This window comes from Bacillus sp. AY2-1 (assembly GCF_008368965.1).
Lineage (GTDB): Bacteria > Bacillota > Bacilli > Bacillales > Bacillaceae_G > Bacillus_A > Bacillus_A thuringiensis_S.
The window spans coordinates 1-57,671 of sequence record NZ_QPEL01000145.1 but is presented as its reverse complement, the minus strand read 5'-3'; the positions used below and the strand labels follow the sequence as shown (position 1 = coordinate 57,671).

The following is a 57,671-nucleotide window of genomic DNA, read 5'->3' as shown; positions in this document are numbered from 1 at the left end:
CCGTTACATTCGTATCTAACATAACTGTGTATTGTCCGTTAGTCGTATTAGAAAATCCTGATTTTGCAACTTTCTCAACTAACACATCTTCAGCAGTTACAACTACTTCTTCTCCTGGTGTTGCTTCGTAAACTGCTCTTCCTGTTGATACAAAGTTTTGCACTTCTTCTTGTGATAATTGTTTTAGCCAACCATTCACTGCATTCACATTTTTACCGAACTTCGGCCCCGCTGTTTTAAAATTAAGCTTCAATTGATATGATGTGTATTTTGTTTCATCGAGTTCAACATGGAACGCTTTTACATTTAACTCATCCATAACGATATCACGATAAGATTCCCAATCCATATCATTCTCGTTATGCTCAAGTAATACAAGTTCTGCTAGCGGCTGTTTTACTTTTAAAGAATGCTGATTACGGTTACTTCTTCCAAGTTCAACAACTTGTAAAACAGCATCCATTTCCGCTTCTAATTTCGGCTGAAGTAGTAATTCATTTACAACTGGATAATCGGCTAAATGAACGCTGCTTCCTTCTAAATTAAGATGAATATCTTCCGCGACAAACGGTGTGAATGGTGCAATTAATTTACTAATTGTTACAAGTACTTCATGAAGTGTCTCATACGCAGCAGCTTTTTCAGCGTTCATACCAGATTCCCAGAAACGATTACGTGAGCGTCTTACATACCAGTTACTCACTTCATCTACAAGTGCTGCAATTTCACGAGCTGCATTCGTAAATTGATAATCATCAAGTGCTGTTCTCACTTTTTTCGTTGTACTATGCAATCTTGATAATACCCATTCGTCTAATTTCGTAAGCTTTACATTATACGTTTCTTTCGGATTATACTCATCTAAATTTGCATATAAAACGTAGAAGCTATACACATTGACTAATGTATCTACAAATTTAGATTTCGCTTCCAGTACTGTTCTTTCAGAAAAACGCTTCGCATTCCACGGGGCACTATCAACAAGTAAAGCCCATCTTAGCGCATCTGCACCAAACTTATCTACTAAATCAACTGGGTCTAGTGCATTCCCTTTACTTTTAGACATTTTCTGTCCTTCTTCATCTAAGACATGCCCTAATGATAACACTCGTTTATACGGTACTTTTCCTGTATACAGTGCTGAGACTGCTAATAAACTATAAAACCAGCCGCGTGTTTGATCAATTCCTTCTGCAATAACATCCGCTGGAAACTGCTCTTCAAATAACTCTTTATTTTCAAATGGGTAATGATATTGTGCAAATGGCATAGAACCACTATCAAACCAAACATCAATTACTTCTGGTGTACGATTCATTGTTCCTCCGCATTTCCCGCAGCAGACTTGCACTTCATCTACATAAGGCTTATGCAATTCCAAATCTTCTGGTGTTTCGTTCGTACTATGCTTTCTTAATTCAGCAATGCTTTTCGGTGCGAACTGATGATTACAACTTTCACATTCCCATACGTTTAATGGCGTTCCCCAATATCTATTTCGGCTAATATTCCAGTCCACCATATTTTCTAAAAACTTACCAAATCGTCCATGTTTCATATGATCCGGATACCAAGTAACAGAATCATTATTTTGTAAAAATGTATCTTTAATTGCAGTTGTTCGGATTAACCAACTTTCTCCTGCATAATAAAGTAGTGGTGAATCACAACGCCAGCAATGCGGATAGCTATGTTCATATTTTTCTTTATGATACAGTAAACCTTCCTTCGCTAAATAACGAACGATATCCACGTCACAATCTTTTACAAATTTTCCTTTCAAAAATGGTACTGCTTCTGTATACTCACCTTTTTCATCTACAACGTGCAAGAATGACAATCCTTCACTTTGAACGACTCTATAATCGTCCTCTCCATATGCTGGAGCAATATGAACAAGTCCTGTACCACTATCTGCTGTTACAAAATCTGCTGCGATAACGCGGTAACCATTTGTAACTTCTTTCATCGGAAATGGGGCTGCATAAGATGTGTTTAATAATTCTTCGCCTTTATGAACAGATAATACTTCATAATTCTCTTTTAATACTTCTTGTACACGTTCTTTCGCAACAATATATACATGACCTTCTTGTTTTGCTTTAACGTATTCCATATTTGGATGGACAGCAAGCGCTACGTTTGCTGGAAGTGTCCAAGGTGTCGTTGTCCAACCTAAGAAATACTCATTTTCACTATCTTTCACTTTAAACTTCACAGTTGCACTTAAATCTTTTACTGTTTTATACCCTTGTGCAACCTCATGTGAGCTCAATGAGGTTTGGCAGCTTGGGCAGTATGGTGAAACTCTATGTCCTTTATATAACAATCCTTTTTCATGGATCGTCCCCAAAATATGCCATACACTTTCGATATATGGATTCTCTAAAGTTACATATGGATCATCCATATCTACCCAATAACCAATACTTTCAGTGAATTCACGCCACTGCTTTTCATATGTGAAAACACTCTCTTTACACTTTTGAATAAATGGTTCAATGCCATATTCTTCGATCTCATTTTTACCAGAAATACCAAGTTGCTTCTCAACGCCTAGTTCTACAGGTAAACCGTGTGTATCCCATCCTGCTTTTCTTACTACTTTATAACCAGCCATCGTTTTATATCTTGCTACTAAATCTTTAATTGCCCGACCAAGTGCATGGCCGACGTGTGGTAAACCGTTCGCCGTTGGTGGCCCTTCATAAAACACAAACGATTGCGCGCCTTCTCGATTCTGAATTGATTGTTCAAAAATGCTTTGTTCGTTCCACTGCTTACGAATACGTGTTTCTCTCCCTACAGCTGACTCTTTTACATCTACTTTCTTCATCTACAATCACTCCTTTGAATGTTTTAAAAGCACACAAAAAACCCGCCCCTATGAAGTAGGGACGGGTTTACCCGCGTTACCACCCTAATTCTATTAGCTTTTCACTAATAGCGCTTAGCAACGTACTATCATACGTGTTCTTTGTAACGGTAGACATCCGTCCGGGCTTACTCACTTTCAGCCTCGGCTCCTCGGAGATGATTTTCAAATAACTTCTGCCCACCGGCTTTCAGCAATATACCGGCTCTCTGGAGAACAGTTCACTATTTTACTCTTTCTCGTCTTCAGATTTGTATACTTTATTAAAAGTTATTTTATGCCATTTGACAACTAATTGTCAACTAATTCAAAATATATTCTTATCCTTATCCCCTATTCTTATACAATTACTTTTCAAATTCTCGCAATGCTGCTAAATTTTCATCATCCTCAATAAGTTCAGCAAAGAATCCCGAGTCATCCTCACGAAGGACAATTTCAAGCTCTTCCTTCGCCTCTTCATTTCTATTTAACTGTGCTAAATAACAAGCACGATCATATCTTGCTAACAAATCACTTGCATCCATTGTTAATACTTCATTTGTTATTTTTTCTGCCTTTAGTGTTTGGCCGGCACCATGATATGAAGACGCTAAAGAAAGAAGAATTACTGTTTCATTTGGATGATGTATAGAAGCATTTTCTAATACTTGAATTGCCTCTTCAAACCTTTCTTGACTTTGATATATTTCTCCTAAAGCAAGAAATGCTCTACTTACGAACGGTGTTTGCTCCGTTAATTGTAAGGTAATCTTTTCTGCTTTTCTTTCTTCCCCTGCTTTAAAGAATACTTGTGCTTGCAGAAGAAGAGTATCATAATCATCTGGTAGTTCTCGAACCATTTGCTTCGTTAATTCCAAAGCATCTCTTAACATATCTTCTTCCTCGCACTCAACGAAAAGATTTACAAGTTGCTTCGCTACTTCATAATCCCATTTATTTTCTAGTGAGGTGTGCAGAATGTCTATCGCTTCTTTATTCATCTCTACATTCTCATAAAATAGCGCAAATCGCTGTGCTGCCATACTATTTTTCGGATTTAACTTTAAAGAGATTTCATATAAATCAATTATCATAGTAACCATTGAAATTTCTTTCGCACGATTTTTCATACGATAAAAAGCTCTCGTAATGATAGATCGTTTCGGCTGTTCATGCAGCTGGCGTTCAATCCATATTTCCGTAACCGCAGCTGCAGCATACATGAATGCTGTACTTCTTTCTGCTTTTTTCACCTTTAACGTATGAAGAAAATCTCGTATGTTAGACAATTTTTTATGTTGCTCTACTGCTTTTACATAAACATCAAATATACGTTCATTATCAAAATCTTTTTGTATTACTTTCATTGCAACTTCAATTGCTTTTACATTTCTTTTTTTCACTAATACTTTTGCATAATGATATAGAACTTCTATATGCTCACCATCTAATTGTAGCGCGTATTCAATCTGTTCTTGTTCTTTATCTATTTCATTCATCGCACCATGCACATATGCAATCGCATCTAAACGCCATATTTCAGGTACTTCTTCCGCTAATTGTTCTAGTTCAGTCAACAATTCTTCCTGAAGATTCATATCTACTGAAAGCTGTGCCAAATATTCCATATTAATATGCAACGGCTCTTCTTTCATCGCCTGAACCATATGACTTTGTTCTTTAAAACGGTTTTCTTCTTTTTCGTATATTTCCGCAAGCTGTAAATGTACACCTACGAAATTCCCATCAAGCTCTAAACATGTTTCATACGCTTGTTTTGCTTCCGTCAATTGTCCTAATGCCATAAGTGTTTCACCAATTCGGTAATACGGTAATGCCGTTTCCTTTTGTTCTATCGCCTTACTATATCTTTTCATCGCTTGGCCGTACTGTCCAATAGATTCATATAAAATACCTGCATAACAACCGTACTCACTTACTTCATTTCTTTCTTTGTGTAACGTTCTTAAAAACGCTATACCTCGTTGTACAAATTCCGTTCCTTTAATTCGATTCACATATTCATCTAACGCACTTGCTACATTATAATCACTTTTCTTTATACCATTTTCTAACTTAGATAGCGCTACTTTAAACCCTTCTTCATTTCCACCAAGTTCAATTTCAGCATCCCATAAAACCATTCCTGCATTCATGAGGAAATCTTGGCTCTTTTCAATTTGCTTCTCAAGACCAAGAATATATTCTTTTGCTTCCTTGTATTGTTCTCTTGCCATATAAACTTGTGTAAGTCCGAAGTGAGAATAAACATCCTCATCATTTTCTTCTAAAGCACGCTTATACAATACTTCTGCTTCTTCCAAGCTATCATTTTGAAAATGATAGTCACCTAATTTTACGTAAAGAGATGCTTTATCATCACAATTCTCAATACCGTTTAATAAAATTTCTTTCGTACTTTCCTCATCCTTCAAATCAGATTCGTATATTTCCGAAAGTTTTGTATAAATGTAAGGTGCATTACTATCCAAATGAATCGCTACTTTAAGCCCTTTTATTGCTAAATATAATTTTCCTAGTTGATGTGCACATCTCGCTCGTTCATACCATACATGTGCTTCATATTTATATTCTTTTAACAAGTCATTAAAGATTTCATATGCTTCTTCATATCTTTCTAAATCTATTAATATTATACCGTGATTCGTTAAAGTAAACCTTTCAGGACTACGCTCTAACGCAACTTGAGAGTATTGCAATGCTTTTTCAGATTGATCAATATACATATAGGATAAAGCGAGAAAACTCCAAGCAATAGGCTGATCTGCGTCTAATTGTAACGATGAACGAAAGCTTGAAATTGCTTCTATATAACTTTCCTGCTCAAAAGCATATCTTCCATTTATCAAATGATATAATGCACGATTATTTTTCTTCTCAACGCTTGTCAGCATTTGCTCGGCTTTGTCTACTTCCTGAAGACGAATAAAACACTGTGCACCATGCAATTTAACAAAGTCCGAGTTCGGAAACTTTTCCATTAACTTATCGATACAATATAAAATAAATTCTTTATCTACTTCAACATCTAAGTGCTTTATCGTATATAACCACGTATTTGGATTATCACTCGTTTCTTTTAAAAATTGTACTAAGTTACTAATTCCCTCTTTGTCATGTTCATCTAAATGATCCGTAAGAGAAAAAATAGATTTAAAATAACGATTTTCTTCTTCACTTAGAAACGCTAGTTGCTCCTTCTTTTCTTTCGGAACAAACGTGATTGCTAAACAGCCTGTATAACGATATTTTTCTTGTAATTTACTATATTCCACAAGAACTGGTTCTATAAAGTTTGGATCTTGAACATAGAAAGCTTGCAATGTATCATCATATCCAGATAGAACTTGTACGTGTGAAGCATGCTCAATATCTATACTTAATAAAACAGGAATTCCTTCGTCAATCAGTCTCTTATAATTCTCTTCATTCCCTTTAAAATAACGATATTCATAACCTAATTCTTCTAAATAAGAAACAGTATCTGAAAACTTCGAACCTGTCATATCAAAAATAAACTCTGCTATTTCATCTTGTGTACGTTTCTCTCCCCATATACGCAACATCATCTCTAAACTTGTCGGAACACAATAATTATCCTTTTGTACAATAGGAACTATCGGCAAGTGAACCTTTTTTCCATCCGGATTTTTTTCTAAATTATGATATAAAGATTCTTTTAAACTCTTTTCTTCTCTTAATAGCTTTTGTAAATCTGCAAACTTATTCATTTTGTACAACGCTTCTGCACGTAAATGTACAAAGTAAGTATTATAGGCATGATATGGCAGCTGAGTATTTATGTTATCTATTACCGCTAACATTTCTTCATATTGCTCTAAATCTAATAAATACTTTACCTTCTCAAAATGAAAATATGGTACTTGTGGAAACTTTACAATCGCATCATCAATTAACTGTATTGCACGTTTTTGTTCCCCTTTATTCGCATACAATTGTGATAATAAATAGGTAGATAACTCTTCACAATCTTCATGCTGTATGCCAGCAATAAATTGTTCTTCCGCTTTCTCCCATTCACCTGTATGCATATAAACGTAGCCCCATTTATCAAAGACTGCACGTGTACTGTACTCCTCTGCTTTTTTCATATACATTAGCGCTTCTTCGTTTCGTTTCATTTCTAAAAGACATCGTACTAACGTAAAATATGTTTTCGCTAAAAAATCTGCATCTATTTCTTCTTTACCTAACTCTTCTAAAGAAGATTTTAACAACTGCTCTGCTTCAAGAATTTTTCGCTCATCAATTAACTCATCACAATATAAAGAGAGCGTTCTCATATTTGGGAATTTTTTATAAGCGTAGCGAATGAGAAATGAACTGTATTGGTGCATAAGCCCTTCATCAGTAAGGCGAATTAATATATCAAACTCCTTATGCGAAGGAATATTGGCAAGCCAATTCTTCACATAGGATAAAGTATTCGTTTCTTTTATATATGCAATTTCATTATTTATTTCCTGTAATCCGTCTACAAATCTCTTATCTTTCAAACACGCTTCTAACTGCTTAAAATCTAGCATGCATTCACCTCGAATTTATATTTATACTGCTACTTGCTTAGATTTTACACACCATATAGTATGTATTCAACTAAAATCTCTTATAATGGATGGTATTAATTAATATTATTCAAATTTATAACAAAATATAGTAAAAATGATTGTTTTTCTCTGTATTTTGTTTAATTATACGGAATAACGTAACATGCGGTTTTTTATCTTGTAGAAGCTGAAATCAGTACATAAAATTATATCGGCGATAATTCAAATATATCAGCGATTCTTTCATTTTATCGGCGATTTTCAAATTATATCGACCGATTCTTAACATTTATCAGCGATTATATGTCGAATATCGACTTATCGACATTAAACGACAATCCTTATACATCATACCTTTTAACAAACTATGTCACCAAATGTAATTTTCATATTGGGAGCGTATACAAAAGAAGAATACACATGAAATATTTTAAAAAATCGTAGTTCAGCTTCATATTGAGCTAGCGCATTATCATATGTTAATCCTCTGGCTATTAAACGTTCTACAAATTGTTGCTTATCACCCGGATCACCTGCAATCCCCTCTTCTTTTAATGATTGATACAAATCGTTTTTATCATTGTGATGCATATTTGAATCTAAAAAGTTCACTTTATCGCTTACTCTACATTCAATATTTTTCACACCTAATTCACTTAAATATATCGGTATTTTCATGCCTATATTGCCATCTTTACCATTTCTTTGCGTATCACTTTCAAATAATTTCTGCAAAACACCTAGCTGAATAAATTCCGATTGTTTCTCCCCATCTAAAGAGTATGAAGACATATTTGATATCCAATGTGGTTCAAAACAGATTATTTTTCCGCCCTTTTTAATTGAATGTATCATTTTTTGTAGCATCGTTTTTGGCGAACTCATATGTAATAAGAAAGCATGACAGATTGCTATATCGTATTTATCGTTCAGTTCAATTTCTGTAGCATCTTCCTCAATAAATTCTGATTCATACGGGAGGGAACGAAACAACTCTCTCGCTTCAGCTATTAATGCTTCTCCGTTATCAATGCCTGTATATGTTGATCCACCTGGAAGTAACGGCAACAAAACTAACCCTAAATAACCATATCCACAGCCATAATCAACAACATGTACTGGATCAGAAATCTTCCAAACTGAATTCACTAGAAAACTTACATAATCGCTATTGTAATATAAATCTCTCGTGTTTTTTAAATACGCTAGTTTACTGTTCCAATCGTATGTTTCCAACGTCTAACGCCTCCTTTTATATACACCCCTTACAATTCTCCATTTAACAAAAACATTCCTACATTTTAATTCCCCCAGAAATTAGTTTAATAAAGTGAGATTACTACTTACATGGCTCCTATACCAAATAAAAAGGCATACATATCTGTAATGATACATACACCTTTTATGCTACATCTCCTCAGGTGCCTCCACCCCAAGTAAACGTAATCCTTCTTTTAGTACAACCGTCACAGCATAAACCAATGCGAGTCTGCTGTCTTTTTCTTCGCTCTCTTCTAATATACGAACATTACCGTAATATTTATTGAATGATTGTGCTACATCTAATACATATTTCGAAATGATTGATGGCTCATTTTTATTGAAAGCTGCTTCAATTACTTGCGGGAATTTATTAAGTAATTTTACGACACTCCAGCTATGATCATCTTTTAAAGCAAACGTACATGTTTCAAATTCTACACTTTCTTTTCTTAAAATAGAGCAAGCACGTGCATGTGTGTACTGTACGTACGGGCCTGTTTCTCCTTCAAATTTCAGCATGTTTTCTAATGAGAATTCAATATTGTGCATACGCTCATTTTTTAAATCGTGGAAAATAACTGCCCCTACACCGACTTGCTTTGCTACTTCTTCTTTCTGTTTTAAGTTTGGGTTTTTCTCTTCAATATTTTGTTTTGCAAGTTCAATTGCTTCCTCAAGTACTTCTTCGAGTAAAATAACTCTTCCTTTACGTGTCGACATTTTCTTACCATCTTTTAAAATGAAGCCAAACGGTACGTGTTCCATACCATCAACCCAAGTATAGCCAAGTTTTTTTAATACAGTGAAAAATTGATTGAAATGTAAGCTTTGTTCTGGACCAACAACATATAGCGCTTTATCAAACCCATAAGTGTTTTGACGATATAAAGCTGCTGTTAAGTCACGCGTTGCATAAATCGTCGCACCATCTGATTTTCTAATTAAGCAGGGCGGCATTCCTTCTTCTTCTAAATTAACGACTAATGCGCCTTCTGATTCTTCAAGCAAATCATGCTCTTCTAAAATCCCAATAAAATCTTCCATTAAGTTATTATAAAATGCTTCTCCTTGAAAATTAGTAAATTCAACACCGAGAAGTTCATAAATGCGAGAAAATTCTTTAAGGGACTCATGACGGAACCAATTCCAAAGCTCAACAGCTTCTTCATCACCTTCTTCTAATTTCTTAAACCAAGCACGCCCTTCTTCTTCTAGTTCTTCGTCGTCTTTTACCTCTTCATGGAATTGAACGTATAACTTAAATAATTCACGTATTGGATCCTCTTTAACTACTGCTTCATTTCCCCATTTTTTATATGCGGTAATTAATTTTCCAAACTGCGTTCCCCAATCACCAATATAATTGATTCCTACAACTTCATAGCCACATTTTTCAGCGATATGTTTCAGCGAATTTCCTATCATTGTAGAACGTAAATGCCCCATCGAAAAAGGTTTCGCGATATTAGGAGAGGAATAATCAATTACTACTGTTTTTTCACAGCCAAAGTGGTTTTGACCGAACTCTTCTTTTTCCGCTAAAACCGTTTTTAATACTGCATCACTTACAGTTTCACGATTGAAAAACACATTTACATAAGGACCAACGGCTTCTACTTTCGTAAAAAACGGATTATTTAATTTCTCAGCAACTTCCTTTGCGATAATAGCTGGTGCTTTTTTGTATTTCTTTGCTAATGAAAAGCATGGGAACGCTGCATCTCCAAATTCATCTTGTTTCGGTGTTTCAATTAAATCTAAAATTTGTTTTTGCGTTAGTTCATTCGTGAAAATATTAGATAAACTTTCCGCAAACTGCATTTTATAATCCATGATTTAACCTCCTTATTTTTTAAAACACAAAAAACTCGTCTCTAAAAAAGAGACGAGTTTTAACCCGTGGTACCACCCTTGTTGTTCGTTACGAACCACTTTCCCGTTTATAACGAGGACAGGGGGCCTCGGCTTTCTCTACTATTCGTTCAAGAAGCATCTCCGAAGTGCGCTTCATCTTTTTCTTCCGTACTAGGCTCACACCATCCCCAGCTCGCTTTCCTTCTAAAAAAGACTACTCTCTTCATCACAGACAGTATATTTAATTAATTATTGCTTATTATACATCTTTTCAAACAATTAGCAAGGGTCAATTACACCAAAGTGAAACTTAGCACTTTTTCTTTTGTATACGTGAAAATTGTGTTTTTCAAATCTAGAACTACGGAAATGATCTTTTAATACGACACGCTTTCTCGCCACTCGCTTCGCCTCCGCAATTGTTTCATCAGTAATATCATGATACAAAGCGAAGTGTTTTAATCCTTTAATTCCGTCAGATTCTATGACAGTTTCTTCAAACATAGGATCAAGGTAAACGACATCGTAACTATCGTCTTCACATTGCGCTAAAAATGAAAAATGCTCCGTTTGCTTTACTAGGATTCTTTGCATTGCTTCATCGATTTCAGAAACAGATGAAGACCATGTTTTCAAACCATTTTTCATGATATAAGCCATATATTCATTGCCTTCAAGTCCTGTTACTGTTCCACTTTCACCAACAACATAACTAGCTACAATACTATCTGATGCCATACCGAGCGTACAATCTAACACTGTCATTCCGCTCTCTAATTTAGCAGCTTGTACAAACGGATCGTGCTCTCCACGCATTAACCTTTTCACACGAAACATCGCTGAGTTCGGATGAAAGAAAAATGATTCTTCCGTACCTTTCGGATAAATAGCTAATCGGTTCTTTCCTACGACAAGTACATCTTGTTCATACTGCTCATGTAATTTATGCACTGGTATATCATTACGTAAAATAAAAGAACGATTTAATTCTTCTGCTACCTCCTTTGCATATGCTGTCATTTCTTTATTTGTTCTTCCTGCTGTTGTTACTATCATTCTTTCACCTCTATATAAAGAAAAGAGGGAGATTTACTCTCCCCCTTCTTTAGCAATTCTTTTCGAAAGCTTGCTCTAAGTTCGTAATAATTTCGTCCATAGTTGCACCTTCAATTTCATGACGGTGAATGAAGTGAACAACTTCTTTTCCATTTAATAATGCCATAGATGGTGAAGATGGAGGGATTTCTCCGAAGTATTCACGCATTTTTGCGGTAGCATCTTTATCTTGACCTGCGAATACAGTTACAAGATGATCAGGTTGTTTTTCAGCACGAACAACCGCTTGACCTGCTGATGGACGTGCTAAACCAGCTGCACAACCACAAACAGAGTTTACAACTACTAAAGTTGTACCTGATGTATTTTCCATAAATTCTGTTACAGCTTCTTCTGTAGTTAACTCTTCAAACCCAGAACGCACTAACTCTTGGCGCATTGGGATTACCATTTGGCGCATGTATTCTTCATAAGCATTTGACATCTTGTAATCTCTCCTTCAACTTTCATTCCAAATTCATCATATCACGCTCTATTAATAGGTGCAAAAGAAAGATAACGATGATTTCATTTTTTTGTAGGGATTTCACAAACCCCACCGCGGCAATGTCCCACTGGAACAAGTTTTCTATTATTAGCGATATAATCGTATACTTTACTTCCAAAACCAAGTACGATAGATAGCTTTATAAAAGGAACTGCAAACCAATAAGATGGAACGGCCTTTGCTAATACATCTATGCTCTGAATACCGTCATACCACTTATTATTTTTAAAAATATACAGTCTTTGTTCCATCTTACTTTGTAGTTCTTGAGAAAGCTCATACTTCTCAACTACATCTTCATTTCGAAATGAAACAAATTTCATCTTACCCTTTTTATCTAATTTTTTCGTACGTTCTGCAACGGCCGTACACATCGGACACCAACTATCATAGAAAACAATCATACATTATTCCCCTTTACGTGACTCCGTCATTTGTTTCCATACAGAACCTTTTGCTTCTTCTCCGCCTTCAATACGCTCTAATGCTAGACGTGCTTGCATCGCTACTTCAAACTCTGGATCATCTTGCGCTGCTTTTAATGCTGGAATCGCACTTTCATCTCCAAGTTCAAATAAGAACATCGCTGCACGCCAGCGTACTAATTTGCTTGGATCTTTCAGAGATTTAATCATAACGAACATCGCTGCCGGATCACCTACATCTGATAAACAATCTCCTGCAGTACGGCGAACACTTACAGAGCGATCTAACAACGCTTTATATAATAACGGTAATACTTCATCACCTTTTACCATACCTAAATACGCTGTTGCTAAGCGGCGTATTGAAACTTTTTCATCATCTAACGCCATCTTCAACACTGGAATATCTTCTTCAGTAGGATCCATTTGTTCTAATGCTGCAAAACGGTTTTTCCAGTCAGAATCTTTCATCATCTCTTCTGTTACTTTATATGGCTCACGCTTTTGAATCGTTACTTCAACAGCACCTGCTTGATTTAATAATTCTTTAACCGTTTCATTTACACGTTCTTCTGAATAAGCAGCAACAATCTCTTCCACTACTTCTTTCCCGATTTCTTCAAAATTACCGTAACGTGTACTTTGTTCTACCCATTTACGCTCTTTTACAACGTTTGGTGCAGACATTTGCACTTTCATAATTGATTCTTTAAAACGATCTGGTAAACCAACACGTTCTTCCGTCGTTCCATCTGTTAACTTTACTTGCATTGGAATTGTAAAGAACATTTGAACAAACACTTTCACTTCTCCAAAATGAGCAAGTTGTTGTTCTTCACTTTCTTCCAATACTTCTTCGCCGAAAACAGCACGAACTTGTTGTAATAAAACTTTCCAGTCATACTTCGCATTTCGCTCCACTGCTAAAAAGTCGGCTACATGATACACACCTTTAATGCCTTCAATTTTCAAAATTTCTTGCACTTGCATTGGTGCTTGTTCTTTATTTTCATTAGTATAATTATTACGCGCTCCTGATGGTAATACTTCATTCAAAATAACTTTCATTGTATTTGGACTTGGCGTCGGTTCAATTGCTTTAATCTTCACGTAAAAAACTCTCCTTTATTGCATGTTCTTAGCTGTATTGTAACATGTTATCACTCTATACTCCTACTCGGATGCTTAATTTTACTACTTTCTTCCCGCTACCATACTATTTCATTCTTTTTACATTTTAAATTAGGAACGGGATTTTAAAAGCTTTCGTTTCCGATGATTTTTATTTTTTATCCATTTCTTGAGGCATCGCCATTATTTTTGAAAAAAACACGCTAAACAAAAAAATATGTAAATAAGCTATCCATATGGATAGCTTATTTACATATTTTTCGTTATTGGAAGTTATTTATTTGCTAATAAATCTTCTGCGTAACATTTAATCATCATGTAACCTGCGTAACCGAACTGATCATACGTATCTGCTTCTTCTTTGGTCGCCTGTCTAAGTACTGAATATCCTTTCATTAACATACAATTCTCATCATGAACCATTTGTGAAGTGAAATACTCTGTTTCAATTCCATCTAATTCTAATGAACGATAGCCACTTATAAAACCATCCAATGCTGTTTCATGAATGGTTTTAATATGAACATCTATTTGTATTAACGTTTTACAACCTTTTAAATTTTCAGCCATAGGTGGGCTATCTCCGATCCAGTCCATCAAACCTGCTAAAAATCCCCTTCTACTATTTGGATCTGTTTCAATTACTCTACCACATGCAAATTTACTGTTATCTAAAGGAATAGTCCAAAATTGTCCTGGTACTAAATAACGATTTGATTTTGGTTTAAATGGATAGTTTATACTCATTGTTCTCCCCATCTCTTTTTTATCTATTGTATAACATATTCATGTAAAGTTAACATAACGTCTCATTATCGGTAGCAACAAAAAGGAGGATTCCTTACGCTCAGAAGGAATCCCTTTTTTTATTTTCTATCACTCGATTCATCTTTTTATACATTCCTATCCTGTGATGGGTTTTACGATTCTCGTTTGTTACTGGATTAGCCAAAAAACGTTCTAAAATTTTGTATACTCTTTACTTGTTTTTTCAAAAAAGCTGGCGGTATCCCCTCTTTAAGTTTATTAAAATACTTTCCACAATTTTTTCCGAAGCTATTACTTAAAATCACCTTTTATTACGATGCCCCCTCCCGCCTTCTCTCCAAAAAGGTAATACTCTCAATCACAACTTCAGTTCTATATATTCTCTTGCCTTGTTCATCATCGTAATTACTAGTCTGAATACGCCCTGTAATCCCAACGAGCGATCCCTTCTTACAATATTCAGCTACATTCTCAGCCGATTTGCGCCAAACGACACAATTAATAAAATCGACTTGTTGTTCACCTAAACTATTTCGAAATCCTCTATTCACCGCAACACATATTCGTGCATAAGCGACGCCTTGTTTTGTGTAGTATAATTCTGGCTCCTTTGTCAATCTACCGATTAATACAACTCGATTCATCATAAGTTATACCACCTCACATGTTTTTCTTCATTGTAAGGAGAAATGTTTGAATGGTAAAAAGCACAAAATGATATATCCGTAAGTAGAAAGTATTATTTTGGACCTTACAAAACAAAAAAAGAAACCATACATAGTTCAAACATGTATAGTTTCAAAATTTATTACACTTCAGTACAAGATATGTAATATCCTCCGCGAGCCATCTTTATTTCAGCACGGTACATTACATTTTCTAAGTAGAAAGTAATCGGTTTAACTTTACTCTCAAATTTTAGTCTTTCATTGCATTCAGCCGCATATCTCTCTATTGCTGAAGTAATGACTTTTGATGATGGATACGTTAAAGCATCATCTAGTTCTATGAAAAAACTTTTAGAAAATAGCTTTTTCATAATCACTTTCTTCTCTTTCATCATATTCCATCCCCCCTTAACTCAAGTTACCAATATCCATATTATACCATAAAATCAATTTATCTTTAAAAATAAAAAAATCCTGCATTTTTCATGCAGGATTTTTTTATTAGTCATTTTTCGTAAAGTAAGAAACGAAACGAAGAATTTCTAAGTATAACCATACTAATGTAAGCATTAGTCCCATCGCAGTATACCACTCCATATATTTCGGAGCTTGACTACGTACACCATTTTCGATTAAATCGAAATCTAGTAATAAGTTTAATGCAGCAACTACGATAACAACTGCACTAATAATAATACCGATTGTACCACCTTGGTGAATGTATGGAACAGTTACACCAAACATATTTAGTAGGAATACGACTAAATACATAACCATAATTCCAAGTGTTGCTGCCATAACGCCTGTACGGAATTTATCCGTTACTTTTACTACGCGTGTTGCATATAACACTAACATTGCAAATAGAATTGAGATTGTTAGTAATACAGCATTTAAAACGATAGAATCGCCAAATTTCATTGTATAAACTGCTGAAATACTTCCTAACACAACCCCTTCTACCGCTGCATAGATTGGTGCACCAAAAGGTGAAATACGCGGGAAGAACATAGACGCAAATGCGATGATTGCCGCAACGATTAAAGCACCAATTAATACTGGCATCTTCATCGTCCCCTGCATCATTTGTATGTATGAATAGACAGACGTTGCAAGTAGCAAGATAAGCATAATGAACGTTTTGCCTACTGTTCCGCCAATCGTCATCGCAGAAGCGCTTGCTCCCTCTTTACGGAATGCCTCTTTTTTCAACATTGGATTAGATGTTCTCATTTTTTCCCTCCTAAAATAGGTTCTACCAATAGTGTAAAGTTTTTCTCTTTACTTTTCAATATATGCAGCTTGTTTTTATTTTAATCCTTCAACGATGTCTGATAGTTCACTCCATCTTTCCATCTTTTTTTCTAGCTCTTCTTCTGTTTTCTGCTGTGCTTCAGATAATTCTTGTGCCTTTGTGAAGTCAGATCCAACTTTCGCAAGTTCTTCCCCAATTGACTCAATTTTCTCTTCAAGTTCGGCAATTGTATCTTCAATCGTTTCCCATTCACGCTGCTCATTGTATGAAAGTTTACGTTTACGTTGTTGTTTTGGAGCTTCTTCTACTACTTTTTTCTCTTTTTGAACTTCCGCTTTCTCCATAAGTTCTCTCGTTTTTTCCATTTCTAAATAATCTGTATAACTACCTAGGAACTCACGCACTTCGCCTCCGCCAGTAAAGATGAACAGTTCATCTACTACCTTATCTAAGAAGTAACGGTCATGCGATACAGTTAAAACGACACCTGGGAAATCTTCTAAATAATCTTCTAGTACTGTTAATGTTTGTGTATCTAGATCGTTCGTAGGTTCATCAAGTAAAAGTACGTTTGGTTCTCCCATTAAAATACGTAATAAATATAAACGTCTTCTTTCACCACCAGATAGTTTACCAAGCGGTGTACCATGTGAATGAGTCGGGAATAAGAAACGTTCTAACATTTGAGATGCACCAATTACTTTTCCATCTGTTGTATGAATAACTTCTGCAATCTCTTTAATGTATTCAATCATACGCTGATTTAAATTCATCTCTTCATTTTCTTGCGTATAATAAGCAACTTTTACAGTTTGTCCTACTTCAACTTCACCACTATCAGGAGATAACTTACCTGCAAGCATATTTAATAGAGAAGATTTCCCGCTTCCGTTCGCCCCAATAATTCCAATACGATCACCTGGTTTCACAATATGATTAAAATTATGTAATACCGTCTTATCGCCAAATTTTTTCGTTACATCTTTTAACTCAAGTACTTTCTTTCCTAGACGACTTCCACTTAGTGCAATATCAACTGACTGTTTTGCAGCTGGTCCTTCTTGTTCCTTTAGCTCATCAAAACGCTGAATACGCGCCTTTTGTTTCGTAGAACGGGCTTTTGCACCACGACGAATCCAAGCAAGTTCACGACGATATAAATTTTGGCGTTTGGATTCTTGTGCCAATTCTTGCTCTTCGCGAAGTGCTTTCGCTTCTAAAAATGTACTATAGTTTCCTTCGTAGCTATATAATTTACCATTATCTAATTCAAAAATACGGTTCGTCACACGATCTAAGAAATAACGATCATGGGTTACAAGTAATACCGCACCTGTATATCTTGCTAAATATTCTTCTAACCATTCAACTGTCTCATGGTCAAGATGGTTCGTAGGCTCGTCTAAAATTAATAAATCAGGTGTTTCAATAAAACATTGTGCCATTGCGATACGTTTTTTCTGTCCACCAGATAAATTTCCAACAATTGCAGTGAAATCTGTAATTCCTAATTTCGTTAGAAGAGATTTCGCATTTGCATTTGCTTCCCATGCACTCATTGCATCCATACGTTGCTGCACTGCAAATAATTGTTCCTGTACTTTTTCATTACTTGGATCTTTTTCAATATTTAATAGCGCTTTTTCATAATCACGAAGAAGACGAATTAAAGGTGTATCACCATGGAACACTTGCTCTAATACTGTTAGTTTTTCATCAAAATCTGGTTGCTGTGATAAATAACTAATTGTATACCCACGTGAATGCGTCATATCACCTGTATCAGGAGTTTCTAATCCTGCAATAATTTTTAATAATGTCGATTTACCAGTTCCGTTTACACCAATAATTCCGACACGTTGTCCTTCTGTAATACTACATGATAATCCATCAAATAACGGCTTTTCTCCATATGATTTTGATAAGTTCTCCACAGTTAACATTTTCATATTTGTGCATTCCACTCTTTCATAAATTGTTCAATAAACTGTTCCATGTAACGATGACGAATTTCAGCCTCTTGTTTTGCTGCATTCGTATTCATTAAATCTTTTAATTTCAAAAGTTTTTCATAAAAATGATTTAAAGATGGATCATTATTTTTTCTATACTCTTCTTTCGTCATTTCTTCACGCGGCGGAATAGTTGGGTCATACATTAATCTCCCTTTTGCCCCGCCATATGCAAATGTACGAGCAATTCCAATTGCACCAAGAGCATCTAAACGATCCGCATCTTGAACAATTTTCCCTTCAAGTGACTCTACTGTGCCGCCATGGCCACCTTTATAAGACATATTGGCGATGATATGAAGAATATGTTTACTTTCCTCTTCTTCAACACGTAACTCTTCTAACCAATCAGAAACTTTTTTCATTCCTGCTGCTTCACTTTCATTTAGCTTTTCATCTGCCACATCGTGAAGTAATGCTGCCATTTCAATTATAAAACGATTTCCACCTTCTTGCTCAGATAAAGAAATCGCCAGTTTATGTACACGCTCAATATGATACCAATCATGCCCACTCGCATCTTTTTCTAAAATATGTTTTACAAAAGTAATTGTTTTTTGGATTTTTTCTTGTTTTGTCATTTTATCTTCACCCAGTTACTTATTGTAACACGCCCGCATTTTTTCATCACATATTTTCTTGTCTGCCCATACACTAGGTGGTAGGCATCATCATGAAGGAGGAATAAACATGTTCTATAATAATCAACCGCCTTATCCAAGGCAACCATTGTATCCTCAACAACAAGAACAGAGATACACAGAACAATACGAAGAACAAGAGTTACAACAGCAAGAACCACAATATGACGAAAACCCATATGCAACAACGCAAAACCAAGAAACTGAATTTCAACAAAATCCATATGACGCACGTCCAAATTATGAATATCCTCAAAATCCATATGCAGCACCACAAAACCAAGAACAACAATATCCTCAAAATCCATATGTAGCACCACAAAACCAAGAACAACAATATCAACAAAATCCATATGCAGCACCACAAAACCCATACACAACTCAACCACAACAACCGCAATACCAACAACAAATGTATCAACCAAACTACGACGCACGTGTCTCACCACCTAAACCACCAACAATAGATCCAACTCAACCACAAATTTTACCGCCTGGACCAACACTAGACATTACACAACCACAAATATTGCCACCTGGACCAATTACTGAACCAACACAACAACAAATTCAACAAGTTGTCGGTACACAGTTTTTACCTTTCAAGAAACCCGTACTAGATTTCGTAAAACCATGGGTAGATTACGGTTTAAATGAAGCAAAACATACATCACATGAACACGCATTAACAGAAGTTGCTGCGATTATGTTTTTAGTTGGTAAAGGCTTCAATCCGACGATTGCACATTATATCGTTGAATCTTGGGAGAAGAATGAACAATTTTAGGATTGTTTATTTGATAAAATATAAAAAACACAAAAGTGCCAAAACCCTTATACCACAAGGGTTTTGGCACTTTTTAATATCCAGAACAAATTTTATCGAAATAATTATTTTTATAGATTTTCATATTTTTTTATATAGTACGTGAACAAAATGTGAGCAAAATGTGTGCAAATATATGAATCCCATTTTGCTGTTGTTGCACCGGTTATTTAAACCAATTCTCAATTATGAGATTTATATGAGAAACTAACACTTTTTCCTGTTGGCACTTGGACAGTTTCTTGATAGCAAGCCACACCCAGACATTATTGTTGATGGGATTGATATACTAAAACATTATCCCTTATATTATTTCAAATATACTTTGGTCGTAATTAAAATAAAACCAAAAGAGGACGTATATATCACGTCCTCTTTTGGTTTTAGATATGCTCACCATGATCAATATAAGTATCGCCGTATTCGTATGCCGGTGCAGGTGGTCTACCATGATCAGCTTGTGATGTAAAAGATTCTGTAAAACTTCCAATAGTTAAAACAGCAGCAAAACTAAAAAATCCCATTAGTAATTTTTTCATTTTAACGCACTTCCCTTCTGAAGTAATTCTTTAGCATCATAAGATATATTAAAATATTGGCTAGCTTTCTCATGATTCCCTTCTTGATAAAGTTTTTTCGCTAAAATTCCAGAGTACTCCTCAATAAAACTAAACTGAACAAAATCCCAATAATTCTTTTAATAAAATCCCTCCATATATGGTTAATATATCCAAGTATACTATGTCTTTATATATTTGTGTATAAAATTTGGAATTTTTGCAAAAAAATAGTGTTTAATGTGAAAAAAATAAAAGAAATAGCGTTTATGTTGATTGCTTTAGTGGTAATCATTGTAATGGGATTTGATATTAGGAATCTAGATGATCAAAAAGACATTCTCATGTTTGTTATCTATACTATTCCTATAATGCTATTACTGCTGTATGTGAAAAAATTTAAATACATTAAACCAAATTTGTTTTTAACCTTAATTTTTTTAACTTTAGGATTATGGAGTTTATTAACATTCTATGTATTACATGATTTAGTAATATTGATATCAATGATTTTAGGAATGGGAATTACATTGTTAGTTATTTTTTTCTACAGAATAGCAAAAAATAGTTAAGTAACCTGTATTCTTAAATATAGTTAAAAAAAGAGCTCTTTCATGACTTGAAGAGTTTTTTTTAATACCAATAATAAAAACTGAATATTCTGTATACATTATATCAAGTTTTAAAAAATTTATATATCTAAAGGCGTGTTAAAATAAATGGAAATAATAAACATTTTTACTCTAAGAGGAGGTTGTTGTATGGAGGTTCAGGCACAAACAAATGAACAAATCATGCAAATGCTGCATGAATGGTACATTGAAATTCGCGCTAGACGCTTAAGAAATGCACATCTATTAAAAACTGAAATTGATAAAAAAATAAAAAATATGGAAGAAGATCAAAATTTACTTTTATACTACTCTCTATTAGATTTTCGTCATCAATACTTAGTTGATAGTTTAAGTATTGGAAAAGATAGTTTCTACAAAATCGAATCTTTTAATATTCCAACAGATGATTCTCTTATATACTACTATTACTTTTTTAAGGCGATGCATTCGACGATAATCGGAAACTACAACTTAGCTAAAATTTACTATGATAAGGCTGAAATAAAATTAAGGGAAATACCAGATCAGTTAGAGCATGCTGAGTTTTATTTCAAACTTGCTACATTTAACTGTCACCATCAGCAATATATACCTGCATTTCAACAAGTGTCCAAAGCGGAAGAAATCTTCTCTAAATATAACGGATACGAACTAAATATAGGATATTGCAATAACGTATCTGGTCTTATCTGTACACATTTAAAAGAGTTTGAAACAGCTGAGGAATTTTTTATGTCTGCAATGAATATATTCCAAAAGAAAAAAGAAGAACAGGCTATCTTATATGTGCGTCACAATTTGGGTTTTATGTACGCAAACCAAAAGCTATCAGACTTAGCTATTCGTCAACTTTCAGAAGTCATTAAAGAATTACCAAATGATTATAAGGCTATATTGATTGCAGCATGTGAATATGAAAAAATCGGAGACAAAGAAAAAGCATTAGAGTTGTTTGAGAAAGGCTTGAAAATAAGTACAGATTTAAAAAATGAAGAATATGAACACCACTTTAAAATTTCACAAGCAATAGCAAAAGATGTATGTGCGGAAGAATTAGAAAAAATTGTATTAGCAGGTAATGTATATTTTGAACGAGAAAATATACATGAGTATGTAAAGGAATATAATGAAAAATTAGCACTAAAATTCTATCGTGAAAATGATCATGTGAAGTCAAGTGAGTATTTTTATTTATGTTCTATAATGAGCGAAAAAAATCATTTAAGGGGGCACTAAAATGAAAAAAACAATTCTTTATTCGTTAGGAATATTAACTGCTTTTACCTTAATCTTAGGAAATGCAAACACACCAAAAGAAACACAAGTATCCTCTGAAGAAGTTGTACAATACTCGCACGGTCACACAGGTGGTTAAATTAATTCGTTTAAAATAAATACAAAAAAAGGGCCTACTCATGATAGAGTAGGCCCTTTTTTCACTTCACATACACATAGGCTTCATTTGTAGTTATATAGTATGTTGTGCCCTTACTGTTGTGTACTTTGTATTGTGGTGAACCATTAACAGATACTTTAGCATCAATCGTAAATCCAAGCCCTTCATCTACTGTTCCTGCTACATCTTTATCAGACCAAGAAGCAGAGTCATAGAAACGAAGGTCGTCCACTTTAGAAACAACACGTTTTCCTACTACAGAACTTGAAGTAGTAGTTTGTTCCCCTTGATATTTAATGTAAGATGGGTTGTTATAAATCCATTGGTTACCGCCAAGATTTAACCAATCACCTTGTTTTCCCCATACTTGATATGCTTCTCCCTTATTTAATTGACGGATAACACCATAATTTGTTGATGGTCCACTTCTTAGGTTTACGTTAAATCCATCAATATAAGCTACTCCTGTTTCACCTACAACGTTTTGAGATGGTTCTTGTGGTTTTGGTTTAACTGTAACTGTTGAGCCTTCATACGCCTTTTGTACGTCCGCTCTGAATTGTGATTCTGATACACCATGACTGCGAAGGTAATCAATCGGATCTTCGTGGTCAGTTCCACCTAATTTGTAAGTAATATCTTTATGTGTCCATAAACCTTTGCTTGGATGAATCCCTCTATCTTTTAAAATCTTAGCTAATAGTTTTACATAACGCTCGTAAGAAGATTTAAATTTATCTGGGTTGCTAGTTTCAGAAAGTTCTACGTGAACAAATCTTTTATTTGCAGCTGGTCCAGCGCCATAAGCAACATATTTTGTATCGGCAATTTGGACTGTTTCGTTCCAATCTACAGCATAATGTACAAATGCATTTCTCCATGTTCTAGCTTCATAATTTCGAATGTTAATCGCTGGTGCTTCTGGTGTTGCAGTACTATGTGCTACAACGCCCTCATAAGCGCCTACACCGTAGCGATATGCTTGTTTCGGTAAGTCTTGGATAATTAGTACTCTATCGGCAAATGAAGCCGTAGCAAACGAGAATAAGAGTAATAGAGTCATAAATAATGAGCTAAATAGTTTAATTGGTTTTTTCATTGTGTATTTTCCCCTTTTTTCCAAACAAAAAGAGCACCGTCTTTTGACAATGCTCTCCTTATGTAAGGCGTGTATTTTTTATTTGGTATTATGTTTTTCTTTTCGTGCATCACTTCTTTGGATCTTCGCTTGAATTTCGGATGCTACACTTTCTAATAACCATGCAGGAATCCATTTTTCCCAGCCAATTCGTGCACAGTTTGCTGCGAAACTATTAAAAATGTGGTAACTCAATCCACCGACTACCATGAAGAAAAAGAAATCAGGTAGTTTTAGAGCAATATCAAATAAATGTGCAAGGGCTGGTAATGATAAAAGCACCACGGTTCTCGTGATGCCCTCAATTCCATATTGTGATGAGTATGTTCCGTCTAGCTTTGAAGCTTTACTACCGGTAATCCAGTCGAGCATGATAATCCAGCAGTAAATCGAGATCCAAATTAAGTTCGCTTTACCGTATAACAAATTAATTATTGTTCCTAATCCACCACCGATAGCACCACCTACTTTAAATTGAGTACTTGTAACAACATCGCTTATATTCAATGCCTTGATGAGTTCGTGAATTCTTTCCAAGTTCTCACCTCCTTTCAAATTTTGACCAAAATAAAAAAGCCTGCTGCTGCACGCTCAATTTCGATAAAGTTATATGTTCATTTTCTTCCACGCGTATTCTAGTGGTTCAGTACGTGGTGGTTTCATTACTGCTTTTTCAGTAGTTTTACTTTCGTTTCGGGAGAAATCAAACATAACCCCTTTTCGTATAGCAGTTTCTCTAACTCCTGTAATATACATGTTACTGATTTCTAATTTTGAACCTTGGTGTATTTGGGGTTTGCGTTGTACGGTTGTATACAGTGTTTTCGGTTGAATTATCATTCCTTTTATTGTCATAAAATCACCAGCCTTATTCTACTCTTAATGCAATGTTGTACTCCGGAAATGAACTCCATACACTTGAGTAGTAGGTATTAAATAATTTGTATTTCTGCAATTCTCCATCTTGAGAAATTTCAACGATATCGCCAGTTACAAAATTTGAACCTCTATATGTGTAAAGGCCATCAAATTTTGCTCTTAATCCATCTACGTTATCTCCCATAAAAAATGATGTAAATATTATATCTCCTTCTAAAGATGGCGCCTTTAAAAATACCTTATCCCAAATGAAAGTAGGAACAGAAACATTTTTTAATCCCTCATATATAAGCTTACTTCTAGCAGCCACCAGTGCTGAATAAGGGTCCCATTTTGGACAAACGCTCACCAATACACTAAAAGGAGAAGATATAGGTGTGAATTGTTCTTGTTGATATTGTTCATCTGGAATACCAAATAATCCTATTACAGTCTTCCCTTTTCGTTCTGGAAGATTATCATCGTTTTCATAAACACAATAGATAACAATGTCTTTATCAACGTATAAATATAGGTCCACCATAACAATCACTTTACCAATAGAAGTAACATTAGTGGAGTTAGTTGTTTTCCCTTGATGAAAACATAATGGATAGAACGAACCAGGTCCTCCAAAAGTAACATCCTTCTCTTTATCATATCGTTCAATTAATCTAAAGCTTGCATCAGTAACAGAATTAGCAGAATTCCTTATATCAAAATGGGGATAGTTACCTGCTATAATATCTTGGCTACTTGCAGTGACGTAATCGAATGGGCGTAATTCTATAGAATGGTTCTTCATACCGTCGTTACCGCTTGAGTACATGACGTAAATTTTATCTTTTGATGGCGCATCAGCATTTAATTGCTGCCATCCAGCCTTTTTCATTTCATCAATAATCTTCATAAAGACTTCTCTTCGTTCTAGTCTGTGTAACTTACAAATTTTATTTGTCATTCTGTATGTTCCTCCTTAACTTAAACGTATCGCTTTCATAGAAACATTAAAAGTAGAGTTTGCTACGCCCCTATTTTCTATATAAAGATGGACCTTGTTTGTATGATCTTTATCCTCGCAAGGAATGGATAAAATATCATACGTTCTTTTTTCAGATAAGCTTTTATATATCTGATTCCCATTCTCTTTTTGATCGTACATAAATAACATTGCTTCAACATTTGAATCATTTGTAACTTGAATCGTGCGAATATCGTATTTGTTACAACCTACATCTAGTGGAGCATATAGAGTTTTTCCTGGTTCAATTGTAATTTGTATATTCCTCTCAATAAGGATTGATGGTGTAATCTCACTTTCCGATGTATATCTATATAATTTCATTACAGTTCCCATAATGTATTCACCTCAATTATGTTTTAGATTAATATTAAAATAAATTGGTTCGAATGCTAGGAAATTTGTATCCTTAACAACCTTTACCCAAAAATCACGCGTACTTTGTGCGGCTACTGAATCAATCTGTATTTCATTTAAATAGCTTGTCCCATCTAACGAAATAAGCGCCCAGGTGTAACCAACTTTCTCCATGTACTGTTGAATGGATAGTTTTATATTTGTAGCAGCACCGATGTTATCATTTACGATTGTCATTTTTACAATACGCTCATTATTCACCATGTAACCTAAGTTTGTTGGAACCGTTGTATTTAATTCTTCGCTATTCATTTCGATTTGCAGGGATGAACCCATACAATACATATCCCCGCCGTAAAAGGTAGCTTGTTTCTTTGCTATTAGTTCGTTTTCCTCATCATATATTTCTATGATTCCCTCAAACTCTAAAGAAGGAAGTAGAATATCAATGCCTGTATGAGCTGCAGCTACAATGTTAGTAGACAGGATATTATCTGCAGTATCTTTTAATACAACCTTATAATTTTCATATAGTTGGCGCAGACGTAACATATTGCTTGTTGTCATAATAATTTTATTGATGTCTAGCGGTACAAATCCCTCTGCAGTTCCTCTTTTTAAAACAACACCAATTCTTTTTGCTGCTAATGAATCGTTATCCACATAATCAAAAAATTTATCTGTCTTTGTGTAAAAGTCCCATTGATCTTCCTTGCATAATGCCATCCACTCTTTATTGCTTTGTGAACCATTAGCAGAATAGGATTCAAGGAACTCTACTTTATTCTTTTCATTTTGATAAATCAGTAAGCCACCTTCATCTCCTTCTTTTGTAGGAGCATAATCCGCAATAACTTGGATTGCAAAGTTACTTTGTGGTTTATCGATTAAAAGCATAACGTCTTTATCTGCAGAATGATTCATACGTAAGAATCCTTTTTTTACAGCATTGTTAAATGCATTTGATGGCGACATAAGCCATTTTGGATTTATGGTATCAAAATCATTTACAAAGATTTTTCCACTTTCCTTTTCGTATAGTGAGACCTTAGATTTTTTTTCCAATTCTAAATTTAAATAGTCTATTGCATATAGAAAAGTAAATCTGCCTGTATTACTTCCAGTTGCACGTATTGCCACTGTATGCTCCTTATTTTGTAAATTTAAATCTTCATAAACTACTGTAAACTTTGATGTATGAGCAGAAAGGTTAACGGTTCTAGAACTTCCATCAACCGTAACCAAAAGAAATGAGCTTTTTGGTACCTCGTCATGTCCCGTAATAATACGAAATCCTGAACCAAAGAATGTAAAAGATAACACTGAAGAAGGTACTTCAGAGGTCGCGTACCATGCATTTCCTGTTTCTGCATTTTCGTCACTACCCACAGCGAACCAGCCTTTCGAACCATTAAGGTTAACCCCCTTAAAAAAAGTCTCTATATTAGCTGGTTGACAATTTTTTCTTATCCAACCACTTTCGGGATTTTTGAGTACTTGTCCTATATACGCCATACCATCACCTTCTCTTTATCTTGTTTTCTTCCAATTTGAATTTGTCCACCAAGATTGACGGCTATGTCGCAGCCATAACTTTGGATCATCATTTTCTTTTTCGATAACTATTAATTCATCTGGTTTTTCTGTATCTAGTACTCTTTCCATTTTGAATAGTTCATTATTCTCTAGAATTGATTCTCGTTCTGGTGTGCGTTCAAATCGTTCATATTCCTCTGTAACGCTTTCTAATTCATATTCTCTATAAAATGTATCTGCTTCATTATTTACAGCTTCTATGCTAGTCTGTCGCTCTAATAATTCATATTCACTAACGATTGCATATCGTTCAGATTCCCTTGCTGCATCTACAGTTTCAATTACATTTGTATCTGTTGTTATAACTTCTTTATCAGCTGGTGTTATATCAGAAATAATTCCGCCCTCAAATTCACGTATACCAGTAAAAGCTTCTTGCTCTGTAATAAGAGCTTGCTGTGTATCCTGTTTATAAGAAACGTCTAATGATATGTGTTCAGCATCTAAAATAACTAGAACGATGTCAGAAGCTACTTCTTCAATTACTGCAGTTGTATGTTCTTTCATTGCTTTTTCAGATTCAATTGTTTGATCTAGATTCATTTGCATCACATTTAATAATTTAGATGAATCATTTAGTAAGGCAATACGTGTTTCTAGTTCTTTTTGAACACGGCCGAACAAATCGAATTCTGGAAGATATACGGGAATACCAAGGCCCTCAAATAAATCAAACTCTTCTATGCTAGCTTGAAATTCTTTTTCTGTTTTATTGGCAACTTCATCAGTATTTACATCGGTAATAAGTACGCGTTCTTTTAATCCGAATGAAGAAATTGCATCTACATGTGTAAGTACTGCAGTATCTTCTTTATCTGCTTGATCCAGTTCACCTACAGTTGCTTGCAACTCATTTTTCACTTCTGCAAAAGTAACGTCTGGCGATACGCCTTGTAATGCTTTTAATATACGATGAGAATAACCTGCAGTAGAAATACCGGCATTTATTTCGTGTAACCTCTCTGCTTCTTCTGCGACAATTGTCTGTATCACGAATATGTTTTGCGATTTATTCGCATCATCAGTTCCGGAAATATCTTTAACAGATAATACCCGTGAAGCATTTTTAACTTCTTGTCCTACCTCTATAGCTGCAGTAAATACATTTTCTTTAGTTGCGAATTCTTGTTGATCGGCATAAACAGAATCAAGTGTTTCTACGATACGTTCAAATGCGTGTGTTGTATCTACATTCGCATACTGTGCTTTTGTTCTTGTAAATGATGCAGATTCATTTCTTTCAGTATCAAATACATTTATTTTCTTGCTTACTTCATTACTTGCAATAACATCTGCAGCAAGTTCCTTTGTTCGAATAGAGTGGTCCAGGTTAATTTGCTCTACATCTATATCACGAATTAAATACGCGCTTTCTATATTTTCATAAGGGAGCAGGTTCACGCTTTCTATTTCTTCTAAGCGGTTCGATTCATATTGTGCAGCAATAGATGTTTCAATGTCTCTTTGCATACGAGCAAATAAATCATAATCCGGAAGATAAACCGGTATACCCATACCATTGAACAAATCAAATTCTTCTATAATCCCTTTAACTTCTCGCTCTTTTGCACCAAATTCGAATTGTGCCGGAGCATGAAGAAGTATTTCTTTTTGCTGTATATCACCAGTTTCATTTTCGACAATGGATACAGGTAATAAATTCGGAACTGCAGTAGATAAAGTAACTTCTGCATGTGTAGCTTTTAGCTCCCTGGTAACAATCTCGCTTGTTTCATTATGCATTGATACAGCTTCATAATCCGTTGTAACTCTGTCGGCCATAAGGTCATTATAAAAACCTTCACCGTATACAATACGCGCAACATTTACCCATTCTGGTAATACTTCCACACCTGCAGCGAATTCACGTAACTTACCTTTTAGTAAATCCTGCTGTATGATCGGTGCAGCTTCATATTCATTCGTTATAAGATCTGTTTCATCAGAAGCGTGTACCATTGCCTCTATCTCGTTTGGTTTTTCGCTCTCTACCCCTTCGATATGGTTTATATCGAAAATTCGTCTATGTTGTTGCGATGCTTCTGCAGAAATTAGTTGAACAGAAATACTGTCCATTCGTTGCGAATGCTGCATTTCAATGTTGGCCACATTTATATTTCGATTTAAATCAATATCAGTTGTATTTGAAATGTAGGCTTCTACCTCTATTTGTCGCAATGCATTCTCTACAACATCTGTTAAAATCCCTTTTGCTCTTACTTTTGTGGCGGTTACTCCTGTGTTATCTTCTTTAACAGCCTTATATCTCGCATAAGGAGCAATGCAAATTGGATAATCAACATCATTTTTGTTTTCTGTATTTGCTGGTGTAATAGAAAAAGAATAAACTTTTTCATTCTGATCTGGTCCGGAACCAACTACAACAACATGACTTTTTTCTTTGGTACATATAGAAGGGAAAGCAATAGAATAAACTTTTTCACTCATTCTTCTGCTACCCCCTTATGCTTAAATATCTTCTTTGTAGATTGCTAAACCAATTGGATTAAATGGTGTTGCTTTCGCTTGTGTCATAGGACAAACGGGCGTTGTCGGTAATGTGTAACGATATAATTGAGCCATTTCATAAGCGCCTGTGATTTCAGAACCAATAACCGGTGCTTCGTTAAATGTAACGGTCTTATCTTCTGCATTGTATACATAATCTGTTTTTTCTACTTCTTTACATGAAATGAATAATCTTAACGTTTCGCCCTTTGGCTTATGTTCTAAATGAAATACTTTACGGTGTCCGTCACCTTGTCCAAGTACTTCATCTACAACTGTTTTTTCAATTTCTAGCTCATCGGCTTGTTGGATGTTCTTCGGATGTACTGCATATACATCATCCAGCTTTCCAACATAGCCATCATTTGGATGCACAATATAAATTTGAGATAAATGATATTTACCACTATAAACCGATGGATTAAAGCGTCCTTGTCCACTATCTACTGACATATCATGAGTAATGAAAGCTAAATAATGATGCTGGTACATGGCTCCTGTACTTGATTGTGATAATTGAACCGTTTCGTTTCCGTTTGATGTATCAGAACCGTAATCAAGTGGCGCATTACCAATTTTCTTATTTGGTGAATATACAAATTGGTCGCCTGGTCTGCAGCCGCTTAAAATAATCATGTTTTTTCTTGGTGCAACATCGAATGTATATAATTTTCCGATATACAACGGAACGAATAATGCACGAACTGGATTTGGTGTTGGATCTACACGCATAAACATAATTAAGCGGTCCTTGTTTGCGTTCCCATACAGATAAACAACAGAGTCGCGATTTAATTCTTTAGAGAAACGCTGCTCCGGTGTAAAACTAATTGATGTATAAGGGGATGGGTTCACAAAATTAATCGTAGAATATACTTCGCCCATAATACTTTCCATCTTTTGTACATCGAAACTTGTTTTTGCTGTTAATGTATCCAGTGTTCCGTCTTCTTTTGGTAATAAGAAATAAATACCGCTAATCTTAATTGTTGTATCTGCTGCAGGTGCGGTTTTAAATACAATTTCCGTTTCAGTGAACGAATACTCGCTAGGATCAACAATAGTATTATCCTTGTAAACTACGGTCCTACTTTCGTCAAAGTTAGGGAATGGCAATGTGAAGTTCTTTTTCGTTCCATTTCCTTTTCCTAATTCCCCTAATTTATCACCGGAAAGGATCTCTTTTTCAATAAAGTATCGATTGAAAGTAAATAGCAGCATGTCATTGTTTGGCTCGTATGTGTTGGTAGCTAATCTATATTCGCATGTTACTTTATCGCCTTTTGCAATAGCGGTAGTAAATGTTACTTTTCCTGTAGTTGCATCCACCTTATATTTACTCTTCTCTTGTTCAAACCCATTTACATATACAATGACAGAAGGGCCAAGAACAGGAGAAACAGGGATAGAGAAGTCTTTCTTCACTCCATCCCCCATCCCTAATTTACCTAGTGGAGAATCTGCAGAAATAAACCGGCTATCAGTGAAATCAGAATCAGCAGTGTCATACGCATTTGCTATGCCGAATCTTCTACGTTCTCCATCGCTTCCTAACGATTCAAACAACCTTACATCAATAAATTTTGAAATGCCGCTCTTAATTTGGAAAAATAGCGTTCGTTTCCAACCGTTATCAGCAAATAGTTTTTCTAATTCTTGCGGTAATGTTTGTAAATATACGACTTTATCAAACCACATATATGTACACTCCTTTATACTGTTTTCTCAAAAATACCTAATCCAGCAGGACGATACGCCGTAGAAGGTCTTTTTGTAATTGGTGAAATAGCATCTACATTAAAGAATTTGTAAATGTCGTGTGAATCCGGGCAAGTATTCTTTCTAACTTTTAATCTATCGCCATTTAATAGACCTAACGGAGACAATAAGATCATATAAGGTAAATATCCACGTACACCTTCATCTGGATGAACAATATAAGCACGAGAAGTATGTACTTTATTGCTATAAACAGACGGGTTAAATTGATATTTGTATTCGTCATTATCTTGTGATTGCCATGCTAGTGAATATTGACCGCCATCTTTACCAACGCGATCTGGTGGCATTGCATTAGGTGCTACATTCCAAGCAATAAAATGAGCCTGGTACCTTGCTCCTAATCGTGAACGTTTAATTATTACGTTATCAATACCGTTACCAGGAGAACGTGGATAAGATTTCATAACAGGCATATAGGACTCTACATTTCTATATGGTTTCGGGTCGTTAAAATCGAATTTATGTGATGCATCTTCATTACCTGTATCAAATGCGGTTCCCGCCCATAAAGCGTCACCTAATGTATCATCGTTAGCGTAACTTTCTAATTGGCCCATATAAAGCGGTGTAACTGGAACCACATTGTTTTCAAAGGCTGGCGTATTATCGGCTTGTATTAATAAAACAACACGGCTTTCATCAACTTGGCCATTAATTCGAACCAATGAATCCGGCCACCAATTTGTTTGAGCATCGATACCTTGTAAATTCGTATTCCGTAATGTTACTTTCACCCAAGGGGACATCATGACTTGTGTCTCTGCTTCATCGTAAGAGTAAACTTTATATATACCGCCACCACTTGGATTTGTCTTTAGAGTAATTCCTATCTTAGTTAATTCCACATCTAATAATATTTTTTCAAATTTATTAGATTCATAAGGAAGAATAAGTACACCTTCTTCAGCAACACTTGGTTCTTTTTCAATCATGTAAACATAAAAACAAGAACGATCCCTACCGCTTTCTAGACGTTTTTTACCGTCTTCGGCAAAAGCTTTCTTTCCTTCTTCATTTGTGAAGTTGTATTTAATCTCTGACTTTTTAAGTGACCATTTTGAAATTTGAGCAATTCCATAAATAGAACCGCTATTGTTCTTTACTAGCATGTGCTTACTCATGCCGAATTCAAATTTTGTATCATCGTCGGATTTTATATCTAAATCCGGATAAACGGCTCTGAAAAACGATTTTACTTTCTTCCATCCGTTAGCGATTACCAATTTAACAATTTCGTCTTGGAATTCGCCTTCTGTATACATTTTTTCAACGTATGCCATCTATTTCACGCTCCTAATCTCTTAATAGTTGGTAATTAAGCCATATAGCTTTTTTCTCTGCAGATGCATTGTGGTATTCAAACTTTAGTTCTGCATTAGCAGGTATAGGTTTTACAATGGAGAAATTAAATCCCTCCGGCACATCTTTTACATAAACCTCTTTAAATACTTGTTGGCCATTAATAAATAAATTCCAGTAGTCCGAGTCACTGTAATGTGAAGCAGCTACAGAAAAAGCAATCATTTCTGTTTCGAATGGTAATGAAAACTTATCTACATGAATTTCATCATGTATACCAACTCTTCGCCCTTGTATAAATGGCTCTGTTTTTGTTGGGAAGTAAGGTGCGTCGAATCTTCCACCAGCCATATAGGTAACAGCAAAACTCATCAATGCGCCCCCTTATCTTAAAAAGTGCAATTCAAACCAAACTGTTTTATCAAGAATTCCTTGGTTATGGAATCGAAATACAATTGTGTCTCCTGCTTTAACTGCTTTATAAACCATAAAGTGCATCCCTTCCGGAAGCCGCTTTGTATAAATATCTTGGCAAACGGTTTGCCCGTTTACGATTAAATCCCATTTATCATCTAATTCGTAAATGGAAGAACTAACACTAATTGCGTAAATCTCCATATCTGCAGGTAATGTATATTTCACTTCATCCGTTTTAAATGATGTGGAATCCATAATGAAACCAGGTATGAATGGTTCTGTTTTAGTCGGATGAAAAGGTGGATCTAATCGGCCACCGGCTAAATAGGTTGTTTCAAACAAGAGCAATCACCCTTTTTCGTGTATTAAAAAATTCCCGTGCATCATTACGACACATCGGGAATTGGTAAATCAGATAGTATACCGTTACCTTTATTAAGAAGTCTCGGCTGCACACGCTCTAATTGTTTTTGTGCATTGTATATTAATTGTATCTCCATCTCTTTTCCGGTTACTTTATGAGAGACAAGAACCTTTTCTAGCATACCGTGTGCATTAAAGGCTAAGTCATAGTGCAGATATTTATCTCCATCAACTGCAGATAAACGAGCACCATCACGAATAAGTGTATATCCTTCGGTCATGCCTTCTTTAAATACGTCATTTGGGTCGTTCCCAGGCATTGGCTTACCACCGGTATATATTTGTCTATCAATTAATCCTTTCATCAAATACATGATTGGATCATATAAGTTTTTTTGCATTATCATAGAATCACCCCTAGTTCACGCGCGTAACAGACCATGTTTTGGCTGGACGCTGGATATAATAGTGATTTGCATCTTGATTTACCCGAGGAAATGATAAATCTGGTAAAGAACCATAATCAAATAAGATATTATTCTGCGTATCCAGTACTTGCAAACGTCCTGTAAGAATCCCTTTTGGGTTTCGTACTGCTTCAAATACGATAATATTCACGCCATATTCAAGTGGAATATCTACATATGTCGGATTGTTCCGGATGAAATAATTCTCTTCGATTAATTTATCATTACAGTAAATATTTAATAAATCGCCATCCTCTAAATCCCAATCCCAAAGTTTTAAACGTAATGTATCTACATTTACTGTAATACCGGTTATATCTGTATAGGGAGCAGGTTCATACCCATAGTTAACAGTTAAATCTAAAGTTTGATAGAATCCATCATCTGCAGAGATCATTGTATTAATCCCTTTAACAAAGTAATTCCACTGTTGACCAGAATCTCTATTGTAAACAGAAATAACATCAAATAATTGAATCCTTGGATCACCAACTACTGCTACTGTTAATGTTCTGAACTTCTGAATTGCCTTTAAATGATAAGCTGCAGCAACCGCTCTTCTTGCAAAGAATGTTGTTGCCCAGGGTACTTCTATCATTTCCTCTCGTAAATCACCCTGCGATACATTTTTTAATAGAAACGAATTAAGAAATCCGTTTGCGTAATCTCCACATTTAACAACAATACTGTTACTTATATCCTGGTCAGTTAGCTGCATATCTAAAGAGATAAGGTTTTCCCCTTCTCTAAAACTAAACTTTGCAGGTTCATTAATTGCGTAGTCTGGCATTTTCATAAATGTACAACTTCCGTCTGGTTCGTGTTTAATATAGTGGAATGTTGTATCTATAATATCGCGAACAATTTCATCCCATTTTTGAAATCTCTTACCGGTTGCTCCTTCCACAATCCAGCTTTGATTGGTTCCAGGAATATTTACTCTGTTACCATGTAGAACAACCCCAGCTTTTTGAAAGAAGAACTTCACAACATCATAGACATTACCGGTAGGTGCAACAATTTCATCTGATCCAGGTGTTGGGATTACTGATTTATGTAAAACCTTCTTATAGGATGTAGTGCAGGTAACTGAAATCGTGCCGCTTTCGGCATTTACCTTCACATCAGATACAAAACCATGTATATAAGGTAATGCTTCCTCACCGTAGCCAATAGACACCTTAAATTCAGTCTGCGGATATAGCTGGTTTGTATTTGTTACCTCACTGTTATAAAACCATTCTGAAATAGAAGAGAACTTACCATACCAGTTATCAGGAGCCATTTGGCCGTATTCATTTGCAAAGGTAATAGTAAATGTACTAGCAAACTGGTCTGCGTTCTCTTGTACTTCTAGGCCCGTTACACGATGTTGTATTTGGACGTAAGAAGAAGAGTCTCTTCTTTTCATATAAACAATTAAATTAGGGGAGTTATTCCCCACTTGGAAATAGCTCCCCAACATTCTAATTAAAGAAATAGAACCTTCTCTCACATTCCATCAACTCCTATTCCTGCTTGTGACATAGATATTAATTTACATTTTGCTATGACTAGCGTTCCTTTTCGTATTGCATCTACTTCATTCGGTGGTATTATACCCCCGTAGGTACCATAATCGCCAGTAATAATATGAGGGCGGTATATTTCCCTCATGAAATCACGCCAATAACTGATATCGTTGAATAGTAAAGTGAATTCTACTTCACATCCTTTGTTACCAGCGCTTTGGGAACGTGGATATCCATGCATGACATTATAAGTTTTTAAGCCATCTAGTGATTTCGGTAATTTTGTTTGCTCAATCATTGCAATGTTTGGGACGAATCCAAAAGCGTAATAATGGACGTCACGTATATAAGCTACATCTGCACCACCATAACCGCTTGTTGTGAATTCAATTGTTTGTGGTCCTGCACCAACAAAGATTTCTCTGGATTCCCAGGCATAGGCACCTCTTGCTCTAAATTTTTCAATACCATTTATCCGAACAATAAAGTGTTTATCCGGTAACATACCATCAGAACCAATCGGAACTTGGGACATAAAAGAAAAGTTATATGTCCCAGGCCATGAAAAATTAATAGTATATTTAATTGTACTTTTTAATTCTGTGGCATCCCATAAGAGGTGATATGAACCAGCTCTTCTATGCAATGTTTTTAATATACTCATACATTTCGCACCGCCATTCCCATTAGATCATCAGCAACTACGTTTTGTAGCAGCTTTCTCATTTTTACAAAGTCGTCTGCAGATTGTAGCTTTTCAACGGAGACTTTAAATGTAGCATTTTGAATTGATACGCCATTATCCGTTTTCTTCTCAACGTGGGTTTGTCCAGCAAATGGATGTGCAGTTTTACCGATTAGATCAGCAGAGCGAGCGCCCATTTGTCCAATTTGATTAGATACATCGGTTACTAGTTTCATTGGTTTAGGTGGAACGACAGCTTTATTTAATAGTTCAGAAGCTTTGTCTACTGCAGGAATCATTTTTTCCATCCCTACACCAAGACCTTCTGTAATATAGCCCCCGTATTCCATCATTAACCGGGATGGGCTTCGGATACCAAAGAACTTTAATACGGCTTTAGGTATTCCCGAAACTACTCCTTTAGCTTTTTTTATAAGCCAATCTGCCATACCGGACATACCTTCACCGATACCTGCGATAATATCTTTTCCCCAGCTAACTGCATCTTTTGCTACATTTTTTACTATGGAACCTACTTTACTAAATACATCTTTTACAGTATCTACAACCCCTGTAAATGCACCAGTGATTGCTTTCTTTATAGTTTTAAAGTTACTAACAATAAATTCTTTTATACCGCCCACAACATCTGTTATTGTGTTATATAATTTGTTGAAATTATTAATTACAAACCCAACAAATTCACGAACTGCATTAATGATTGTAAACTTTATAAAATTCCAAGCTGATTGAATCACATTTTTAATTGTGTTCATAACGCTAGAAATTGTATCTTTAATAGATTCCCAAGAAGATTTCACAAAATCTTTTAAGAATTTTAATACTGTAGTAAAGGTTGATTTAATTGAGTCCCAGGCTTTTTTTACAATTTCCTTAATCGTGTTAAAAACACTGGATATTGTATTTTTCATTTTTTCGAATTCGGTTTTTACGTACTGCTTTATTATTGCTAAAGCCATAGAGAAAATTCTCTTAATAGCATTCCATCCAGTAGTAAAGATTTTCTTCCAGGTGTTAACTGCTTTTTGGACACTATTCTTAATGAACTTCCATGTACCGTCTACAATTTTTTTTAATCCATCTAAGGCAAATTTGAAAATGAATTTTATGGCATTCCAACCGAATTCAATTATATTTTTCATTAAGCTAAAATAAAATTTAACTACTTTTACATAACCATCCCAAGCTTTAGAAAATATTTTACCTATGAATGACATTGCAGAACTGAATATTTTTTTCGTACCTTCCCAGAATCCAGAGAAGAACTTACCTAAACCATTCCAAGCAGATTTCGCACCTTTTACGGTTGCGTTCCAAGCCTTAGAGCAGGCATCACCAATCCATTTAACTGCTTTCTTGGTGTATTTTACGATGTCATCCCAGTTTTTATAAATTAGATATACTAATCCTACAATTGCTAGTATGGCAATTGTCCAAGGATTCATCAGTAAGGTCATCATGGATCTGCCCAACAGCGCTAGAGCTTTCCCGATTCCACCAAACATACCAATAAGTTTAGGACCGACTTTAAGAATGCCTGTAAATAGCATCGGTACTTTTGTTAATACTGGTACCAAGAATCTAAACGAGCCAACAAATGCACCTACTCCACTTGTCATAAAGCCCATCATGGCAATTAACGGCCCTAATACAGCAACCATACCTAAAATTGCTACAATACCAATTTGAATTGGCTTAGGCATAGAACTAAATGCCTTTGCAACAACCTCTACTGTTTTAATAATTGGAGGAAGTGCTACTTCTGCAATATCTAAAATAGCTTGTCCTAATGGTTCTAAAGATGCCATTGTAGTACGCATTAACTTTTGCCAACGAACACCAAAAGCTTCTTGCTGCGTCTTCTGCATTTTTCCCATTGTGCCCTCGACATCGCCTAACGCACCATTTGCATTATTAAGACCTAAGACAGCTTGAGCACCCATGTCTTCCCACTTTGTCAATTGTGTTATCGTAAAGGCTTTTTATCCTCTACTTCTTACAGTTCATTTCCTGTAAGTTCGGCATACGTTTTCACTAATAAGTGTCGCGGTCTCGTGGAAGGATTATATCTTTTCACCTTCTATGCTCTGCCCCTGGCTATACTTTGTATATCCTTCGGTTCAAATTAGGATTCGCACCCTCTTTGCTTTATACCGCGATTTTATTTCGGCACAATTTATCATCTACCGAATACAGCAACTCCAAGTTGGTTTGCTTTTACTTTATCGTCCATCTTACCTAAATCACCTAAAACGGCATTAAATACATCCGCAGAAGTTCCTTTACCTTTATTGAAATTGTCCCAAACCTTTTGAGTTGCTGGACTCATTTCTGCAAAGGCATCAGATACGCCTTTAGAACCATCTTGCACACGAATACCGAACTCTTTTACGAGATCGTTAATGTAATCGAGATTATAACTGCCGTCACGAGTTCCGTTTGCCATAATGGTAAACATCTCGTTAGCAGAGAAGCCGGCTTGTTTGTACAATGGCGCATATTCGGCCACATTATCAAACATCTCATTTGAATAGTTCAAACCTTCTTGTCCACCAGCAGCAAATAAATCGAATGCTTCCTTTGAAGAAATACCAAACTGATTCATTAACTGCCCTGCACCACGAGTTACTTCATTGATATCAGAATCAAATGTTTTACCCAATGTCATAGCGCTTTTTGTAGCTTCTTCTAATTCTTCGTGAGGAACGTCTTTCATATTCTGATACACTTTTATAAGAGACTGATCCACTTCTTCAATACTTTGGCCAAATCCATCTTTCCAAGTTTCTTTTGCGATTTTACCAAGGTTTTCAGCACCTTTTTCCGTAAGACCTAAAGAAGATTGGATGTTTCTTTGAGAAGTATCGAAGTCAGAAGCCACTTTTACAGCGGCAGCACCAATACCAGCTAAAGGTAAAGAAACGCCCGTTGTCATGTTTGTACCAACATCTTTCATTTTGTTACCTACATGACTAATGGATTCCCCTGCCTTTTGGAATTTATCATGCATTCCATTTGCAGTCTTTTGTACTCGATCTTCAAACTGTTGTAAATCTTTATAAGCGCCTTCTGCTTTAATACCAATCGTTCCGAACAGTTGGAACATTTCAGCTAACATTTATGCACCCCCTTCTGGGGCCGATAACCATTTTATTCTTCATCGTCGTCTTCCTGGAATTGGGCCATAATCTGCTCAACATGCGCTTCACACTCTTCTTTCGTCCATACTTCACCCATTTCATAAGATGACTCTTTATTGTCCTGGGTGTCAGTTAGTCCAAAAGCTTGAAGATAATCATTAAAAGTAGTACCTTCTTCTAGTTGACGAGTTTGAAAGCCAATGAACGCCATCTTCTTCCACTCATTTAGTTCTTCTTGCTGCTCTTCTCGTGCTATTAAAGAAAACAAGTCCATTAAACGCGAATACGGTATTGATAAGACATAATCATCTGTCCATCCATACCGTTTTTGTATCTTGTCGAAAGCACGTAACACATTTTGTTCGGCTTCCTCTAAATATTCATCTGAGTCTTCATTTACGCTAGGATTGGCGCTGCTGCTGATTGACTCCATTTCTCGCTCTGAACTTTCACTAGCCCCTGCACTTGGTTGAAAAAAGTCATTAAGTCTTCACTTTCCAGTAATCCTTGAATAACAGAAACCATTGCTTCGGGAGGTAGTTGGCAAAATTCCTCTTTCTTAGCTTTTAGTAAACTTGCAAAGAACTCTGTGAAATCATCCTCACAAGCCGGAATCATTGTTAAGACACGTAAAGCAAACTCTAGACCCTTTTGACTTTTGTGTTCTTTAAGTGCAGCTAATTGTTTTTGCTTTTCCTCTTCTGGAAGAGACTCCGCAGCCTTAGTTAATTCATCCATTTCGTTTTTAGATTTACCAAATTCTGCGAAATCAGCTATTGCGTGGCGTCCAACTTTAGAAATGATTTTAGCAAATCGCCAAACGTCCGTTACATTTAATCGACGCATTGTCACTTGTTCACCTAAAATAGTAATTTCTGTACCGGTATTCATCATTTTTTCTAAAATAGATTTCATTTAATTCTCTCCTTTTAGCATTTAGCTCGTTTTACGTAATAGAAAACCGACTACCATTTATGCGGTAGCCGGTGCTTTTTGTACAGTTGCTTTCTTTTTCTTTGGTAAATAGATTTCGTATGGTGGTGTAGTTGGTGCAGATTCACTGTAATGACCGATAAATTTACATTTCAAACCAACCGTTCCTTTACCGTCTTTTAGATCAACTTCAATAGATGAAACTACCATTGCATTACGAATTACAAAAATGACTGGTAGCTCACTACCCGAAATCATACCAATGAGTGCAATATCATGATAGTTTGAATCGGGAATATCATTTGAAGGTTTCATAATATCGTAATCAGTTTCAGTTGTACTATCTACCGTCATACCAGGTAGAGCTAACTGCAGGTTTTCTTTTGTGAACTCTACTAATGTAAGTTCTACATGCGGTTCATCTTTTAATAACCACTTACCGCGCACCATTTTACCTAGCACACCATCAATATCTGCATCATAATACTCACGATCAAAACCCACCTTAGTTCCGCCTGTAGTCGCTCCTACAAGTTCACCTAATTCTTTTACACTTTTAAATCCTTTGTACATGACACCAGGACCGATAACAAAATTATCTGTAGTCCCTTCACGGACACCATTAATTAATTTCCAGCTCATTTGTCCTACCCCCTAATACAAGTCCGTTCGCATGGTTCGGACAAGAAATTTCGCATTTATATGAATGATAGATGGGTCTTCATCCGGTACCGGCAGTTTACCGGCTCGATGTATAGAAAGTATCCCATCATCTTTTAAACCAACTTCTCTATCTAGTAACTTCTCAATACGTGTAGCAATTAACTTCGCCTTATCATAATCCCCGTTATCACAATACACATCGAAATTCAGTATCATACGATCTATAATTTCAACATCATCCGGATTATCTGCTTCAATTCTCATAACTACATAAGGCATTTCCATATCATCTTGTGCAGTTTGGAATGAAAGAGCAGGGCCTTTGTCCTCGCCTTCACCATACTCGGATAGATTAGCTTTTATTATTTCATCGTTCTCTACAAGCAGTCTAATAGCTGTAATAGCGTTAGACATCTATTACCCTCCCATCATTCTTTTAAGTTCTCTACGTTCTTTTTCAAACGCTTTTAATAGGAATGGACGGGCTTCCATATGACTTGTACCAGTTTCAAGCCAAATTGCTTTTTTTAAATCGCTTCCTACTGCGCCTAACACTTCCGATTGTGATCGTTTGACATTATATTTAATCGAATTTAATAAATCACCGGTACGAACGGCAGGAGCTTCACCTGGTTTAGAAGCAGTATATTTACGACTCGTATGAGGTATTTTGTATTGCTTACCGCTACGGCTGCCTGTGAGGTTCTTCTTAACTTGATTTTGTAAATGAATAGATGCTGCTGTAACCTTTTCAACACACATAGCGTTAATATGCGTCTTTACTTGCTCCATATTACTTGAGTACTCAATTTCTACTGAATTTGCCATATATAATCAAACCTTTTCGCAATAAATCTCAATGTGATGATTCATAAATGCAGGATTACGTGGTTCGCCTTTTACTTCAAACATATAATCAACGCCTAATTCTTCACTTTTGAAATGAATTCGATCATTAGGCTTAATTTTGTAAGAAGCAGGTGCATATATCTTAAAGGTTGTATCGAAACTTTGTTTATCACGCTTAAACCTCTCATTATCAGCAGCAGAATTAGTAGTTACACGACAAGTCATATTCTCATAAACGTCTTCTTCTACTTCTGCATAATTACCGGAGGATTGTTTCTTTTTCATTTTTCGTTTTACTACTACCTCATGAATATATAAATCATCCATATCGCCATCATCGAAGTACGTATTCATGTAGCCATCACCGGCTTAACTCTTGCTCTAAACCCTTTTAAGCCATTGAGTATCTTATTGTTTGTATCTGGTTCATCTAGCGTTTCTGGGCTAATCTGGTACGAATAATCCCCAATGTTTTCCGATGTCTTCATACCTTTTCGTTGTAAGTTAGCACGAACTACTGCAGAAACAACCAAATCAATAATACATTTCTTCATAAGTACCTGCAGATCATCATAATCTTGTATCTTATATTCGAATTCATACAATTGATTTTCGGATAAACCATAAACAATACGGCCATTTACAGTAATAGAATCGGTCATATCTTGTTTCGAACTAACATGAGTGACTTTTGCTATAGATTCAGCAGGAAAAGAAAGCCAAGCTAGTTTGCTTGTTTGAATGACTTCTTTCATTGGATTCTCCGGCTTAACTCTTAAATACTTCCTAACAATAACCGCATAGTAATCTATTAGTTCTTGAATAACCGTATCGGGCATTTTCTGCACATTTACGCGGTCTTTAATGTCCTGCATGGTAATATCCATTATGTTTCTTTCTCCTTCTTATCGACTTCTTTTACAAGCTCAAAATGTCCAGTACTTACAAGATAATCAGCTTTATCATTTGCAACTGTTTCTTCTTGGCCATTTTTGAACTTTTGTCCATAAGCGGTGTAAGTACCACCATATCGCAGCGTAACTACTTTCATAATTAGCACCCCTTTCTCGAATGTAAACTAATCAATGAAAGTTTACATTCGTATTATTGGTTTTATTGGTTCCATCTCGTTTTCTATTAAAAACAAGAAAATATTAAAAAAGTATACATTCAAAACCCTAATAACAAAGGGTTTGTTCCCATAAAAAATACGCCTGGATATTAAGCTCCAAACGTATCCGGAATATTTGTTAGGATTGCTACTGCATCCATTTCTTGAATTACAGCATCATCATCAAAGTGAATTACATAGAATCGTTTATCTTCCATTACTGCAGATTTACCTTCTGTTGTTTTACGAATGCGAGTTTCATATGTGTTAACAGCAATAAAGTTACGTGGATCTGCAAGAATAATAATGTCATCTGATAAAGAAGGAACTGTAACAATCCCGTAACCCATTGGTTTATTTACTTGATCGCCAGCTCCTAATAATGCAGCGTCTCCCGCTCCAGTTGGACGGTTTGTTAAATATTCAATCCATTTTTCTCTACGATTTGGTGACATAATCCAACGTAGGTTACTATTTTTATATTTATTTGGCATTACACCAGATAAAGCAAAGATCGAACCTTTACCAAATCCATTAGCTTTTGCTTCTTCCCCTGTACCAGTTACTAGTTTAGCGTGGTCAATAATATGCGATTCTTTTGATTTTAGAATCTTCTTCAACCAGCCATCGTTAATTGATAAAAATGGATCAGATGATTCTACATCACCATTCCAGTGTAAATCCTCTAAATCAATACCTGTTTGAGTTGACATAAGTGTCATTACAGTATCTTCAAAGCCTTCACCTTCAATATTTTCACGCAGCGTTTCTTCTGTAATTTCCCAAGGTAGACGAAGTGCTTTTGTATTGTATGGAATAGTTGATGTATTAACACCTGCACGGTAATCCTCATCTTTATTCTCTGTTTTCTTACGTAGAATGCGGCCGCCAATACCAACTTTATCAAGTACACCTTGTTTTGCTTTACGCATCTCTTTTCGATGTAATTGAGAGAATGGTGTTGCGTCAAATGCCATTCTAAAGAATTCTTTGCTTTGCTCTGGATTTAATAAACCAGAAGAAACTGAACCTGTAGTAATTGTCTTTTCAATTTTAGATAAACGATTTAATAATTGTTGATTGTTCATATTGTTTATTCCTCCTTATATTACAAATTTAAATTTGAGAATACTGATTTTTTTATTGGTTGTTGTCCTGGTGTAACTTCTTCATCTGGATCTAAACCTTTACGGATAGAAGCAGCATTTTCGATATTTTCAAGTCGCTTTGTAATTGGTTCTAGTACTTTTTGAATAACTGCTGCAGCTTTTTCTTCCTCTGTTTGCTCTTCTGGCGTCGGTTCTACCTCTTCACCATTCACCTGCTTTTCAATCTTTTCTAACTTAGTAGCTAGTGGTTCTACTGCTTGTTTAACAATCTCTGCAATATCTTCTGCTTTCATTTCATCTTCCTCCTGTGGTGAAGCAGCTTCTTTTATTTCAGTAATTAAAGCTAATGCTTCATCTAATTTTGTATGATTCTTTTGGGATAATACTTTACCCGCTTTTTTAATACTTTCTAAAACAATGCTTTCTGCTTGTACACTGCCTTCTGATTTCGCAATGGTATAACCACCTTTAATAGAAGAAAGTATGTCCTTCATATCATCAAGAGCAGCTACCATACGATCGATATCGGGATTACTTTCCCAAATCTCCCAATAGAACACATCTTCAAACAAATTAAATACAGCTCGTAAATCACGCTTTTGTTTTTCATCAATAAAGCGGTCTTTTACTTCGCCTTTTGTGATTTTGTGAGTTTCACCTTTAACGAAATCTAACATCTTTCGAATAAGACCTTTATCTTCATGAGTAAAATCATCAGTCTTGGCGATTTCTACTCGTTCACCAAATCCACCCATAGAAAAACCGGTAACTTCACCTTTTTTAATTTCTTCCCAGGTGTCTGCATCATCAACACGAACAGTCATAAGCCATGTTCCTGCTTGTACTTCTTGTTCGCCTACTGTCATATCACTTTTAGCAATCCAGTTTTCAACAACTGTGCCTTTACCAGCGATTTCATCATGTTGCTTGTCAATGTGTTGGTAATTCTCCATAAAGGTATAAGCAGCCTTTTCAATTTCTTCTGCAGTCATTTTATCCCCGTGTGAATCTTCTACATCAGGTTCATATACTACACCTGTAACAAGCTGCTTCTCTTCCTCTGTTTTAAGGATTGGAACTTGCTTTGATATATTTGGTTGTTTAGCAGATTCGCTTTTCATAATGGCGAATTGACGACCATTAGCGCCTTTTGTAACTAATGAAACATAGCTGATATTGGCGTTTTTTAGTTCGTATCCCATCGTTTTACCTCCTTCCCTATAAATATTGGGGTTCCACTGTCAAAACGCATAGCAGCCAATTTAAAGCCATATACGTTTTGACGATGAAACCCCAATTAAATAGGTGTATTTTATTACTCTTCTGAAATCATAGTGCATCGGCAATGCGGATGAGCTGGTGGGCACATCTTTCCATTACTAAATAGATCATCAATATCTACCGTTTCTCCATGTAAACCACCACATTCTTTACAAACACGCTCATCGTTTCCTGTAAGCCATGTTTTCTTGTTTCTATTTGCGCCCTTATAAGCAATTAAATTGCCGTAATTCATTGCATATGTAGTTTCTGTACGCGCAATCATCATCGCTCTGTAGCTGCTCGCTTCTGACATTACATCTGCAATGGAAACACTTAATGCATCAACACCCATTCCTTCACTAAGATTCTTTAGCATTGTTTCTCTTAATCTATCTTTAGTGGTTTCATGGATTCCCTTTGCTAATTCAAAAGCGTAAGTAGCTACCCATTTTGCAGCAACGTCACCAATTGGATCTAATACCATCCAGGTTAAACCGTTAGAAGCTATAGTACTCTGTACAAACTCCGTTACATCATCCTGTAGTGTGTCCGTGACTTCATCGACAAACATTTGTCGTTCCTCATCCCAATCAACACTATCCAGAAATTCATCAACTTCTGCTTCTGCAATTACAAGATCAATCTCTTCATCTGCTTTATTAATACGAATTACGGGAAGCAGGTTTAAGAGCCTTTTTCCCTGCTCTGAAAAAAATCAGCTACCTTCTTTTGCATAGCTTTCTCTATTTCTTCATGCTTTTCCCTAAATGCATTAATAGCAATTAAGTTATCTTGTTCATCATCTGCAGATTTTGCAATTGGTTCAGGCGGAGAAGGTTCGGTTTTACCATCATAGAATTTATCCCCTTCTGGTACAGGTTCATAACCTACCACTTTACGGGACTCATTCAGTTTTAATATTCCACCTTCATAACTATCTTTTGCATACTTCAAATCTGCTTCACGATCATCTGTATCAATTTCATTTAATTTAAAATGCCAATCTAAACCGCCTAGTATATCAGCAAATACACGGAACAATTGATTGTTTAATCGATGTTCTAATATTTCTTGTCCAGGTTCAATAATAGAACGCTTGTACATCTCATTCATTTCTTTAGCAGTTGTTTGCCCTAATGAACCTGTCATAGCCCAACCGATACGATATGGCGGTACACGATGGGCCACACATATCTCCATTGCACTATCCTGCTTATATAAACGGAAACTGCCCTCTTTTACATCAGGGCTTATTTTTTCTAGCCTAGCTTTCGCACCATGTGGTACAGGTACAACGGCTAATTTATGATGTTCTCCTTTTGTTTCTGTAGAGAAAAATACTTTTAGTTCATTTTCCGTACCGTCATCTATCTCATCAACACCCTCAATGAATAGTATGGAATCAGGAATAGTCTTACCTGTGAAAAAGTTAATATTGTAATCTCTTACTGCTTGAGAGCCAACTATTGAGCCAATAGAACTAACGTAATTAGGTATCCCATAATAAGAAGAACGAGAACCGAATTTACGAATAACAATAACTTCACCGGCTTTTTCTGTACCGTTTTCTGCAATATCTTCTTCATTTAAAGGTCTACCATCAGCAAGACGAAAATCATCAGGATAACCGAACTTTTTAAACCATCGTTCTTTGTTATTTACGCTTTGAGCAAAGCGAACTTTATCTTTATGAGCACGAACTGTATGAGCTGGAATGTGGTATAGTTCTGACGGTTCATTCTTGTTATTACGAACAACTTCAATAATGCCCCATCCAACGGTTTCATAATCATCCCATACCGCCCTTATGATCTCTGAGCTTGTCATTTCCGGATTGCAATTCCGCATAAATTCTTTTAACCTTTTATATTGCTCCTGGCTCGCTGCTTCTTTTACTTCTTCAAAAGGGGCAAAGTCAAAACCAACACCCGCAATATCATCCACTTTCGCGCTAATACAAGCAGAATGAATGGGATTACTTTCCTTTATTTCCAGCAACACTGCCATATCATAAGGAGGTTTAATTAATCCTTTATCACTATATGTTTGTGCAAATGGGTCAACCGCCATTTGTTTACTGTTGTCTTCCCTGTTCTTTGGATCATCTGCTGCTTTATTAATGCCAAATACTTTTACATTCTTAATTGTTTTCTTATCGCTCATATCGTTTGTATGTCCTCCTTTCTTCTATTAATAAATAGCAAAAGAAATAGCCGAACAATAAATGTCCGACTACACTCTTTTAACCTTCCCACCCATAACTACTTTCGGTTTATAGAAGGCTAGAACTATAGCATCTGCTCTATCGGGTGATTGCAATCCGCGTTTCTTCATTTCTTCTTTTCGCTCTAATGCAATCTTACCTCTACTTGTTATTCTGTATTTACGGCTAGAAAATTGAGAAATCATTTTTTCATCATTTGGAATCTCCATTGTAGGTTCTTCACCCTGTATAAATGCTTTCATATTCTCTTCAAGTAAATCTCTTACTACGGCCCAACCTTCTGCACCTGCATTATCATAATGCTCATCATCAAGCGGCTTCCCGTTATTCACAACCGGATATACTTTGAATGGTAATCGTTCAGATTTAATAACTTCTTTCAATCTGTCCGTAACACCACCACCAACACCACTATCATCGACTTTTATATCAACTCTTTTTAACTGCTTGTACTTTGCCATGTATTCCTTAGCTAATTTCAATACGTGGCCAGCAGTTTCCATAGTATCTTGTTTATAGTGGTTTAATAATTTAAAGACTTTATTTCCTATCCTTGGAGCAATTACAGTTTCATCATCACCAAATCGTGCAACGTCAACACCTAAGTCAAGTGTTTCACCAGTCGGCTCCACTTTACAAGATGCTGCTTGCTCTACAATTTCTAACGGGATAAATGCATCTGCTTCTGCTTTAGGAAATTCACCAAGTACACGTACACGCCAAACATCTGAACCCTCACCATATTTCTTTTTCAATACTTCTATATTGTCTTTACTGGTTCGAGGGCTATCTAAGCTAGAGACTTTATGTATTTTATATAAATCTCTGTCACGATTATGAGAATCATAAAATACACCGCTTGTTCTTGTTGGGTTTCCGCATAAAAACAATTTATTTTCTGCACCAGATAAAGTACCGAGTATGGCTTCCATAATAGGATCTGCTATACCAGAAGCTTCATCACATACAAATAACATATAATCTTCGTGGAAACCCTGCATATTCTCCGGCTTCGTTGCTGTTCTAGCAGTAGCAAACCAACGTTCTTCACTACCAATCATGTATACTCGTGTTTTAGTCCATTTAAGTAGATTTTTAACCGCACTACCTTCTAACCACTTCGCTATTTCAGCCCAAAGTACAGTAAATAACTGTTCCTTTGTAGGAGCTGTACAAATAACTTTTGGATTCGGCCTACAGCAGAGGAACCAAATAACAACAACTGACTCAAGACCTGTTTTACCAACTCCTTGACCAGAACGCACAGAAACCTTTGGACTTTGTGCCAAATCCATAAGAACTGTTCTTTGCCATTCATCCGGATAAAAACCCAGCATATCCTCGGCAAACGCTACAGGATCATCCCAATAAATATCGATAATCTCCATAAATTCGCTAAAAGCTGTATTACTCATTTCGTTCAGCTTCCTTTTGCTTACGTCTGCGCTCTGCTATCTTCATAAGAGACTCTTTCCAGTCTTCTGTATTCTGATTAGTATCACCATCAACTTTAATAGCAGCGATCTCTTTCTTGAGTTTCTCGATTCTTAGTTTTTGTTCTTCTGTATTAGCTAATCTATCGTATTTTTCAATTAGATTTACTAGCGTTGACATTGCTTTCGATTGAGCATTTAAGAAACTAGCTTGCTTATCCCAAGCAAATTGAATTTCCCACTCTTCCTCATAGCCACTTTCCGTAAGTTTGTTTTTCCGCAGTTCTTTGGTCATGTCTTCGTTGTCTTTAACAAACATAATACGTTGAGCATGAATGATTTGAGTGTACTGCAGCATAATACTGTCCCAAATGATTGTTAAGGAATCGTTGTTAACCGCTTCTTTTAATTCTTCTTTTAAATCATATATTTCTTGCGGCAAATACTTTCTATACAATCCATGACTAACAGCATTACCATTACGAAGTGGAGCAGCGCCACCGGAATTACCAACAGCATTCTTATTACCCTTTTTGGCTCCACCACGATTGTTTATAGCATTCTTATTACCCTTGGGTGCTCCTGGTTTCTTTTTGGAGTACTCCGTATCTTTCTTTGGAGTACTCCGTTCATTTTTATGGAGTACTCCATTTAATTTGTCTATCCATCCATCTTTGGATTTCCATCCGCCAACCGTTTTTTCACTTACAGTTTTTTCGGATGTAGACAACAATTCGGCAATTTTACGATTCGTAATATCACCGTTATGTTCTTTAAATATTTCATACGCTTTGTTACGGTCTGGACTTCGTTGTCTGGCCATAATTACATAACACCTGCCCCCTTATCCAATTGTTTGCACTTCCTTCTCTAAACACTCAATGCATATATGAGCATTATCCGTATTTGCTTCACGGAGATATGTTTTATCAAAATGAGTAATAGTTAATGGCATTTTTAATGTCCACATGCACGGCTCATTACAAACAGAGCATGTAGGAACGTTTATAGTTTCTTCTTCCATTTACACCACCTCACGCTAATTGCTTTACAAAATAAAAAAGCAGCGAATTCGCTACTTTAAATTTTTCGTATTTTTTTCTTTTTCATTTATGTATCTATATAAAGTGGCCCTTGAAACATTGAACATCTTACAGACATCAACTTTAGGTAATCCTTGTTCAACCATTTTTAGCATACCCTCTATCTGTTCCGGAGTATGAGCACGTTTGCGACCACCTTGTTTTCCTCGTTCTTTTGCAGCAGCTACACCACTAACAACGCGTTCATTAATAACCTCGCGTTCCATTTCAGCCATTGCACCAAATATATGAAATAAAAACCTTCCCATTGTTGTAGATGTATCAATACCATCTTTAATAGAAACAAAGTGAATTTCCTTATCATTAAATTCTTGCAATAAATTAACTAACTGATGCATGGTTCTTCCTAAACGATCTAACTTGTAAACAACCAATGTATCACCTTTGCGAAGTTTGCCAAGTAATAACTGAAGCTCTTTTCTGTCCTTTTTTGCTCCACTTTCTTTTTCTGTAACTATTTCTTCACAGCCATAACGGTTTAATTCATCCAATTGCATATCTAAATTTTGTTTTTTAGTAGAAACCCTAGCATATCCGAATATCATGCACCATCATCCCTTGTTATTTGATATAAAAAGTGTATCAAATTCCTGTATCAAAATCAATTATTAATTGATACATAGTTTTGAGACATTCGTTATACCATTTTTATAGGTTTTAAGGCCCATATATTCAGTGTCTCATAATGTTTTGTTTTTGAGACACTAGTTTTCGGACAAACGCAGTTGCAATCTACTTAAAATACCATTAATTAGTTCAGTTTCTTTTTCATTGGATTGAGTTAGCAATTTATCGATAACTTTCTGATCAGAATAAGCTAACAAAAATGAAGATATATAAGCTAATGCATTTACATATTCTGTAGCATCTTTACTATCATTATTTGCATGAGCAGTATATTGTACATTTGACAATACCATCACCCCTTACAATATTTGGGTTGTGTTGAGTTTGTTTCGTTTAATTGGGAGCATTCAAACCATACTCTAAATCTCTCATTATCTAAAATCCACGTATTGCCGACCTTTTTGGATTCAATAGCACCTGCTGCACATAGATTCTTTATATGACCAGGAGAAAGGCCGCTAATAAGATGAGCATCATTAACACCAATAACATTATCTAGCGCTGCATATGGTTTCAAATTAACATCTTCCCATTTAACACCATACATCCCTATACCCATTTCATTCATTTTTGTTTTATCTGTCATTCTCTCTAAATGATCCAATACAATATCATTAATTAATTCCCATGTAACTGCATCAGATAAAACTCGTGTCTTTAACTCTGCTGTTAAATCATTTAATAATTCTAATTCCATATGTATCACCTCATAATAAATGCAACACGTTTGCGCTTATCTTTCCTTAACAACAAACAAGACGCCACCCAGATCACGGCAGCGCCTGCTCTAATTGCTATACACATGTTTGTTCTAAAAATAAAACATCCCTAATGGACACATCATAAGATTAGTAACCGTATTTTCTGTTCGTTAATTATTATGTTTATAGGCCTAGATTGTGCACATCTATATTCAGTGAGCGCATACCCTATTACATGAATACTACTTTAGGAGTGATTATATTATGAATCCTTTACCGATGAGGATTGTTGTAGCTCCAGCTTCTGCTTGGCAACATTTACCTCAATATCCTTCATATGGTCAATATGGTATGCAACCTGGGCATATCCCCTTTACTCCTACAATTGCGCCTTCTCCTGTAATATACCAATATCATTATAATTTCCCATCATTGTATTTCCAAGAGTTTCACGGTACATTTAACATCTAATATCTGTACCATTGATGTCAATTCATGTTATACCTAAAACAGTATTTAAATACGTTTAATGTGTAATTTCTATATAACAAAGAAAAAAGCAGCCGTTATGGATGCTCTGATATCAATTATTTATTTGTATTTTAATTACGGTAAATGAAGTTTTACCCTTCTTCCAATCACCTAATATTGCTGCACCAATCTTTTTATGCATTATTAAGTAACTGGAAGAAGAGCAAAAGCTCTCCTTAATAACGGTATCATTCAATCGTTACCATCTGTTGGTTTCGGATTTTATGCGCCATCATTACGAACCGTTTAGAATTTTAAAAACAACATAATGAGTTGTGTTTCCCGCCACTTCCCACAATACAAATATAACACATTAATTCCAAAATAACCGGCACATTTCCTGCCAAAAAGCGGTCACGACTCTGCCAACTTTTTCATAGTTCAAATTTTTCCACTGCATCTGTTAATTCCACTGATACACCGAATATACTTTTTTTCATTTCTGTCATTTTCTTTTTTATAATCCACTGTGGATAATTCAATTCTTCTAGAATATTTCTAAAATAAGTTGGATTTAGCTTTAACACATCAGGATTTCTTCCAGTATTCCTTTTATATCTAATTATTACTTCTAATAGTTCTTCATTTAACATGAATCACAATTACCTCCCCCTTACATTTTATATTTATGTATATACACCATTCAATTCCTTGATACTACCACTTACCCATATCTTATATTTTGTGTAACTAAGCCAAACGCCGCCTCCCTTGATATTCATAGCTTCATAATACTCGCTCTTTCGAGTTACACAACACAATAAAAACGAGGAACTGTATACAAAATTCTTCATTTTTAAAATGTAGTACAAAAAAATAAAGACTGCCACATATTATCCATCACTAATATGTGGCAGCCTTTACGTATTGGTACTTTTAAAAATTCATATTGATATTTAACCTAGTTATATATGAAATAAAGGAGCTTATTCTTATTTGAAATTAGGCAGACTATTTAGATTGTGATTTAATATTTGTAAGATGAACATCAAACATATCAATGATTTCAAGAAACCTATCAGCCTCACGGAAAACATGGTCTGCTAATAATGGATGAATGATACTCTTTATTTTACATTGCTCAATTAAATCACGTGCCGTTTTCTTAAAATCACGGAGAGATGTGACTGACACACGATTTTGATCTAAAAATTGATCTAAAAGAGGAACTGTTTGAGATTGTGGTTTCATAGATTCTAAGTCAACTGCTTGATACATCAATTCATCAAAATCATTGCTAAAATTCCGAGCTGTATCTACAAGCTTTCTTTCCGATGGATCAAGAAGATGACCAATAAATTTAGCATGGTCTGCCATAATCCTTAAAAAGAAAACATTCTCTTTAATAATAGCATCAGGAAGTGCATCTAATTTACCTTCATTTAATTCAATTAAACGTTTTCTAAAATAATCAGCTTCCCTACTTGTATGGTCAACTAACAGCGGAAAATTGTTTTGTCCTGGCAATCTACATGTGAGAATTAATCCTAGAATTTTTCGTTTAAATCCCCAAATATTAGTTGCAGCTTGTTGTACTTCTGAATTAAATCTTTTTATTTGCCCAGGATCTGTTTCATTTGTATAGGAATACGCTATTTGTTCGATATGTTCAAACAATCGATAAAATTGATTAGCTTCTTCGATTAGTTGGGTATCCTCACATCTAAACCCCAATCGAAGAAAAAGAGAATGCTCCTTCATGATTCTAGACCAAAAACGAATTTCATTTAATGATCGTTCAACAAACATTACAGACGTAACACCCGTATCAGGGTGTAATGAGGTTTCATCCCTATTCATTCGTAATCCCCCCAGTAAATGCTAACCTAGTTTCATTCTTATGAGTAAATATATATATAAATACCATCAATAAAAATTCATAATGAATAATGATAAATTTCGTATACATGTAAAATTAACCTAATCTATCATTATTAATAGCCCCAAAAAGCTCACCCCTTATCCATTTATATCTATGGAACAAAAATTAAAAAGAAAAAAGCAATGATTAGATTTTAAACCTAGTCATTGCTTTATCCATTGCATCTTGGTTTACTCCTATATATCTTAACGTTACCCGTTCACTTGAATGATTGAATATCTCCATTAGCAAGGCTATATTCTTTGTCTGCATGTACATATGATATCCAAATGTCTTACGTAATGTATGTGTCCCAATCTCATCTAATCCAAACTCTGCTGCTGTACTGCTAAGTATTTTATACGCCATACTTCTTCCAATTGGTCGATTCGTTCCTTGCCTACTCTTAACTAGATACTCATAATCTTCCATACCTTCGAGATACCATTTTAACTCTCTTCTTAATGCTGCAGTAATTTGAATACGTTTCTGTTTACCTGTCTTCATTTCACGCATTGAAATATGGCTTCCCTTTAAATCTCCAACCTTCAGTTTTAGAATATCACTAATGCGTAGGCCTGTGTTAATTCCCATTACAAACAAGATATAATTACGTTCGTTCTTTACTTTTAAATACTCTTTAATTTGTTGTATTTGCTCTGGATCACGTATCGGTTGAACAAAATTCACTATTCATTACCTCCAGTTTTTTCTGTCTCGTAAACTTCTAATCCAAGTGCAAAAGCAAGTTTATAAAACGCTTTAGACTTCCAACGGCGATATGTACGCTCTGACATTCCGATTTCGTTATAAACCATGTAATCACATACGTCCTCTTCTTCTAAATAACGTTTATAAATAATATCCCTTTGAATACTTCCAGCACGTCCGTTTCCTAATCGAGTTAGAAACTGATCAATACGTAATGACATTCTCTCAAGCCACTCTTCTCTTTTACTTTGTTGAATATTCGCTATAGCAACATCTTCTAACGGTTTTCCGACTGCATGTGTAGGACCATGCTCACGTATTTCATAAGAAGGAGTGACTTTCATTTCTTTACGCATCATCCCAAACTGTCTATGTATACGTACGCTTTCCAACACGCCTTCTAATTCCTCTTGTGTTGCTGTTCTATCGATTTTTGGTAAGAAAGATAATTGTTTAGTCATGTAAGACCACTCCTTTTTATTTTTAAATTACTTTTGTCTTAAAGCTCCACGTCTACGTTCATAACGTGGACCACGAATTCCCATTAAATCTTCAATGTCACGAGTGCTTAGTTTTTCTTTTCGTTTTTTCTTATTTTTCTTCTTTGCTTGTTTTGATTGCTTTTTCCACTCACGTAACTGATTCTTTAGCACCTTCATTTCCCCATCTCCTTTTAAAAATAAAAAGGACACCTATTCTTAAAACAGCTTTCATTGCCGCTTTAATGAATTGGTGTCCTCTAGTTTTCTAGCCGGACTATATTCTGTTTGCTTTCACTTTAAAAGAATTATTGTTTTAACTGTTCTATTAAATTACTCTATTCATCGTTCCCTTCCAATTCCTCATTCTCTTCACGTATTTGTCCAATTAATGAAATTACAGAACCAACTGCTTGAACCCAACTTCCTATAATATCTATTAACTTTCCTTCTTCATTTTCATTAGTTTCGTTTTTTACCTGAGTGTCTGTATTTTTCTCCACATCATTTACATTACCTTCTTTATTAGACTGGTTCTCATTTCTGATACTTTTTAATTCGTTAATACCTCCTATTGCCTGTAATGAATTCCCAATTGATTGTAATAAGTTTCCTATAACATTTAAGGATTCATCTTTATCAGATGTATCCTCCAATTCATCCGCTAATGCTGTAAGTCCACCCAAAGCCTGTGTCCAATTCCCGGCAATCACTAATTTAATTTGTGTTTCTTCTTTAAAATCAATAATCAATCCAGATATTACAGTGACATTACCAATTGATTGGATTTCATTACCGATTTTTTCAAGAGACACTTCTCCTTGGCCATCAGCCTCTAAAGCATTTCCAACAGCCTGTAATACGTTTCCATAAACATTTAAATCCTTTCTTACATTACTGCTTATAAAATCAAAAGGCGTACTTCCAATAGCAGAAGTAATTGTTCCTATTGCTGCAACCCATGCACCAAATATCTCTTTAAATTGATTCTCCATTTAAAACATATCCCAGCATTAAGTAATTAATATAATCCTATTCAATTACTTATCTCACTGTTAATAATTTCAAATGTCTCTTTGCCATCTTCTTTTTTATAATAATGTCTTATAAAATTATTTTTTTAGGAATTATACGTATTACTGAACCAACTTTATAAACCGACTACATCTTTGAACTTATTAAAATACTTAAGATTCATTATTCGGAATATGGTGGGCTACATTCTTTCATTAAATGCATCTACCCACTGAATAAAACTCAATATTCCGTCCATACTATAGATAACCCATCTTTAATGTGCTGTAACCAGTTAGATCTTATTTAAGACTGAGCAGTTAGTTTTTGCTAGCTGCTTTTTTATTAAAACAAATAAAATTCGATATTCTAACAATACTAATCACAATACAACTTGCTTCTTACCCAAGTTGTATCTACTTGAGCAGTTAACTTTTGTTAGCTGCTCTTATATTGAATAAATTTCTAAAACATGTTAACAATATAGGTACACCAAGGTTGAATACGAATGACCATTGTATTCTTCTTATGCACGGAGCAGTTAGTTTTTACTAACTGCTCTTTTATTTTCAACATTTAATTATATTACGCATATATTAATTTAATCCTTTCTTTATAACTTAAACTCTTCACTTATTTTACAAAAATGGGATTATACTCTATATTTTTTGAAAAATTTCTTTATTTTACCGAAAGGTGGTTGTGGAAACAACCGCCTTTTATTTATGACAAATTGTATAAAATGATTTTTCACTTTATTTCAAACACAATAAGACCAAACTTGAAATATAATTAATTTCTTAATTATTATAACTGGTTTACATGCAAATTAAGAAATACGAAAAAATGCTAACCGAGCTGCTACACTAGTAGCTCCGGAAATTACTCCTCCTATTGAAATTGTATGTCCACTAAGATTAAATAAACTAATTGTCGTACCAGCTGGAATTTGACCCGTAAAACCAAAACCTACAACCTCTTGTCCTGCGGATTGGGCATAATTTACTCCATCTAAAGCTGGAGTTGGTATACCATTTAACCCTATACCAACAGCAAATGGTCCTGTTTGAGTCTCCGCAGGCATTAAAGCACCTATACAATAATAATTACCTGGAACTACAATTGTAAAAGTATCTGTACCATTAAATATGACATTATCAAGTACTAGCACCGGTGCAGTAAATTGAATAGCTGCTAAACTAGCTACTGTTTGCGTTGTATTCGTTACAACACTAGCACTTGCAGTTGATAATGCTCCTGTCGCTCCTGTTGCTCCCGTTGGACCTGTTACTCCCGTTGCTCCTGTTGGACCTGTTACTCCCGTTGCTCCTGTTGGACCTGTTACTCCTGTTGCTCCTGTTGCTCCCGTTACTCCTGTTGCTCCTATTGAACCTGTTCCTCCTGTTGGCCCCGTTACTCCCGTTGGCCCCGTTGTTC

At 35.4% G+C, this 57,671-nt stretch carries 59 protein-coding genes, 3 pseudogenes and 2 other annotated features (1 of these 64 running past the window's edge); of the genes and pseudogenes, 5 read left to right on the top strand and 57 right to left on the bottom strand.

The window, feature by feature from the left end; genetic code table 11:
- From ileS to DN403_RS25825, 14 genes are all read right to left on the bottom strand, one after another.
- Positions 1 to 2,836: the 5' portion of an isoleucine--tRNA ligase gene (gene ileS / locus DN403_RS25890; protein WP_000754900.1), read on the bottom strand. The gene continues 266 nt to the left of window position 1, outside the view; the window shows 2,836 of its 3,102 coding nt (coding positions 1-2,836); it begins with the start codon at positions 2,834 to 2,836; its stop codon lies beyond the left edge, outside the window.
- 54 nt (positions 2,837 to 2,890) lie between these two features.
- Positions 2,891 to 3,130, bottom strand: a binding site (T-box leader).
- A 92-nt stretch (positions 3,131 to 3,222) separates the two neighbouring features.
- On the bottom strand, positions 3,223 to 7,425 hold the full coding sequence (locus DN403_RS25885; RefSeq protein ID WP_000883816.1) for a bacteriocin-processing peptidase family protein: 4,203 nt from the start codon (positions 7,423 to 7,425) through the stop codon (positions 3,223 to 3,225).
- A gap of 378 nt (positions 7,426 to 7,803) precedes the next feature.
- On the bottom strand, positions 7,804 to 8,682 hold the full coding sequence (locus tag DN403_RS25880) for a class I SAM-dependent methyltransferase (protein ID WP_000451276.1): 879 nt from the start codon (positions 8,680 to 8,682) through the stop codon (positions 7,804 to 7,806).
- A 171-nt stretch (positions 8,683 to 8,853) separates the two neighbouring features.
- Positions 8,854 to 10,542, bottom strand: a complete 1,689-nt coding sequence (gene argS / locus DN403_RS25875; RefSeq protein ID WP_000384900.1) for an arginine--tRNA ligase — start codon at positions 10,540 to 10,542, stop codon at positions 8,854 to 8,856.
- A gap of 45 nt (positions 10,543 to 10,587) precedes the next feature.
- Positions 10,588 to 10,802: a binding site (T-box leader), on the bottom strand.
- 40 nt (positions 10,803 to 10,842) lie between these two features.
- Positions 10,843 to 11,619, bottom strand: coding sequence for a class I SAM-dependent methyltransferase (locus DN403_RS25870; RefSeq protein WP_000637432.1), 777 nt, complete (start codon positions 11,617 to 11,619; stop codon positions 10,843 to 10,845).
- 49 nt (positions 11,620 to 11,668) lie between these two features.
- Positions 11,669 to 12,103, bottom strand: a complete 435-nt coding sequence (locus tag DN403_RS25865; protein ID WP_000063708.1) for a BrxA/BrxB family bacilliredoxin — start codon at positions 12,101 to 12,103, stop codon at positions 11,669 to 11,671.
- An 83-nt stretch (positions 12,104 to 12,186) separates the two neighbouring features.
- Entirely contained in the window at positions 12,187 to 12,570 is a 384-nt protein-coding gene (locus DN403_RS25860; protein WP_000634884.1) for a thiol-disulfide oxidoreductase DCC family protein, read from the bottom strand.
- A gap of 3 nt (positions 12,571 to 12,573) precedes the next feature.
- Positions 12,574 to 13,701, bottom strand: coding sequence for a conserved virulence factor C family protein (locus DN403_RS25855; RefSeq protein ID WP_000692564.1), 1,128 nt, complete (start codon positions 13,699 to 13,701; stop codon positions 12,574 to 12,576).
- A gap of 294 nt (positions 13,702 to 13,995) precedes the next feature.
- The gene (locus DN403_RS25850) at positions 13,996 to 14,469 is read right to left on the bottom strand and encodes an Imm26 family immunity protein (protein ID WP_000026686.1); all 474 of its coding nucleotides are present in this window, start codon (positions 14,467 to 14,469) and stop codon (positions 13,996 to 13,998) included.
- A gap of 332 nt (positions 14,470 to 14,801) precedes the next feature.
- The gene (locus DN403_RS25845) at positions 14,802 to 15,137 is read right to left on the bottom strand and encodes a single-stranded DNA-binding protein (RefSeq protein WP_000982014.1); all 336 of its coding nucleotides are present in this window, start codon (positions 15,135 to 15,137) and stop codon (positions 14,802 to 14,804) included.
- 161 nt (positions 15,138 to 15,298) lie between these two features.
- Positions 15,299 to 15,553 carry a DUF4318 domain-containing protein gene (locus tag DN403_RS25840; RefSeq protein ID WP_000975158.1) on the bottom strand — a complete coding sequence of 85 codons (255 nt, stop codon included), beginning with the start codon at positions 15,551 to 15,553 and terminating at the stop codon, positions 15,299 to 15,301.
- Between the two features lie 106 nt (positions 15,554 to 15,659).
- Positions 15,660 to 16,391: a Bax inhibitor-1/YccA family protein gene (locus DN403_RS25835; protein WP_001260655.1), complete on the bottom strand. Its 732-nt coding sequence runs from the start codon at positions 16,389 to 16,391 to the stop codon at positions 15,660 to 15,662.
- Between the two features lie 75 nt (positions 16,392 to 16,466).
- Entirely contained in the window at positions 16,467 to 18,362 is a 1,896-nt protein-coding gene (locus DN403_RS25830; RefSeq protein ID WP_000783164.1) for an ABC-F family ATP-binding cassette domain-containing protein, read from the bottom strand.
- On the bottom strand, positions 18,359 to 19,006 hold the full coding sequence (locus DN403_RS25825; RefSeq protein ID WP_000165956.1) for an HD domain-containing protein: 648 nt from the start codon (positions 19,004 to 19,006) through the stop codon (positions 18,359 to 18,361). The genes DN403_RS25830 and DN403_RS25825 overlap by 4 nt, the downstream gene beginning before the upstream one ends.
- Positions 19,007 to 19,115: 109 nt before the next feature.
- Here DN403_RS25825 and DN403_RS25820 point away from each other — a divergent pair, with 109 nt between their 5' ends.
- Both DN403_RS25820 and DN403_RS32400 read left to right on the top strand, forming a co-directional pair.
- Complete coding sequence (locus tag DN403_RS25820; protein WP_149185880.1) at positions 19,116 to 19,853, top strand: hypothetical protein; 738 nt, start codon at positions 19,116 to 19,118, stop codon at positions 19,851 to 19,853.
- The gene (locus DN403_RS32400) at positions 19,840 to 19,998 is read left to right on the top strand and encodes a hypothetical protein (protein ID WP_141541476.1); all 159 of its coding nucleotides are present in this window, start codon (positions 19,840 to 19,842) and stop codon (positions 19,996 to 19,998) included. The genes DN403_RS25820 and DN403_RS32400 overlap by 14 nt, the downstream gene beginning before the upstream one ends.
- 277 nt (positions 19,999 to 20,275) lie before the next feature.
- Here DN403_RS32400 and DN403_RS31375 read toward each other — a convergent pair whose 3' ends face one another.
- Positions 20,276 to 20,431: a hypothetical protein gene (locus DN403_RS31375; RefSeq protein ID WP_170879369.1), complete on the bottom strand. Its 156-nt coding sequence runs from the start codon at positions 20,429 to 20,431 to the stop codon at positions 20,276 to 20,278.
- Positions 20,428 to 20,565: pseudogene (locus DN403_RS31960) on the bottom strand (aspartate phosphatase); the annotation flags it as partial. The gene DN403_RS31375 and the pseudogene DN403_RS31960, both read right to left, overlap by 4 nt.
- A 645-nt stretch (positions 20,566 to 21,210) precedes the next feature.
- On the opposite strand from DN403_RS31960, the gene DN403_RS25805 reads away from it, so the two are divergent.
- Positions 21,211 to 22,299 (top strand): response regulator aspartate phosphatase, encoded by a 1,089-nt coding sequence (locus DN403_RS25805; RefSeq protein WP_050821811.1) that lies wholly within the window; start codon positions 21,211 to 21,213, stop codon positions 22,297 to 22,299.
- Position 22,300: 1 nt separating this feature from the next.
- Entirely contained in the window at positions 22,301 to 22,438 is a 138-nt protein-coding gene (locus DN403_RS31370) for a hypothetical protein (protein ID WP_170879373.1), read from the top strand.
- Between the two features lie 61 nt (positions 22,439 to 22,499).
- Here the strand turns inward: DN403_RS31370 and DN403_RS25800 are convergent, their stop codons facing one another.
- From DN403_RS25800 to DN403_RS25635, 34 genes and pseudogenes are all read right to left on the bottom strand, one after another.
- Positions 22,500 to 23,558 (bottom strand): N-acetylmuramoyl-L-alanine amidase, encoded by a 1,059-nt coding sequence (locus DN403_RS25800; protein WP_149185879.1) that lies wholly within the window; start codon positions 23,556 to 23,558, stop codon positions 22,500 to 22,502.
- A gap of 78 nt (positions 23,559 to 23,636) precedes the next feature.
- Positions 23,637 to 24,134 carry a phage holin family protein gene (locus tag DN403_RS25795; RefSeq protein WP_000439589.1) on the bottom strand — a complete coding sequence of 166 codons (498 nt, stop codon included), beginning with the start codon at positions 24,132 to 24,134 and terminating at the stop codon, positions 23,637 to 23,639.
- A 69-nt stretch (positions 24,135 to 24,203) separates the two neighbouring features.
- On the bottom strand, positions 24,204 to 24,452 hold the full coding sequence (locus DN403_RS25790; RefSeq protein WP_149185878.1) for a hypothetical protein: 249 nt from the start codon (positions 24,450 to 24,452) through the stop codon (positions 24,204 to 24,206).
- 13 nt (positions 24,453 to 24,465) lie between these two features.
- Positions 24,466 to 25,416 carry a hypothetical protein gene (locus DN403_RS25785; protein WP_149185877.1) on the bottom strand — a complete coding sequence of 317 codons (951 nt, stop codon included), beginning with the start codon at positions 25,414 to 25,416 and terminating at the stop codon, positions 24,466 to 24,468.
- 15 nt (positions 25,417 to 25,431) lie between these two features.
- Positions 25,432 to 25,812, bottom strand: a complete 381-nt coding sequence (locus tag DN403_RS25780; RefSeq protein WP_087875299.1) for a DUF1998 domain-containing protein — start codon at positions 25,810 to 25,812, stop codon at positions 25,432 to 25,434.
- A 12-nt stretch (positions 25,813 to 25,824) separates the two neighbouring features.
- Positions 25,825 to 27,348 (bottom strand): hypothetical protein, encoded by a 1,524-nt coding sequence (locus tag DN403_RS25775; RefSeq protein WP_149185876.1) that lies wholly within the window; start codon positions 27,346 to 27,348, stop codon positions 25,825 to 25,827.
- Positions 27,349 to 27,363: 15 nt separating this feature from the next.
- Positions 27,364 to 29,877 (bottom strand): hypothetical protein, encoded by a 2,514-nt coding sequence (locus DN403_RS25770; RefSeq protein WP_149185875.1) that lies wholly within the window; start codon positions 29,875 to 29,877, stop codon positions 27,364 to 27,366.
- Between the two features lie 21 nt (positions 29,878 to 29,898).
- A complete protein-coding gene (locus DN403_RS25765; protein ID WP_000264174.1) occupies positions 29,899 to 31,635 on the bottom strand; it encodes a hypothetical protein in 1,737 nt (578 codons plus the stop codon).
- A 14-nt stretch (positions 31,636 to 31,649) separates the two neighbouring features.
- Positions 31,650 to 32,999, bottom strand: a complete 1,350-nt coding sequence (locus tag DN403_RS25760; RefSeq protein ID WP_149185874.1) for a hypothetical protein — start codon at positions 32,997 to 32,999, stop codon at positions 31,650 to 31,652.
- A 13-nt stretch (positions 33,000 to 33,012) separates the two neighbouring features.
- The gene (locus DN403_RS25755; protein ID WP_000006649.1) at positions 33,013 to 33,390 is read right to left on the bottom strand and encodes a hypothetical protein; all 378 of its coding nucleotides are present in this window, start codon (positions 33,388 to 33,390) and stop codon (positions 33,013 to 33,015) included.
- A gap of 12 nt (positions 33,391 to 33,402) precedes the next feature.
- Positions 33,403 to 33,777 carry a hypothetical protein gene (locus tag DN403_RS25750; RefSeq protein ID WP_000464284.1) on the bottom strand — a complete coding sequence of 125 codons (375 nt, stop codon included), beginning with the start codon at positions 33,775 to 33,777 and terminating at the stop codon, positions 33,403 to 33,405.
- A 44-nt stretch (positions 33,778 to 33,821) separates the two neighbouring features.
- Positions 33,822 to 34,205 (bottom strand): hypothetical protein, encoded by a 384-nt coding sequence (locus tag DN403_RS25745; RefSeq protein ID WP_000605844.1) that lies wholly within the window; start codon positions 34,203 to 34,205, stop codon positions 33,822 to 33,824.
- 10 nt (positions 34,206 to 34,215) lie between these two features.
- Positions 34,216 to 35,760 carry a hypothetical protein gene (locus DN403_RS25740; RefSeq protein WP_062804516.1) on the bottom strand — a complete coding sequence of 515 codons (1,545 nt, stop codon included), beginning with the start codon at positions 35,758 to 35,760 and terminating at the stop codon, positions 34,216 to 34,218.
- Positions 35,757 to 36,440, bottom strand: coding sequence for a hypothetical protein (locus tag DN403_RS25735; RefSeq protein WP_149185873.1), 684 nt, complete (start codon positions 36,438 to 36,440; stop codon positions 35,757 to 35,759). Before DN403_RS25735 ends, DN403_RS25740 begins: the two co-directional genes overlap by 4 nt.
- Positions 36,437 to 38,443, bottom strand: coding sequence for a phage tail protein (locus DN403_RS25730; RefSeq protein ID WP_149185872.1), 2,007 nt, complete (start codon positions 38,441 to 38,443; stop codon positions 36,437 to 36,439). The genes DN403_RS25735 and DN403_RS25730 overlap by 4 nt, the downstream gene beginning before the upstream one ends.
- 224 nt (positions 38,444 to 38,667) lie before the next feature.
- Positions 38,668 to 39,600: pseudogene (locus DN403_RS25725) on the bottom strand (phage tail tape measure protein); the annotation flags it as partial.
- 32 nt (positions 39,601 to 39,632) lie between these two features.
- Positions 39,633 to 40,055 carry a hypothetical protein gene (locus DN403_RS25720; RefSeq protein ID WP_149185871.1) on the bottom strand — a complete coding sequence of 141 codons (423 nt, stop codon included), beginning with the start codon at positions 40,053 to 40,055 and terminating at the stop codon, positions 39,633 to 39,635.
- Positions 40,019 to 40,537: a hypothetical protein gene (locus DN403_RS25715; protein WP_149185870.1), complete on the bottom strand. Its 519-nt coding sequence runs from the start codon at positions 40,535 to 40,537 to the stop codon at positions 40,019 to 40,021. Before DN403_RS25715 ends, DN403_RS25720 begins: the two co-directional genes overlap by 37 nt.
- 57 nt (positions 40,538 to 40,594) lie before the next feature.
- The gene (locus DN403_RS25710; RefSeq protein WP_000118571.1) at positions 40,595 to 41,197 is read right to left on the bottom strand and encodes a hypothetical protein; all 603 of its coding nucleotides are present in this window, start codon (positions 41,195 to 41,197) and stop codon (positions 40,595 to 40,597) included.
- A 12-nt stretch (positions 41,198 to 41,209) separates the two neighbouring features.
- Positions 41,210 to 41,632 (bottom strand): hypothetical protein, encoded by a 423-nt coding sequence (locus tag DN403_RS25705; RefSeq protein ID WP_149185869.1) that lies wholly within the window; start codon positions 41,630 to 41,632, stop codon positions 41,210 to 41,212.
- Between the two features lie 3 nt (positions 41,633 to 41,635).
- On the bottom strand, positions 41,636 to 42,046 hold the full coding sequence (locus DN403_RS25700; RefSeq protein ID WP_000024034.1) for an HK97-gp10 family putative phage morphogenesis protein: 411 nt from the start codon (positions 42,044 to 42,046) through the stop codon (positions 41,636 to 41,638).
- A gap of 6 nt (positions 42,047 to 42,052) precedes the next feature.
- Positions 42,053 to 42,421: a hypothetical protein gene (locus DN403_RS25695; protein WP_149185868.1), complete on the bottom strand. Its 369-nt coding sequence runs from the start codon at positions 42,419 to 42,421 to the stop codon at positions 42,053 to 42,055.
- Positions 42,418 to 42,954, bottom strand: a complete 537-nt coding sequence (locus tag DN403_RS25690) for a hypothetical protein (RefSeq protein WP_098616723.1) — start codon at positions 42,952 to 42,954, stop codon at positions 42,418 to 42,420. Before DN403_RS25690 ends, DN403_RS25695 begins: the two co-directional genes overlap by 4 nt.
- Positions 42,954 to 43,118 carry a YqbF domain-containing protein gene (locus tag DN403_RS25685; protein ID WP_000869887.1) on the bottom strand — a complete coding sequence of 55 codons (165 nt, stop codon included), beginning with the start codon at positions 43,116 to 43,118 and terminating at the stop codon, positions 42,954 to 42,956. The genes DN403_RS25690 and DN403_RS25685 overlap by 1 nt, the downstream gene beginning before the upstream one ends.
- A gap of 170 nt (positions 43,119 to 43,288) precedes the next feature.
- A complete protein-coding gene (locus DN403_RS25680) occupies positions 43,289 to 44,266 on the bottom strand; it encodes a hypothetical protein (protein WP_001064747.1) in 978 nt (325 codons plus the stop codon).
- Positions 44,267 to 44,286: 20 nt separating this feature from the next.
- Positions 44,287 to 45,489, bottom strand: a complete 1,203-nt coding sequence (locus DN403_RS25675; RefSeq protein ID WP_098616721.1) for an XkdF-like putative serine protease domain-containing protein — start codon at positions 45,487 to 45,489, stop codon at positions 44,287 to 44,289.
- 113 nt (positions 45,490 to 45,602) lie between these two features.
- Entirely contained in the window at positions 45,603 to 46,121 is a 519-nt protein-coding gene (locus DN403_RS25670) for a phage head morphogenesis protein (RefSeq protein ID WP_098616720.1), read from the bottom strand.
- A gap of 113 nt (positions 46,122 to 46,234) precedes the next feature.
- Complete coding sequence (locus DN403_RS25665; protein WP_061885301.1) at positions 46,235 to 47,713, bottom strand: phage portal protein; 1,479 nt, start codon at positions 47,711 to 47,713, stop codon at positions 46,235 to 46,237.
- A 69-nt stretch (positions 47,714 to 47,782) separates the two neighbouring features.
- The gene (locus DN403_RS25660; protein ID WP_098616718.1) at positions 47,783 to 49,189 is read right to left on the bottom strand and encodes a DEAD/DEAH box helicase family protein; all 1,407 of its coding nucleotides are present in this window, start codon (positions 49,187 to 49,189) and stop codon (positions 47,783 to 47,785) included.
- Positions 49,182 to 50,030: a phage terminase small subunit gene (gene terS / locus DN403_RS25655; protein ID WP_149185867.1), complete on the bottom strand. Its 849-nt coding sequence runs from the start codon at positions 50,028 to 50,030 to the stop codon at positions 49,182 to 49,184. The genes DN403_RS25660 and terS overlap by 8 nt, the downstream gene beginning before the upstream one ends.
- Positions 50,031 to 50,051: 21 nt before the next feature.
- Positions 50,052 to 50,231, bottom strand: a complete 180-nt coding sequence (locus DN403_RS25650; RefSeq protein WP_000390790.1) for a hypothetical protein — start codon at positions 50,229 to 50,231, stop codon at positions 50,052 to 50,054.
- A 51-nt stretch (positions 50,232 to 50,282) separates the two neighbouring features.
- Entirely contained in the window at positions 50,283 to 50,855 is a 573-nt protein-coding gene (locus DN403_RS25645) for a recombinase family protein (RefSeq protein ID WP_000576169.1), read from the bottom strand.
- A gap of 159 nt (positions 50,856 to 51,014) precedes the next feature.
- A complete protein-coding gene (locus DN403_RS25640) occupies positions 51,015 to 51,230 on the bottom strand; it encodes a hypothetical protein (RefSeq protein WP_000244509.1) in 216 nt (71 codons plus the stop codon).
- Positions 51,230 to 51,634 (bottom strand): hypothetical protein, encoded by a 405-nt coding sequence (locus DN403_RS25635; protein WP_000418198.1) that lies wholly within the window; start codon positions 51,632 to 51,634, stop codon positions 51,230 to 51,232. Before DN403_RS25635 ends, DN403_RS25640 begins: the two co-directional genes overlap by 1 nt.
- Positions 51,635 to 51,902: 268 nt before the next feature.
- Between DN403_RS25635 and DN403_RS25630 the strand changes: the two genes are divergently transcribed.
- Positions 51,903 to 52,109 (top strand): hypothetical protein, encoded by a 207-nt coding sequence (locus DN403_RS25630; protein WP_001068927.1) that lies wholly within the window; start codon positions 51,903 to 51,905, stop codon positions 52,107 to 52,109.
- A 434-nt stretch (positions 52,110 to 52,543) separates the two neighbouring features.
- On the opposite strand, the gene DN403_RS25625 is transcribed toward DN403_RS25630, so the two are convergent.
- From DN403_RS25625 to DN403_RS25600, 7 genes and pseudogenes are all read right to left on the bottom strand, one after another.
- Positions 52,544 to 52,762, bottom strand: a complete 219-nt coding sequence (locus DN403_RS25625; protein WP_000930974.1) for a hypothetical protein — start codon at positions 52,760 to 52,762, stop codon at positions 52,544 to 52,546.
- Between the two features lie 358 nt (positions 52,763 to 53,120).
- Positions 53,121 to 53,969 (bottom strand): DUF2935 domain-containing protein, encoded by an 849-nt coding sequence (locus DN403_RS25620; protein ID WP_001078041.1) that lies wholly within the window; start codon positions 53,967 to 53,969, stop codon positions 53,121 to 53,123.
- A 208-nt stretch (positions 53,970 to 54,177) separates the two neighbouring features.
- Entirely contained in the window at positions 54,178 to 54,720 is a 543-nt protein-coding gene (locus DN403_RS25615; RefSeq protein WP_001012142.1) for a site-specific integrase, read from the bottom strand.
- A complete protein-coding gene (locus DN403_RS25610; protein WP_149185866.1) occupies positions 54,720 to 55,202 on the bottom strand; it encodes an ArpU family phage packaging/lysis transcriptional regulator in 483 nt (160 codons plus the stop codon). The genes DN403_RS25615 and DN403_RS25610 overlap by 1 nt, the downstream gene beginning before the upstream one ends.
- Before the next feature lie 27 nt (positions 55,203 to 55,229).
- A complete protein-coding gene (locus tag DN403_RS31365; RefSeq protein ID WP_000866204.1) occupies positions 55,230 to 55,400 on the bottom strand; it encodes a hypothetical protein in 171 nt (56 codons plus the stop codon).
- A 158-nt stretch (positions 55,401 to 55,558) separates the two neighbouring features.
- A complete protein-coding gene (locus tag DN403_RS25605; protein WP_149185865.1) occupies positions 55,559 to 56,215 on the bottom strand; it encodes a DUF6944 family repetitive protein in 657 nt (218 codons plus the stop codon).
- Positions 56,216 to 57,063: 848 nt separating this feature from the next.
- A pseudogene (locus DN403_RS25600) lies at positions 57,064 to 57,671 on the bottom strand (exosporium leader peptide-containing protein); the annotation flags it as partial.

Excerpts from the sequence above, each read along its gene's own strand:
- DN403_RS25605 (WP_149185865.1), bottom strand. The coding sequence starts at position 56,215 with ATGGAGAATCAATTTAAAGAGATATTTGGTGCATGGGTTGCAGCAATA.
- DN403_RS25785 (WP_149185877.1), bottom strand. The coding sequence starts at position 25,416 with ATGACAAATAAAATTTGTAAGTTACACAGACTAGAACGAAGAGAAGTC.
- terS (WP_149185867.1), bottom strand. The coding sequence starts at position 50,030 with ATGGCCAGACAACGAAGTCCAGACCGTAACAAAGCGTATGAAATATTT.
- DN403_RS25670 (WP_098616720.1), bottom strand. The coding sequence starts at position 46,121 with ATGTTTGTCGATGAAGTCACGGACACACTACAGGATGATGTAACGGAG.
- DN403_RS25735 (WP_149185873.1), bottom strand. The coding sequence starts at position 36,440 with ATGAGTATATTAAAAACATTGCATAGAAGAGCTGGTTCATATCACCTC.
- DN403_RS25845 (WP_000982014.1), bottom strand. The coding sequence starts at position 15,137 with ATGATGAATCGAGTTGTATTAATCGGTAGATTGACAAAGGAGCCAGAA.
- DN403_RS25680 (WP_001064747.1), bottom strand. The coding sequence starts at position 44,266 with ATGAACAATCAACAATTATTAAATCGTTTATCTAAAATTGAAAAGACA.
- DN403_RS25850 (WP_000026686.1), bottom strand. The coding sequence starts at position 14,469 with ATGAGTATAAACTATCCATTTAAACCAAAATCAAATCGTTATTTAGTA.
- DN403_RS25685 (WP_000869887.1), bottom strand. The coding sequence starts at position 43,118 with ATGAAAGTAGTTACGCTGCGATATGGTGGTACTTACACCGCTTATGGA.
- DN403_RS25715 (WP_149185870.1), bottom strand. The coding sequence starts at position 40,537 with ATGAAATCTATTTTAGAAAAAATGATGAATACCGGTACAGAAATTACT.
- DN403_RS25755 (WP_000006649.1), bottom strand. The coding sequence starts at position 33,390 with ATGAGTTTTGCTGTTACCTATATGGCTGGTGGAAGATTCGACGCACCT.
- DN403_RS25635 (WP_000418198.1), bottom strand. The coding sequence starts at position 51,634 with ATGGAATTAGAATTATTAAATGATTTAACAGCAGAGTTAAAGACACGA.
- DN403_RS25840 (WP_000975158.1), bottom strand. The coding sequence starts at position 15,553 with ATGATGAAAGAGAAGAAAGTGATTATGAAAAAGCTATTTTCTAAAAGT.
- DN403_RS31375 (WP_170879369.1), bottom strand. The coding sequence starts at position 20,431 with ATGAAAAAATTACTAATGGGATTTTTTAGTTTTGCTGCTGTTTTAACT.
- DN403_RS25820 (WP_149185880.1), top strand. The coding sequence starts at position 19,116 with ATGTTCTATAATAATCAACCGCCTTATCCAAGGCAACCATTGTATCCT.
- DN403_RS25780 (WP_087875299.1), bottom strand. The coding sequence starts at position 25,812 with ATGGGAACTGTAATGAAATTATATAGATATACATCGGAAAGTGAGATT.
- DN403_RS25700 (WP_000024034.1), bottom strand. The coding sequence starts at position 42,046 with ATGGCAAATTCAGTAGAAATTGAGTACTCAAGTAATATGGAGCAAGTA.
- DN403_RS25765 (WP_000264174.1), bottom strand. The coding sequence starts at position 31,635 with ATGTGGTTTGATAAAGTCGTATATTTACAAACATTACCGCAAGAATTA.
- DN403_RS25610 (WP_149185866.1), bottom strand. The coding sequence starts at position 55,202 with ATGACTAAACAATTATCTTTCTTACCAAAAATCGATAGAACAGCAACA.
- DN403_RS25870 (WP_000637432.1), bottom strand. The coding sequence starts at position 11,619 with ATGATAGTAACAACAGCAGGAAGAACAAATAAAGAAATGACAGCATAT.
- DN403_RS25665 (WP_061885301.1), bottom strand. The coding sequence starts at position 47,713 with ATGAGCGATAAGAAAACAATTAAGAATGTAAAAGTATTTGGCATTAAT.
- DN403_RS25770 (WP_149185875.1), bottom strand. The coding sequence starts at position 29,877 with ATGAGTGAAAAAGTTTATTCTATTGCTTTCCCTTCTATATGTACCAAA.
- DN403_RS25640 (WP_000244509.1), bottom strand. The coding sequence starts at position 51,230 with ATGGTATTGTCAAATGTACAATATACTGCTCATGCAAATAATGATAGT.
- DN403_RS25860 (WP_000634884.1), bottom strand. The coding sequence starts at position 12,570 with ATGATTGTTTTCTATGATAGTTGGTGTCCGATGTGTACGGCCGTTGCA.
- DN403_RS25805 (WP_050821811.1), top strand. The coding sequence starts at position 21,211 with ATGGAGGTTCAGGCACAAACAAATGAACAAATCATGCAAATGCTGCAT.
- DN403_RS25825 (WP_000165956.1), bottom strand. The coding sequence starts at position 19,006 with ATGACAAAACAAGAAAAAATCCAAAAAACAATTACTTTTGTAAAACAT.
- DN403_RS25720 (WP_149185871.1), bottom strand. The coding sequence starts at position 40,055 with ATGGAGTCAATCAGCAGCAGCGCCAATCCTAGCGTAAATGAAGACTCA.
- DN403_RS25650 (WP_000390790.1), bottom strand. The coding sequence starts at position 50,231 with ATGGAAGAAGAAACTATAAACGTTCCTACATGCTCTGTTTGTAATGAG.
- DN403_RS25760 (WP_149185874.1), bottom strand. The coding sequence starts at position 32,999 with ATGGCATACGTTGAAAAAATGTATACAGAAGGCGAATTCCAAGACGAA.
- DN403_RS25625 (WP_000930974.1), bottom strand. The coding sequence starts at position 52,762 with ATGTTAAATGAAGAACTATTAGAAGTAATAATTAGATATAAAAGGAAT.
- DN403_RS25660 (WP_098616718.1), bottom strand. The coding sequence starts at position 49,189 with ATGAGTAATACAGCTTTTAGCGAATTTATGGAGATTATCGATATTTAT.
- DN403_RS25690 (WP_098616723.1), bottom strand. The coding sequence starts at position 42,954 with ATGGATATTACCATGCAGGACATTAAAGACCGCGTAAATGTGCAGAAA.
- DN403_RS31370 (WP_170879373.1), top strand. The coding sequence starts at position 22,301 with ATGAAAAAAACAATTCTTTATTCGTTAGGAATATTAACTGCTTTTACC.
- DN403_RS25645 (WP_000576169.1), bottom strand. The coding sequence starts at position 50,855 with ATGATATTCGGATATGCTAGGGTTTCTACTAAAAAACAAAATTTAGAT.
- DN403_RS25705 (WP_149185869.1), bottom strand. The coding sequence starts at position 41,632 with ATGTCTAACGCTATTACAGCTATTAGACTGCTTGTAGAGAACGATGAA.
- DN403_RS25800 (WP_149185879.1), bottom strand. The coding sequence starts at position 23,558 with ATGAAAAAACCAATTAAACTATTTAGCTCATTATTTATGACTCTATTA.
- DN403_RS25620 (WP_001078041.1), bottom strand. The coding sequence starts at position 53,969 with ATGAATAGGGATGAAACCTCATTACACCCTGATACGGGTGTTACGTCT.
- DN403_RS25630 (WP_001068927.1), top strand. The coding sequence starts at position 51,903 with ATGAATCCTTTACCGATGAGGATTGTTGTAGCTCCAGCTTCTGCTTGG.
- DN403_RS25695 (WP_149185868.1), bottom strand. The coding sequence starts at position 42,421 with ATGAATACGTACTTCGATGATGGCGATATGGATGATTTATATATTCAT.
- DN403_RS32400 (WP_141541476.1), top strand. The coding sequence starts at position 19,840 with ATGAACAATTTTAGGATTGTTTATTTGATAAAATATAAAAAACACAAA.
- DN403_RS25775 (WP_149185876.1), bottom strand. The coding sequence starts at position 27,348 with ATGGCGTATATAGGACAAGTACTCAAAAATCCCGAAAGTGGTTGGATA.
- DN403_RS25675 (WP_098616721.1), bottom strand. The coding sequence starts at position 45,489 with ATGGGATACGAACTAAAAAACGCCAATATCAGCTATGTTTCATTAGTT.
- DN403_RS25835 (WP_001260655.1), bottom strand. The coding sequence starts at position 16,391 with ATGAGAACATCTAATCCAATGTTGAAAAAAGAGGCATTCCGTAAAGAG.
- DN403_RS25745 (WP_000605844.1), bottom strand. The coding sequence starts at position 34,205 with ATGATAATGCAAAAAAACTTATATGATCCAATCATGTATTTGATGAAA.
- DN403_RS25790 (WP_149185878.1), bottom strand. The coding sequence starts at position 24,452 with ATGACAATAAAAGGAATGATAATTCAACCGAAAACACTGTATACAACC.
- argS (WP_000384900.1), bottom strand. The coding sequence starts at position 10,542 with ATGGATTATAAAATGCAGTTTGCGGAAAGTTTATCTAATATTTTCACG.
- DN403_RS31365 (WP_000866204.1), bottom strand. The coding sequence starts at position 55,400 with ATGAAGGTGCTAAAGAATCAGTTACGTGAGTGGAAAAAGCAATCAAAA.
- DN403_RS25865 (WP_000063708.1), bottom strand. The coding sequence starts at position 12,103 with ATGTCAAATGCTTATGAAGAATACATGCGCCAAATGGTAATCCCAATG.
- DN403_RS25830 (WP_000783164.1), bottom strand. The coding sequence starts at position 18,362 with ATGAAAATGTTAACTGTGGAGAACTTATCAAAATCATATGGAGAAAAG.
- DN403_RS25710 (WP_000118571.1), bottom strand. The coding sequence starts at position 41,197 with ATGAGCTGGAAATTAATTAATGGTGTCCGTGAAGGGACTACAGATAAT.
- DN403_RS25885 (WP_000883816.1), bottom strand. The coding sequence starts at position 7,425 with ATGCTAGATTTTAAGCAGTTAGAAGCGTGTTTGAAAGATAAGAGATTT.